The organism is Alkalihalobacillus sp. FSL W8-0930, from assembly GCA_037965595.1.
Classification (GTDB): Bacteria; Bacillota; Bacilli; order Bacillales; family Bacillaceae_D; genus Alkalicoccobacillus.
Window position 1 is genome coordinate 3,630,685 of the sequence record CP150183.1, and the last position, 57,671, is coordinate 3,688,355.

Annotated in this window: 49 protein-coding genes and 1 pseudogene (2 of these 50 only partly in view); 18 read left to right on the plus strand and 32 right to left on the minus strand. The window is 41.2% G+C overall.

Going from position 1 to position 57,671, the window contains the following annotated elements; genetic code table 11:
* Positions 1–476: the 5' end (the start) of an NAD-dependent dihydropyrimidine dehydrogenase subunit PreA gene (gene preA, locus NSQ54_18800; protein ID WYP26351.1), read on the minus strand. The gene continues 811 nt to the left of window position 1, outside the view; 476 of the gene's 1,287 nt are visible here — the first part of the coding sequence; it begins with the start codon at positions 474–476; the stop codon falls past the left edge of the window.
* Entirely contained in the window at positions 469–1,845 is a 1,377-nt protein-coding gene (locus tag NSQ54_18805; protein WYP26352.1) for an NAD(P)-dependent oxidoreductase, read from the minus strand. Before NSQ54_18805 ends, preA begins: the two co-directional genes overlap by 8 nt.
* A gap of 293 nt (positions 1,846–2,138) precedes the next feature.
* Between NSQ54_18805 and htpX the strand changes: the two genes are divergently transcribed.
* Positions 2,139–3,056 (plus strand): protease HtpX, encoded by a 918-nt coding sequence (gene htpX, locus NSQ54_18810; GenBank protein WYP26353.1) that lies wholly within the window; start codon positions 2,139–2,141, stop codon positions 3,054–3,056.
* 154 nt (positions 3,057–3,210) lie between these two features.
* The gene (locus NSQ54_18815; GenBank protein ID WYP26354.1) at positions 3,211–4,050 is read left to right on the plus strand and encodes a manganese catalase family protein; all 840 of its coding nucleotides are present in this window, start codon (positions 3,211–3,213) and stop codon (positions 4,048–4,050) included.
* A 43-nt stretch (positions 4,051–4,093) separates the two neighbouring features.
* Here NSQ54_18815 and NSQ54_18820 read toward each other — a convergent pair.
* The 8 genes and pseudogenes from NSQ54_18820 to eutH form a co-directional block, all read right to left on the minus strand.
* Positions 4,094–4,748 (minus strand): annotated as a pseudogene (locus NSQ54_18820) (LysE family transporter).
* 43 nt (positions 4,749–4,791) lie between these two features.
* A complete protein-coding gene (locus NSQ54_18825) occupies positions 4,792–6,141 on the minus strand; it encodes an amino acid permease (protein ID WYP26355.1) in 1,350 nt (449 codons plus the stop codon).
* Positions 6,142–6,210: 69 nt separating this feature from the next.
* Positions 6,211–6,720 (minus strand): DUF3231 family protein, encoded by a 510-nt coding sequence (locus NSQ54_18830; GenBank protein WYP26356.1) that lies wholly within the window; start codon positions 6,718–6,720, stop codon positions 6,211–6,213.
* Positions 6,721–6,862: 142 nt separating this feature from the next.
* Positions 6,863–7,021: a hypothetical protein gene (locus tag NSQ54_18835; GenBank protein ID WYP26357.1), complete on the minus strand. Its 159-nt coding sequence runs from the start codon at positions 7,019–7,021 to the stop codon at positions 6,863–6,865.
* A 132-nt stretch (positions 7,022–7,153) separates the two neighbouring features.
* Positions 7,154–8,977, minus strand: coding sequence for a UbiD family decarboxylase (locus tag NSQ54_18840; protein ID WYP26358.1), 1,824 nt, complete (start codon positions 8,975–8,977; stop codon positions 7,154–7,156).
* 170 nt (positions 8,978–9,147) lie between these two features.
* On the minus strand, positions 9,148–11,265 hold the full coding sequence (locus tag NSQ54_18845; protein ID WYP26359.1) for an RNA degradosome polyphosphate kinase: 2,118 nt from the start codon (positions 11,263–11,265) through the stop codon (positions 9,148–9,150).
* 200 nt (positions 11,266–11,465) lie between these two features.
* Positions 11,466–12,998 carry an exopolyphosphatase gene (ppx, locus tag NSQ54_18850; protein ID WYP26360.1) on the minus strand — a complete coding sequence of 511 codons (1,533 nt, stop codon included), beginning with the start codon at positions 12,996–12,998 and terminating at the stop codon, positions 11,466–11,468.
* A 58-nt stretch (positions 12,999–13,056) separates the two neighbouring features.
* Positions 13,057–14,145 (minus strand): ethanolamine utilization protein EutH, encoded by a 1,089-nt coding sequence (gene eutH, locus NSQ54_18855; GenBank protein WYP28594.1) that lies wholly within the window; start codon positions 14,143–14,145, stop codon positions 13,057–13,059.
* Between the two features lie 216 nt (positions 14,146–14,361).
* Between eutH and NSQ54_18860 the strand changes: the two genes are divergently transcribed.
* Together NSQ54_18860 and NSQ54_18865 are read left to right on the plus strand one after the other, a co-directional pair.
* Positions 14,362–15,111: a zinc ribbon domain-containing protein gene (locus NSQ54_18860; GenBank protein ID WYP26361.1), complete on the plus strand. Its 750-nt coding sequence runs from the start codon at positions 14,362–14,364 to the stop codon at positions 15,109–15,111.
* Positions 15,112–15,177: 66 nt separating this feature from the next.
* The gene (locus NSQ54_18865; protein ID WYP26362.1) at positions 15,178–15,684 is read left to right on the plus strand and encodes a hypothetical protein; all 507 of its coding nucleotides are present in this window, start codon (positions 15,178–15,180) and stop codon (positions 15,682–15,684) included.
* A gap of 55 nt (positions 15,685–15,739) precedes the next feature.
* Here the strand turns inward: NSQ54_18865 and abc-f are convergent, their stop codons facing one another.
* The 5 genes from abc-f to NSQ54_18890 form a co-directional block, all read right to left on the minus strand.
* Entirely contained in the window at positions 15,740–17,359 is a 1,620-nt protein-coding gene (abc-f, locus tag NSQ54_18870; GenBank protein ID WYP26363.1) for an ABC-F type ribosomal protection protein, read from the minus strand.
* A 309-nt stretch (positions 17,360–17,668) separates the two neighbouring features.
* Positions 17,669–18,829: an MFS transporter gene (locus NSQ54_18875; protein ID WYP26364.1), complete on the minus strand. Its 1,161-nt coding sequence runs from the start codon at positions 18,827–18,829 to the stop codon at positions 17,669–17,671.
* Between the two features lie 138 nt (positions 18,830–18,967).
* Complete coding sequence (locus NSQ54_18880) at positions 18,968–20,296, minus strand: Na+/H+ antiporter family protein (protein WYP26365.1); 1,329 nt, start codon at positions 20,294–20,296, stop codon at positions 18,968–18,970.
* 108 nt (positions 20,297–20,404) lie between these two features.
* A complete protein-coding gene (locus tag NSQ54_18885; GenBank protein ID WYP26366.1) occupies positions 20,405–20,950 on the minus strand; it encodes an HAD family hydrolase in 546 nt (181 codons plus the stop codon).
* Between the two features lie 3 nt (positions 20,951–20,953).
* Positions 20,954–21,802: an MBL fold metallo-hydrolase gene (locus tag NSQ54_18890; GenBank protein WYP26367.1), complete on the minus strand. Its 849-nt coding sequence runs from the start codon at positions 21,800–21,802 to the stop codon at positions 20,954–20,956.
* 157 nt (positions 21,803–21,959) lie between these two features.
* On the opposite strand from NSQ54_18890, the gene NSQ54_18895 reads away from it, so the two are divergent.
* Complete coding sequence (locus NSQ54_18895; protein ID WYP26368.1) at positions 21,960–22,208, plus strand: GlsB/YeaQ/YmgE family stress response membrane protein; 249 nt, start codon at positions 21,960–21,962, stop codon at positions 22,206–22,208.
* Positions 22,209–22,344: 136 nt separating this feature from the next.
* Positions 22,345–23,889 (plus strand): BCCT family transporter, encoded by a 1,545-nt coding sequence (locus NSQ54_18900; GenBank protein WYP26369.1) that lies wholly within the window; start codon positions 22,345–22,347, stop codon positions 23,887–23,889.
* A gap of 38 nt (positions 23,890–23,927) precedes the next feature.
* Here the strand turns inward: NSQ54_18900 and NSQ54_18905 are convergent, their stop codons facing one another.
* The gene (locus NSQ54_18905) at positions 23,928–24,242 is read right to left on the minus strand and encodes a winged helix-turn-helix transcriptional regulator (GenBank protein WYP26370.1); all 315 of its coding nucleotides are present in this window, start codon (positions 24,240–24,242) and stop codon (positions 23,928–23,930) included.
* Positions 24,243–24,433: 191 nt separating this feature from the next.
* Between NSQ54_18905 and NSQ54_18910 the strand changes: the two genes are divergently transcribed.
* Positions 24,434–25,036, plus strand: a complete 603-nt coding sequence (locus tag NSQ54_18910; protein WYP26371.1) for an NADPH-dependent FMN reductase — start codon at positions 24,434–24,436, stop codon at positions 25,034–25,036.
* A gap of 48 nt (positions 25,037–25,084) precedes the next feature.
* Here NSQ54_18910 and NSQ54_18915 read toward each other — a convergent pair whose 3' ends face one another.
* The 6 genes from NSQ54_18915 to NSQ54_18940 all read right to left on the minus strand — a co-directional run bounded on the left by NSQ54_18915 (position 25,085) and on the right by NSQ54_18940 (position 32,655).
* Complete coding sequence (locus NSQ54_18915; protein ID WYP26372.1) at positions 25,085–25,552, minus strand: hypothetical protein; 468 nt, start codon at positions 25,550–25,552, stop codon at positions 25,085–25,087.
* Between the two features lie 412 nt (positions 25,553–25,964).
* Positions 25,965–27,431 (minus strand): 6-phospho-beta-glucosidase, encoded by a 1,467-nt coding sequence (ascB, locus tag NSQ54_18920; protein WYP28595.1) that lies wholly within the window; start codon positions 27,429–27,431, stop codon positions 25,965–25,967.
* Positions 27,432–27,496: 65 nt separating this feature from the next.
* Positions 27,497–29,410: a beta-glucoside-specific PTS transporter subunit IIABC gene (locus NSQ54_18925; protein ID WYP26373.1), complete on the minus strand. Its 1,914-nt coding sequence runs from the start codon at positions 29,408–29,410 to the stop codon at positions 27,497–27,499.
* Between the two features lie 103 nt (positions 29,411–29,513).
* On the minus strand, positions 29,514–30,368 hold the full coding sequence (locus tag NSQ54_18930) for a PRD domain-containing protein (GenBank protein WYP26374.1): 855 nt from the start codon (positions 30,366–30,368) through the stop codon (positions 29,514–29,516).
* A gap of 273 nt (positions 30,369–30,641) precedes the next feature.
* Positions 30,642–31,352: a GntR family transcriptional regulator gene (locus NSQ54_18935; GenBank protein ID WYP26375.1), complete on the minus strand. Its 711-nt coding sequence runs from the start codon at positions 31,350–31,352 to the stop codon at positions 30,642–30,644.
* Positions 31,353–31,455: 103 nt separating this feature from the next.
* The gene (locus tag NSQ54_18940; protein WYP26376.1) at positions 31,456–32,655 is read right to left on the minus strand and encodes an enolase C-terminal domain-like protein; all 1,200 of its coding nucleotides are present in this window, start codon (positions 32,653–32,655) and stop codon (positions 31,456–31,458) included.
* A gap of 300 nt (positions 32,656–32,955) precedes the next feature.
* Between NSQ54_18940 and NSQ54_18945 the strand changes: the two genes are divergently transcribed.
* Entirely contained in the window at positions 32,956–34,311 is a 1,356-nt protein-coding gene (locus NSQ54_18945) for a PTS transporter subunit EIIC (GenBank protein ID WYP26377.1), read from the plus strand.
* A 41-nt stretch (positions 34,312–34,352) separates the two neighbouring features.
* On the opposite strand, the gene NSQ54_18950 is transcribed toward NSQ54_18945, so the two are convergent.
* Together NSQ54_18950 and NSQ54_18955 are read right to left on the minus strand one after the other, a co-directional pair.
* Positions 34,353–34,508: a hypothetical protein gene (locus NSQ54_18950; GenBank protein WYP26378.1), complete on the minus strand. Its 156-nt coding sequence runs from the start codon at positions 34,506–34,508 to the stop codon at positions 34,353–34,355.
* A gap of 20 nt (positions 34,509–34,528) precedes the next feature.
* Positions 34,529–35,692 (minus strand): multidrug effflux MFS transporter, encoded by a 1,164-nt coding sequence (locus NSQ54_18955; GenBank protein ID WYP28596.1) that lies wholly within the window; start codon positions 35,690–35,692, stop codon positions 34,529–34,531.
* Positions 35,693–35,909: 217 nt separating this feature from the next.
* On the opposite strand from NSQ54_18955, the gene NSQ54_18960 reads away from it, so the two are divergent.
* Positions 35,910–36,464: a sugar O-acetyltransferase gene (locus tag NSQ54_18960; protein ID WYP26379.1), complete on the plus strand. Its 555-nt coding sequence runs from the start codon at positions 35,910–35,912 to the stop codon at positions 36,462–36,464.
* A gap of 324 nt (positions 36,465–36,788) precedes the next feature.
* Here the strand turns inward: NSQ54_18960 and NSQ54_18965 are convergent, their stop codons facing one another.
* The gene (locus tag NSQ54_18965) at positions 36,789–39,077 is read right to left on the minus strand and encodes a glycoside hydrolase N-terminal domain-containing protein (protein WYP26380.1); all 2,289 of its coding nucleotides are present in this window, start codon (positions 39,075–39,077) and stop codon (positions 36,789–36,791) included.
* 157 nt (positions 39,078–39,234) lie between these two features.
* Here NSQ54_18965 and NSQ54_18970 point away from each other — a divergent pair, with 157 nt between their 5' ends.
* From NSQ54_18970 to NSQ54_18990, 5 genes are all read left to right on the plus strand, one after another.
* Complete coding sequence (locus NSQ54_18970; GenBank protein ID WYP26381.1) at positions 39,235–40,116, plus strand: fumarylacetoacetate hydrolase family protein; 882 nt, start codon at positions 39,235–39,237, stop codon at positions 40,114–40,116.
* A 155-nt stretch (positions 40,117–40,271) separates the two neighbouring features.
* Complete coding sequence (locus tag NSQ54_18975; GenBank protein WYP26382.1) at positions 40,272–41,180, plus strand: acetamidase/formamidase family protein; 909 nt, start codon at positions 40,272–40,274, stop codon at positions 41,178–41,180.
* Between the two features lie 2 nt (positions 41,181–41,182).
* The gene (locus NSQ54_18980; GenBank protein ID WYP26383.1) at positions 41,183–41,626 is read left to right on the plus strand and encodes a hypothetical protein; all 444 of its coding nucleotides are present in this window, start codon (positions 41,183–41,185) and stop codon (positions 41,624–41,626) included.
* A gap of 754 nt (positions 41,627–42,380) precedes the next feature.
* Positions 42,381–43,715 (plus strand): hemolysin family protein, encoded by a 1,335-nt coding sequence (locus tag NSQ54_18985; protein ID WYP26384.1) that lies wholly within the window; start codon positions 42,381–42,383, stop codon positions 43,713–43,715.
* Between the two features lie 50 nt (positions 43,716–43,765).
* The gene (locus NSQ54_18990; GenBank protein ID WYP26385.1) at positions 43,766–44,818 is read left to right on the plus strand and encodes a hemolysin family protein; all 1,053 of its coding nucleotides are present in this window, start codon (positions 43,766–43,768) and stop codon (positions 44,816–44,818) included.
* Between the two features lie 58 nt (positions 44,819–44,876).
* On the opposite strand, the gene hmpA is transcribed toward NSQ54_18990, so the two are convergent.
* Positions 44,877–46,046 (minus strand): NO-inducible flavohemoprotein, encoded by a 1,170-nt coding sequence (hmpA, locus tag NSQ54_18995; protein WYP26386.1) that lies wholly within the window; start codon positions 46,044–46,046, stop codon positions 44,877–44,879.
* Between the two features lie 164 nt (positions 46,047–46,210).
* On the opposite strand from hmpA, the gene NSQ54_19000 reads away from it, so the two are divergent.
* Positions 46,211–46,651 (plus strand): Rrf2 family transcriptional regulator, encoded by a 441-nt coding sequence (locus NSQ54_19000; protein ID WYP28597.1) that lies wholly within the window; start codon positions 46,211–46,213, stop codon positions 46,649–46,651.
* Positions 46,652–46,720: 69 nt separating this feature from the next.
* On the opposite strand, the gene NSQ54_19005 is transcribed toward NSQ54_19000, so the two are convergent.
* Positions 46,721–47,200 (minus strand): Lrp/AsnC family transcriptional regulator, encoded by a 480-nt coding sequence (locus tag NSQ54_19005; GenBank protein ID WYP26387.1) that lies wholly within the window; start codon positions 47,198–47,200, stop codon positions 46,721–46,723.
* Positions 47,201–47,221: 21 nt separating this feature from the next.
* Entirely contained in the window at positions 47,222–48,175 is a 954-nt protein-coding gene (locus NSQ54_19010; protein WYP26388.1) for an LCP family protein, read from the minus strand.
* Between the two features lie 321 nt (positions 48,176–48,496).
* Here NSQ54_19010 and NSQ54_19015 point away from each other — a divergent pair, with 321 nt between their 5' ends.
* Positions 48,497–49,843, plus strand: coding sequence for an IS4 family transposase (locus tag NSQ54_19015; protein WYP26389.1), 1,347 nt, complete (start codon positions 48,497–48,499; stop codon positions 49,841–49,843).
* A 333-nt stretch (positions 49,844–50,176) separates the two neighbouring features.
* On the opposite strand, the gene NSQ54_19020 is transcribed toward NSQ54_19015, so the two are convergent.
* The 4 genes from NSQ54_19020 to NSQ54_19035 form a co-directional block, all read right to left on the minus strand.
* Entirely contained in the window at positions 50,177–51,007 is an 831-nt protein-coding gene (locus NSQ54_19020; protein WYP26390.1) for a carbohydrate ABC transporter permease, read from the minus strand.
* Entirely contained in the window at positions 51,004–51,993 is a 990-nt protein-coding gene (locus tag NSQ54_19025) for a sugar ABC transporter permease (GenBank protein WYP26391.1), read from the minus strand. Before NSQ54_19025 ends, NSQ54_19020 begins: the two co-directional genes overlap by 4 nt.
* Before the next feature lie 65 nt (positions 51,994–52,058).
* On the minus strand, positions 52,059–53,489 hold the full coding sequence (locus NSQ54_19030) for an extracellular solute-binding protein (protein WYP26392.1): 1,431 nt from the start codon (positions 53,487–53,489) through the stop codon (positions 52,059–52,061).
* Positions 53,486–55,837 (minus strand): beta-galactosidase, encoded by a 2,352-nt coding sequence (locus NSQ54_19035; protein WYP26393.1) that lies wholly within the window; start codon positions 55,835–55,837, stop codon positions 53,486–53,488. Before NSQ54_19035 ends, NSQ54_19030 begins: the two co-directional genes overlap by 4 nt.
* Positions 55,838–56,007: 170 nt before the next feature.
* Here NSQ54_19035 and NSQ54_19040 point away from each other — a divergent pair, with 170 nt between their 5' ends.
* Together NSQ54_19040 and NSQ54_19045 are read left to right on the plus strand one after the other, a co-directional pair.
* A complete protein-coding gene (locus tag NSQ54_19040; GenBank protein WYP26394.1) occupies positions 56,008–57,255 on the plus strand; it encodes an ROK family transcriptional regulator in 1,248 nt (415 codons plus the stop codon).
* A gap of 135 nt (positions 57,256–57,390) precedes the next feature.
* Positions 57,391–57,671, plus strand: partial view of a GNAT family N-acetyltransferase gene (locus NSQ54_19045; protein ID WYP26395.1) — the 5' portion only. It continues 163 nt past the right edge of the window; 281 of the gene's 444 nt are visible here — the first part of the coding sequence; the start codon lies at positions 57,391–57,393; the stop codon falls past the right edge of the window.

Here is a 57,671-nt window from a genome sequence, read left to right on the forward strand (position 1 = left end):
GTTTGACTTTCAACAAGAGCTGGTACTTGCCCAGAAGCTGCACCCATCCCTCTTTCTGCCATACCATGTGGACAACCAAAGTTCAGCTCCAGTCCATCCACACCTACTGCTTCAACCTTTTTAACAATTTCGTGCCACTTTTCTTGCTTTGGCTCAACCATTAAAGACGCAATGATGGCATGATCCGGGAACCGCTTTTTTGTTTCTTCGATTTCTCGTAAGTTGACATCTAGAGGACGATCACTGATCAACTCGATATTGTTAAAGCCTGCTACTCTTTGGCCATTAAATGACACAGCAGCAAATCTTGACGTTGAATTGATAATGGGTTCGCCTAGCGTTTTCCATACAGCTCCACCCCAACCAGCCTCAAACGCACGCTGCACCTGATAACCCGAGTTGGTCGGAGGGGCACTTGCCAGCCAAAACGGGTTAGGCGATACAATGCCTGCAAGGTTACTCGTTAAATCAGCCATACTTTACCTCCTCTGCACGTAACGGCTTCCGCTTGTTTAACAGAAAACGGTGCACACTATATGCCGTTTGTTTTCCTTGTTCAGCAGCCGTGACAACCATCGCCTCCCCTGAACCATTTTTGAAAATGGCATCTCCACATGCGAAAAGTCCTGGAATCGACGTTTCATACTGTTTTTGATTCACTTCAATGACGCCTTGATCGACTGCAATTCCCTCATGTGTAAGCCATTCGGTATATCGCGTTTGACCAATTGCACGAATGACAAAATCAACTGCCATTGTTTGACGTCCACCAGTCGGAATCGTTTTCCGTCTTCCATCGATATCCGGCTCCGTTAATTCCATTTCCATGTATTCAATTGAATGTACTCTTCCATCCGAATCACCGATGATCTTAGCGGGGCTTGTTAACCATCTGAATTCAATTCCATCTTGTTTTGCAAATTCATACTCAAAATCATAGGCTGTCATCTCATGTTCCGTTCTTCTGTATAAAATTTTTACATGACTTGCTCCCAATCTTTTGGCACAGGTAGCACCATCAATGGCTGTATTTCCTGCCCCAATGACTACGACTCGCTTCCCGGCAAAATCTTCTGTGAGCTCTTTGGTTTTGGTTGATTTCACAAAATCAATAGCATCGTAAACGCCTTCTAGCTCCTCTCCGTCAATTTGTAAAAAAGGAACGGATGCCATACCAATCGCTAGAATCACTGCATCATGTTTATTTCTTAGTTCTTTAAGTTCAATATCTCTCCCGACCTTTGTGTTCGTAAGAATCGTTACTCCGACTGACTTCACTTGCTCTACTTCCCAATAAGAAATGCGCTTAGGCAAACGAAACGACACAATGCCATACGTATTCAAACCACCAGCCTCTGCTTCGGCCTCATAGATCGTCACTTCATAACCCATCACAGCTAATTCTCTTGCGGCTGATAGTCCGGCAGGGCCACTTCCTACAACGCCAACTGATTGACCTTTGCTACGACCCGCCTTAAATAATACTTTCTCGTTATGCATCGCCCAATCTGTCGCGTAGCGTTGAAGTTTTCCAATCATAATTGGTTTAGTTGATCCGTGAAGAACACACGCACCCACGCATAGCTCATCTGTTGGACATACTCTCGCGCAGCTTGCACCTACTGGGTTTGCTTCCATAATTGTACGTGCTGAACCAAGTACATTGTCTGTTGTAATCTTTTTAATAAATGTCGGGATATCAATTCCGGTTGGACATGCGGTTATACAGGGGGCATCGTAGCAGTACAAGCATCTGCTTGCTTCCTCAAAGGCTTCCTGCTTTGATAAAGGGGGTTCTACTTCTTCAAAATTGGCGCGCAACATATCGGTAAGGTGTTCATTCATCGAATCCTCCTATCCAGCTGGCAGCTTTTTCAATTAGATTTATAGTACTACCATAAAAGTTGAATATTCAGTTATCAATGACTTTGTCAGATAATGTGATAGATAAATGCTATTTAGAAATCACTCGCGAAATTGAACGGTAAATCTGACAAACTTCTTGTGTTTTGCGAATACCCTATGGAAGATCGCATTTCCTTCACTAAAAATGGTTCACAAAATCATGACATCTAATTTGAATGTAAGGGAGTCAGACGTGGTATGATGAAGTATACAACAATTTCGGGGGTGTCAATTTGGGCAAGCGTTTACTACTATTTTTGTTAACCAATATTTTGGTTATGACCACCGTTGTGATTGTTTGGGGACTGATTGTAACGTTCACAGGCATTGGCGGCAATGGTTTCCGTACCGACAGCGGATTAGGAATTGATTTTGCAGGCCTAATGGTCTTCAGTTTACTAATTGGTTTTGCTGGATCATTCATCTCACTTGCCATGTCTCGTTGGGTTGCTAAGATGATGATGAAAGTAAAAGTACTAAATCCTGATGAAGCACTATCTCATGAGGAACGTGCGATTGTTGAAAAAGTACATCGCCTATCCCGTGCAGCGGGACTTATGCATATGCCTGAGGTTGGGATCTACCAATCACCAGAGGTTAATGCCTTTGCAACTGGTCCTTCTAAGAAGCGTTCGCTTGTAGCTGTTTCATCCGGACTTCTGCAATCCATGGATGATGACGCAGTTGAAGGTGTTATTGCTCACGAGGTAGCTCACGTCGCAAACGGCGACATGGTCACAATGACTCTTCTACAAGGGATTGTGAATACATTTGTTGTGTTCTTATCTCGTGTAATTGCAATGATCGTTTCTCGTTATGTACGACCTGAACTTCAATTTGTGGTTCAATTTGCAACGATTATTATTCTTCAGATTTTGTTCTCGATCCTAGGAAGTATGGTCGTAAGTGCCTACTCTCGTCACCGTGAATTCCATGCTGACCGCGGAGGAGCAGATCTTGCCGGGAATGATAAAATGATTCATGCGCTTCGCTCTCTTCAGCGCCACGTTGATCGCGCAGTCGTGAAGAATGGTCATACGGATGATTCAGCTGTTCAAACAATGAAGATTAACAACAAGGGTGGCATGTCTAAACTATTCTCCACTCACCCAGATTTAAATGACCGTATCGCTCGCCTAGAGCAGCGTTAACTTAAAAATGCGATCCCTTTTTCTAAGAGGGGTCGCATTTTTTTATGAATACATATCGTTTTAGTTTAATAAGCATTGTAAGGTTGGCATTTGTCTATGGAACTGGCGCACCAAAAGATTCACACTTTCTAGGATCGAAGGAAGGGCGTGTCCTATGTTTTATCATATAAAAGAACTTCAGTATGAAGCTAAGCCTATGAGACCGGATCCTGTTTTTGCTGCCAAACTGCAAGAGGCACTAGGTGGTCAATATGGTGAGATCAGTGTCATGATGCAGTATTTGTTTCAAGGCTTTAATTGTCGTGCTGATGCCAAGTACAGAGATCTGCTCTTTGATATTGGCACAGAAGAAATTGGTCATGTTGAAATGTTTGCAACGATGATTGCCCGTTTGCTTGATAACGCACCATTTGAAGTTCAGCAAAATGCGTATGATATGGATCCAGCTCTTGCAGCCATACTCGGCGGAACCAATCCACAGCATGCGATTGTAGCAGGTCTTGGTGCGATGGCAGCTGATAGCGAAGGCTATCCCTGGAATGCTAAATACATTATTTCAAGTGGTAACTTATTAGCTGATTTTCGTGCGAACCTAAATGCGGAATCACAGGGACGTTTGCAGGTTACAAGATTATATAATATGACAGATGATCCCGGTGTTCGAGACATGCTCTCTTTTTTAATTGCACGTGACACCTACCATCAGAATCAATGGTATGCTGCAGTTAAAGAGCTCGAAGAACGTGAAGGAGATATTGTTGTTCCAACAACCTTCCCGCGTTCACTTGAAAAAGAGGAAGTCGCCTATACACTGTTTAATTTCTCTGAAGGGGAAGAAAGCAAAACCGGTCGCTGGGCATCGGGCCCAAGCTTTGATGGAAGAGGCGAGTACACGTACTCACCTACCCCTTATGCATGGGGAGAAGCCCCTGTCTTAATGCCTGCCCCACCAGAATATTTTAATACACCTCTTGGGGAAATGCCTCAAATGTAGGAGGCATGGGAGCTTCTAATTTAGAGGCTCCTTTTGCATTTGATTAGTTTATCAGAAGCGTACTCACTCCCATGTAGCCAAAATAAACGCCAAATCCAATTAAGCAAATTCCGGAAAGGATAGAGACTCTGCTGATAGCTTTCTGATTAACAAACCTACGAGCCGTACTAGATAAAACAGCCACTGCAATATCCCAAGCCGCAATCCCAACAAAAATAGCTGCACTATAGAGCCAGATTTGATTGATCTCATAAAGTGTGACTGTTTTTGCAAGTACTGAACCATAAATACCAAGCCAAAAAAGAATGGTTAATGGATTAGTAACGGAAATCAGAAAGCCTGACCAGAATGATTGTGCTAGACTTTCGTTTATGATTGAATTTCTAGTGCCACTTGCTTCATTTGCGCCTGTTTTAAACGATTCAACTCCAGTATAAGTTAAAACAAACGCGCCAAATAACCACAAGAAAACTTTCACACCCTCAATTTCAAGAAAGTGCGATACTCCTAAAAAGACAATAAGCATGTACAACAGATCGGCAATCATAGCTCCAATTCCTACAAACCATGAATGCAAAAACCCTCCTCGTAATCCTTTCTCTATCTGTGCCGCATTCACAGGTCCGATTGGCGCCGCTAATGAAATGCCAAGCATGATATAACTCAATATAATCATTGGCTCTCCCCTTCTCACTCATTCCATAAAGCCTATTCATGAGAGGGAGGTTGTACCACTTCTTTTTACTGAGCTTGGCTTTCTTTTTTCTTTCGTTCAAAAATAAAAGCGGCGATTGTAATGGCAACTACAAAGAATAGACTTAGGTAAAATCCGGGACGTCCTGTGTCCTCAAGTAATATGCCTGCGATTGCGAAAAGCATCAATAGGATGCCAATGACATTCAATATATTCCATCCGATGTGTTGTTTAATAACTTTCATGTTAGAAAGCAAGATACACATCCAATTAAATAAAATTAAAATTCCAGCAGCGGTTGTAATGTATTCAAATAGCTTACCAGGTAAAACAAGCGCAGCCACCACAGCTAAAATCAATCCAACAACAGCTAGACCAAGTGATGCAATAGGCAAATCATGAAATTTTATCTTTTTTTCAAACAGCTTAGGCGCGTGCTTTTTCTTAGCCATACTGACGAGTAACGTACTTACTCCAAAGAGAGAAGCAGTCATTGCAGAGAATCCAGCAACGATGATAGCTGCATTAAATACATGCGGGAAAAATGGTAAATCGTAGCTTGTTAATGCCGTAACAAACGGACTTTCTTTGTCTGTAAAATTCGATAAAGCGGTCATACTGACAGCAAGTCCCAAAGAAACCATATATAATATGGCGACTACAGCAAGTAATACCGTTCCCGCTTTTGGCGCATCTTCTTTCGATTTTAATTGCATAGCCATTAATCCGATCACTTCAATTCCTCCAAATGCATAAAACGCGTAGATAAGGGAACCCCAAAAACCCTTTAAACCATGCGGAAAGAGGGAATCATAAGACACATCTAAAGTAGGTCCTGCTGCGTTTCCGTTTATCACATGAAATACAGCCAGACATCCAAGCACAATGAATAGAATAATCGCAGCTGTTTTTATCACTGAAAGCACATTCTCTACAGAGTCAAACCCTTTTGTTCCAAGAATCACGACACCAATGGATAGAATTGAATATCCTGCCGCGAACAGCCATAGTGGTGTATCCTCAAACCAAAACTGAGACAAAATGGATAAAGCTGTTAATTGACTGCCTATGATCAGAATGTTAGACATCCAATAATTCCAGCCTGCACCAAAGCCGAGCTTAGGACCGAACGCTACTTCGGCATAATAGCAAAAAGAGCCTTCTTGAGGATCATCCGATGTCAGCTTTGCTAGTGCCAAAAAGACAATATACGTACCAATGGCCGCTAGTAAAAAAGCCAACACAATCGATGGACCTGTCATCGTAATCCCAATACTTGATCCTAGGAAATACCCCGTACCAATGGTACATCCAATTCCAAGCAGGGAGAGCTGCCACCAGGCGAGTCCTTTTTTTGTTCCTTGTTGTTTTTTCTTCTTTCGTTTTTTCTTTGTCATGATGTAAAGAACTCCTCAGGCGACTTGTTTTAATAAAAAGAAGCCCTCTTGATCAAGGGCCCTTCTGTCTTAATCTTCTTTTGAGCTATGGTGCAATGGTGGTGGAATAATCCATCCCTTTTCTTTTGATAGCTTCAGGAACTTAGCTCCTAATGCTGCTTTACTTGTATGGAATTGCCCAAACATCATGGCAATATCTTCTCTAATGGACTGTCCCATAATGGAACTTGCCGCCACTAGTCCTGCAGCAAGCTTTTCAGAGGCTGACATAGCTATGTCTGGATCCATGAAGCGCGCACCAACAGGAATATCATTAAGCTCTACTTTTGGAGGAATTGGCGCAGACGGCGCAACCGCTACTCCATTCTCCCTCAATAATTTTGACACTTGTTCTGATTCAGACTGACCTAATTCAATCGCTTCGTTTAAAAGCTTCTTTAAGTCGCTGTCTCCTGCATGATTTAGTAATACCTGCGCTTCAGCAACGGCTTTATTACTCATCAATACAAAATTCCAAGTACTAAATACTTCACCATAGTGCATCGGTTCGTCTTGTGGATTGCCACTTAAGATTCCCATTAGTACCCCCTAGATGTGTGTTTGTCTTACTATTTAAGAGTTCCACAAAGCACTTGAATTATACAGCCGCAATTCATTGAACTCATGCAAAAAAGCCTTAAGCTTATGCTAAGGCGACCTCACAATTCATTTTGTAGATCTTTTACTTTAAATCTGTTTCATTCAGTACCGTCTCTATATGGGTAATCTCATCCTCAATCATTGAAGAGATGTGCTCTTCGTCTTCCGATACCTTTTCCCTAAGCTCCTTTAGAAAGTCTAACTCCTTTTGAAATAGCTCTCTCTCCGTCTGATCAATCATAGTGATCCTCCTTATACGCAATATGGTACCAGTATGATACGCAGATAGCCTTGACCATGTTAAAACCAGTATGGTCAAATCAGACAGTTTTATCCCTCAAAAAAAGCCGCAGCTCGAGGCCACGACTTTCCCTTATCCTTTAAACGTTCCATCTTCATGAAAGAAGCGATTAATATTCTTTTCAACTTCATCATTCTCAATAAGTGGCGGAGCATGGTGTGGTTTGATTCGCGCATCAATAATCACTGCATCAGCCCCCCAATGCTTATGAATCGTCTGTGCGTTAATGCCATACATGTCATGAGATGGATTACTACGTGTAAAGGTCACCCATAGAAAATTATTCTTTGTTTTGCTGACAAACGCACTATCATCAACAAGGATCAGTAATGGACATGAATGAAACGTTCCTGCTTCTGCTAGCTCCTGTGTAAGCTTTTCCAATTCGAATGCCGTTTGTTCATAGCTTTCAAACGGCTTACATTCAAACGTGACTACACCGTCTGTGACAAGATCCGCCTTGCTGATAGCTGGATGAGCTAATAGTTCAGGAGGGACTTCCTTACATAACGTACGCTTTTTATCGCCATACGCTGCAAAAACAACCTTGCTTCCGCTATTTAATCCTGTCCCACTATAGTCTAATGTATCAATTGTTGTATTTGTGTAGAAATGAACATCACGCTTAAAATCCATCCGTTCAATCACATATCGTATAAATGCAAGCTCATCATGAGTGGTAATAGGCTCGTCCTCTTCTGCAGTGATGAAAAGATACTTTGCCAAGCTTAGCTGACCAAAACCAAGCACACGGTTGGCAATGGTTAGTAACTCCGTTGGCTGCTTTACCTTTTGATACGGTGTATAGCGTTCACTTCCGATTGCAAATAATAATGGGTGAACACCTGCTGCATCAACTGCATGTACTTCTTGTACTCCAGGTAATTCCTGAGTTACGGCTTTTCCCGTTAGCTCATGAATGATCGCTCCAAAGCTTGTATCTTCTTGAGGCGGACGTCCAACAACGGTAAACGGCCAAATGGCATTTGGTTTAGCATAGACCTTGTGGACCTTTAATACAGGAAATTCGTGTACCAGGCTATAATAGCCTAAATGATCACCAAATGGGCCTTCTGGCTTTGTCTCATCCGGGTAAATCTCACCTGTGATCACAAAATCAGCATCATGGCTGACGCAGTAGCCATCCTCATAGCTATAACGGAATCGCTTACCAGCTAAAAGACCTGCAAACAACGTCTCACTTAACCCTTCAGGTAGTGGCATCACAGCTGATAACGTATGTGAGGGTGGTCCACCAACAAAGATGCTGACCTTCAAAGGCTCCCCTTTTTTTGCTGCCTCCGTCTGGTGCACACCAATTCCTCGTTGGATTTGATAATGCAGACCAATCTCTTTATCTTTTTCGTATTCATTCCCATCGAGCTGTACTCTGTACATCCCAATATTGGCACTTTTTATGCCAGGATTTGATGGGTCTTCACTATATACCTGTGGCAAGGTAATAAAGGCGCCCCCATCCATTGGCCACGAATGGATCGGTGGCAGATCAGTTATGGAGATTTCTTCGAACCCCGCTCCGGCTAAGCTTGATTTCTTTTGCGGTAATGCTTTTAATGCTGCAAACCCCTTACTCGCATTCTTGATAGGGTGCTTGGCTGCTTTCATTGGATCGTCGCGGAGTTCTACAAGCTCCTTAATGTCATCCCAATTCTTGCGGAACATGAATTTACTGCGTTCAATTGTTCCAAATAGATTGGAGACAGCGCGGTACTTAGAGCCTTTTACATTTTCAAATAAAATGGCCGGACCGCCTTGTTCATACACACGACGTTGAATGGAAGCCATTTCTAAGTAGGGGTCGACCTCTTCTTTTATTCGAATCAGATGTCCATGTTTTTCTAAATCTATAATCGTCTCTTCTAGGTTTTGATACATAAGGTAATATGGGGAACTATCTGTTTAAATAGCCCCTTCCTTTCTGCCACTTGTCGTAGCTTTTATACGTACCTATATCATATCATTAGTGCTTGGATCGCTTCCAACGATTACACCGCTCGACACAAAAACGAGCATTCTATTTCACTAGAATACTCGCCCGTCTCCCACTATTCTTCATCTTCCTTTACTCGGTACGCTTGGCTAAATAATGAGCTCTGGCTATCAATAACTGGTTCCTCTTTACGCCGTTTCACATAGTGATAGGTTCCGTCTGCATCTTGAATTCTCGCCTTCATATTGTCTGAGAGAATGGTCGTAAGAATTCCCATAATTCGTTGCTTAATCGCTGGCTCGTATACAGGAAACATGATTTCAACACGCTTTTCCATATTTCGAGTCATCATATCTGCTGATGAAAGGAAGTGTTTCTTTTCTCCGTTGTGATGGAAATAGAAGATACGCGTATGCTCTAGAAATCTCCCCACAATGCTTCGAACCGTAATGTTTTTACTCACCCCTTCAAGACCTGGACGTAGGCAACAGATACCACGGATGATCAGCTCAATTTTCACACCTGCATTTGATGCTTCATACAGCTTTGTGATGATTGGCTTGTCCGTTAAAGAGTTCATCTTCAAGATAATGTGGCCATTTTTAAACCGTTGATGAAAACTTATTTCTTTATCAATAAGCGAGAGAATATCTTTTCGGATATCAAACGGCGCGACTGACAAATGGTGATAGACTGGTTTTTCAGTATACCCACTCAAATGATTAAAGAAGTTTGTCGCATCCATTCCAAACTTTCTTTTTGATGTAAAGAGACCTAGATCCGTGTATATCTTAGCCGTTTGGTCATTGTAGTTACCGGTTCCAAGATGAACAAGGCGTTCAATTCGATTATTTCGCCTTCTAACTACGAGTGTGATTTTGCTGTGTGTCTTTAAATGGGTCATTCCATAAATAACGTGACAGCCTGCTTTTTCGAGCTCCTTGGTCCAAAGCACATTGTTCTCTTCATCAAAACGCGCCTTCAGCTCAAACAAAACCGTAACCTGCTTACCCTTTTCAGCCGCACGAATCAGCGCATTAATAATTGGTGATTCTCCACTCACTCGATATAGTGTTTGTTTGATCGCCAATACATCAGGGTCCTCAGCCGCTTTCGCAACAAAATCAACAACCGGTTCAAAGGATTCGTATGGATGATGCAGGAGAATATCTCGATCACAAACACTCTCTAAAATGTCCTCATCATGAGAAAGCTCAAGCGTTGGCTGTGGGATTAAAGCTTGATACATTAGATGCTCTCGCTCACCTGAAACCTTTTTGTAAAAGGAAAATAATGAGGTTAAATCGATTAACCCATCAACTTCGTACACATCCTTCTTATGAATTTCTAATTCATCTGTAAGGTAATCAAGGATGGAATAATCAAAACCTTTTTGCTGAATCTCAAGACGGACAGCTGCCCCTCGCTTTCGTTTCTTTAACTCTTTTTCAATCTCTTTTAGTAAATCTCTTGCACCTTCTTCGTGAATCGTTAAATCAGCATTACGTGTAATACGAAATACGGAAGAGGAGACAATATCATAGCCTGTAAATAGTTTGTGTATAAAGAAACGAATCACATCTTCGAGCATGACAAAATGCATACGCTTTGGATGAGCTCCATGAACCCGAATGAAACGGTCTAATACTGAAGGAACTTGTACAAGTGCTGTTTTGTTCTCGCCATTGTCTAATACATGCTTGTCCTTTAACAGAATAACTAGGTTCGAGCTTTTATTTAATAACATTGGAAATGGGCGATACGCATCCACAGCCATCGGAGTCAGAACAGGAAGAATATGCTCCTCAAAGTATTTCTCCAACTGAAGCGCTTGCATACGAGTTAAGCTCTTCATCTCTTGAATATAAATGTCTTCGTCTGCAAGCATTGGTAGGAGCGTATCTTGAAAGACATGATATTGTAATTGAACCATTTGATGTGTTTTTGATGTGATCGCCGTTAATTGTTGTTTCGGGGTCATTCCTGCTTTGTTTTCTGGTTTGTTAAATCCAGCCTTAATTTGATCCTTAATGCCAGCCACACGCACCATAAAGAACTCATCAAGGTTTGAACTGAAGATAGCCAAAAACTTTAACCGTTCAAGAAGGGGATTGTTTTCATCTAATGCCTCTTCTAATACCCTTTCATTAAAAGCAAGCCAGCTTAATTCCCTATTATTATAGTACGTCGGGTCACTAAGCTTTCGACGAATCTCTTCTGTTATCATCAACATACAAGCACCCTTTTTTAGACAAGATTTTAGGAATATTGTATCATCTGAGGGAATTGTTCAATGTAAATGTTTTGTAAAGATTTCATCAGATTGGTTCACTTTTTAAAAAAAGTACCCCTTTAAGATCAGTGAAATATAATAAAAGACTGATGATACGTATCTAAGGATCATCCGTCTTTTATCTTCATGCTGCTTTGTCCTCACTCACTCCAAACAAACTCAACAGATATTGATTTTTTGATTTGTTTCTCTAAATGCTTCTTTTGCTTTTCCACTTGGTATTGCTCTGGTTTCCAGTCTTTATCGCACTTTGCTGTAATTGTTAGACCATCATTTTTGTTTTTAACCTTTAAATCAACGATAATATTTCGTTTAGTTGAATGGAAGCTGTTGGCGAGCGTTAAAATTGCTCCATATTGCTGATATAAACACAATTCATCATTCGTAAACCAGTTTTTGAATGCGCCTGCGTTTTGTTTGAAAAACGACTTGTTTTTAAATGAAGCAAGCAACGACAGTTTAATCCGATCCTTGTGCAATAGTCCATTAATGGTTCGATTGGCAAGCAAATAAAATGTGTGCTGCTTCCCCGAGTCTTCATCAATGTACGCGCCCACATTGTATACAAATGCAGCTTGTTTAAGAAGAGCTAGGTCATCCTTTGTCGCAGTAATTAATCCTTCAGAGCAGAGCTTTTGCGCAAGAAGCAAAACCGTATCCATACGATGCTTGGCATGAGCTGTGTCTATTTCATAATCAAATCCCAATTCATGAAAGCTTTGTTCCACAACAGATGGGTAAAGGACGTCTTCTCCCTTATTTTTTCTTTCCTCAAACAATACTCCGTCTCTTAATCCATTCCGACTCAAGACAAACGATTCAGAATGTACGATGTCTGCTAACGCTTGGAAGACTTCCAGAGCAGGGCAGATAATATCGGCACGGTCTTTGGACAAACCGTCCACCTTTTGAAGCTCCTGTAATGTAAGAGGTGCCAGGATGGCTTGAACATCCTCTACATCTTTTCGATTCATCTTATATTGGTGTAGTCCTGATAATGGATAATCAATAGATTCCTGATGGATCCTGACCACATTCCTGGCGCTTCCTCCAATACCTATAATCGGTAGGCTGGCACCCTTTAACCAGGAGAGCGTTTCAAACTGTTCAACAACAAAAGCTCGAATAGCCTGTAACTCTTTTTTTGTTGCTGCATCGCCTGCTACAAATTGTTTCTTTAAGGTTAAGGCACCAAAAGGAAAGCTATGATAGTGAATAAGCTCTCTCTTCTTAAACATGGTAACCTCCGTACTTCCTCCACCAATATCAATGGTAATGGCATCCGTGAACGGCATTGACTGGACAACCGCAATGTATCCGAAATAGGCCTCTTCATAATCGGATAACACTCTCATCGTGAAATCCGTTTCCTTTTTCACACGTTCTAATATCTCATCTTGATTTTTAGCATGACGAATAGCCGCTGTCGCAACGCATCGGACATTCTTTAGCTGATGAAACCGGGTGACCTCTTGAAAACTATGTAGATATGAAATTAATCGCTTAATACCTGACTCTTGCAACATTAAATCATCAGATAAATCATTGCGTAATCTCGCTACAAGCTTAATATTCTCTACTTCTTTTAATCTTCCACTTTTATCCTCTGAATAAATAACAAGACGCATAGAATTCGAGCCAACATCAATAATGGCATATTTGTTTGGTTTCAACTCTTCCCACATCCTAACGACATTCATATTGTTCTAATACTATATCGGTTCAACGTTGCTATCCATTATAAACGCTTTTCTTTCGTTCAAACCATAAAGCAAGAGCGATTGCAGTAAATCCCCCAACTAATTTTCCGATTATCATGTATGGAACCATATCTTGATTTATGCCTGCTACAAAACCAAGATGTCCGCCAATGACAAATGCCCCGCTGACTGAGAATGCGACAACAACCACTTTTCCTTTTGTTTGCATGTTCGTCAATAACGTAAAGGCAGGAATGACATGTGCGAGTGATGCAACGAGTCCTGCCACCGCAAAACGATCGAGTCCAATGAAGCGTCCTAAATGTTCGAGTGGTTTACGGAAGACCTTAGATATACATTCCACAAGCGGAAAGGCTCCTGCTAAAACAAGAGCGATCGTCCCAACAATTTGTAAGCCTTCCGAATAAGGTGCCATCTCCTGAAATACACGAAACCCAGTAAGAACCTCCACACCAGCAATGACTAACCCAATCACACCCGCCACTTGAACGCATTTCCCAAACGTAACAAACCGCTTAATCCACCACTCCGGCTTCTTCCACAAGCCAATCATTACGAGTAGTGAAAAAAGCGTGGGAATCAGTAAATTAAGGAGCATCATTTGAAATTCAAACCCAGCAAGGGCTCCCCCTACAAAACACCCTAAAGGAATGGTACTAAGTCCAATCAAAATTCCTTTTGAAAAAGATGAATAATCTTCTTTTTTTATGATTGAAAGGGCGACAGGGAGGGTAAAGACAATGGTAGGTCCTAACATCGTACCAAGAAATACCCATGAAAAGATTCCTGCGTCCGTATCATGCGCCATGGCCTCAGCTAATGCATAGCCTCCCATATCGAGAGCAAGTATCGTATTGGCAAAGGAAGCAGGATCTGCTCCAATTAGTAGATAAAGTGGCGATACAATAGGAATTAAAAGATTTGCAGCGATTGGTGCAAGAGTAATCACTCCAATCATTGCTAATGCAACTGATCCCATCGTCATAAGCCCTCTATGAAACGATTCACCAAGCCCAAAACGATTTCCAAGGCAATAGTCAAGAGCCCCCGCACCAAGAAAGAAAGCTAATATAATCATCATGCCATCATTTATCCAAATCATTTCGAACAGTCCTTCTCATCCATTTATATTTGCTAAGTATACTTCTTAAGGACTGAACTATAAAGAAAAGCTAGTACCTTTCTCCTTTTAATCTGAATTTATTCTAAGACTTAAGTAGGGAATATCACCCTTCTTATACATATCACTTCCAAACTATTCTAAAATACGATATGTTCATTTTATTTAAAGAAGCCGATCAGGAGGAATTTAATCATGACATGTGCAAAATGCGGAGCAGCTCTACCACCAGAAAGTAAATTCTGTGAGCAATGCGGGGAACCAGTTGCGCCATCAACACAACAAACAGAGGAAGCAAGCACAATTGAAACAGCACCAAAGGCACCAAATGAAACCGTAGAAAAAGTAACGGCGCTAAGCAAGAATTATTGGACCTATTTTCTTTCAAATATGAAGGCGCCAACACAGAAAGGCTTTGTAGAAAACCAAGGCAATGTGATCTTTGCCACGATTAACGTCGCTCTTATTGCATTCTTTTTTGCCTTTACGTTATTTGCTCAACTCGGTTTCCGTGCAAGTAGCTACATCAGCCTAAGCTTTAGTGATAGCTTTATTCCAGGTTTCTTCTTTATGATGATCTTTCTAGCAGTTACAATTGGAGGTCTTTTTGTTACATTAAAAGTTGTCATTAATTCTCCAATTAACTTGCAAGCCTTCTATAGTCGTTTTGGGGAGTCTCTTGCAGTACCCGTGGCTTTGTCTGCACTTGCTTTTATTAGTGGATTAATTGGGGTAGGTATTCTCACATCATTATTCCTTGGACTATTGTTCATCACGATTTTCGCCATTATGATCATGATTTATCAGTCAGAGGTAACACAAGCAAATATGACTAAATTAGATCCATTGTATGGGTTGGTTGCTTTATTTGCTGTCATCCTCATCCTATTAAATTATGTTTCAAGTTATATGTTAGCTGGCATGTTGATGTCATTGTTCGTATAATGAGTGTAAGGCTTCACATCATGTGAAGTCTTCTTTTTATATGAACCTATTACATTGGAGGCACATATGGCAACTGAATCTAGCAAAAGTATAAATACAGGTCATTTAAATGAGACACCTACTAATGAGCAGGAAGCGCTACAATTATATGTTGGCCCGAAATACGAGAACTATAAAAAGAAATGGGCGATTGGACGAACCGGAAAACCAGCTTTAATCAGCCTAAATCTAGCAGGCTTGTTTGGTACCTTCTGCTGGTCAGCTGGTCGTGCGATGTATGTATACGCATCATTCTTTTTCTTATTTATTTTGTTTACAGATCTTCTCTTCTTAACGACAGGATACCCGCTTTGGGAAGACACAGCCTATGCGGTCGTTCCATTAGTCATCTACGGGGTATTTGGTAATTACAACTATCATCACTTTGCCACACAAAAAGTAAAGAAGATGATGGCGAACCAATGCACGAGAGAGGAGTTTATGAAAGCAGGAGGATTTAAGTGGAGACGTTTTTTTGCATTCGCCGCCCTTCTTGTTGCCTATCTTGGTATTAGTACCATTTTATTTTATTAATCACTATCCTCATTGAAGACGAGCCCTCCGAATGGAGAGCGCTCGTCTTCTTCATTTATTCAGCTTTCCTGACTAGTTGTTTCTTTTTCTCAATGAGTTCTTTAAATTGTTTATCTAGCTGATCTTTTTCTTCCTCGTTTGTGGTATATGATAACCGACTTAGTAATTCTGTAAGCTGCATCTCAATTGTGAGAAGGTCAGGTTCCTCGATCTGTGTAATGCCTGCTTCCCCAACCGTTGCTTCAATCACTTTTACCTTAGGATCTTCCTCTTCTAACGACAAATGATGCGTAGCCAAAGCGGAAACAAATGAACGATCATGACTCACAAACAGAATCGTTCCAGGATAAGCGAGAAGGATCTCTCTCAACGACTCCTTTGTATCCAGATCTAAATAATTTGTGGGTTCATCTAGAATGAGAAGATTTACGTCACTTAAAAAGACCTTTGCCAAGGAAACCCTTATTCTTTCACCACCACTTAGTACAGAAACGTTCTTAAACACGTCATCTCGTTTAAACGCCAGCCTAGCAAGAACGTTACGCACGAAGGTCTCCTTATAGGGACTATCCTCCATTACATTAACTAGAATGGTTTTTTGATTATCCAGATTTTCTTGATGTTGTGAGAAAAAACCGATCTTTGCAGGTTGAGCAACTCGGAGACGTTCACTCCGATCGACAATCATCTTGAGCAGTGTCGTCTTACCCGTTCCATTCCCTCCTGTTATCGCTAACCTGCTCCCTCGTTCAACTTCACCTGTGACTTTATCTATAAGCGTTCGTTCTCCTACATTTACCGTGCATTCTAGAAACTGAACTACTCTCTTACTATGCATATCAGGAAAATCAGCAAGATTAAACACAACTGGATCCGTCTCTTTCGGCTTCTCTTTCTTCTCTAGCTGCTGAGCCCTTGTCTCCATTGCTTCAGCCGAGCGATTTAATTTTGCTTTTTGCACTCCGGAGCTTCGTTTGTGTAATCTTGCTTCAGAGTTACCCATGCGACTTGGTGCCTTTTTAATCCCATCAGACTTCTCTTTGAGCTTTTTCGCTGCTTCTAGTAAACGATTTTGTTCGGTCACATACTCTTTATATTCCTTAAGTCCTTTATCCTTCTCCAATTGTTTTTGCGAAAGGTATGCGTCGTAATTTCCTTCATAAACGGTGACCTTTCCTTCATCAATTTCCCATATGGTTGTGCAAAGTTTATTTAAGAAATCTTTATCATGTGAAGTTAGTAGGATGGCTCCTTTAAAGGCATGCAGTTCTGCTTCTAGCTGACTGATCCCATTCAGGTCTAAGTGACTGGTTGGTTCATCTGCAATGAGAATATGAGCATCTGACGTTAATGCCTGTGCAATTTTTCGCCGCGTTTTTTCTCCTCCACTGGCCTCTGTTTGCTTTGCGAGTCTCCACTTGCCGTGTAAATCTGGACGAATGTCCTGATCTAATCCGCCAAGCTGCGGAACATATGCAATGGTCCCGAACCTTTCCACATCTCCTGAGTCTTGCTTGGCTGTCCCTGCTAATATAGATAGCAATGTAGACTTCCCTTGTCCGTTACGCCCTACAACTCCAATTCGCTCATGATTGTAAAGAGACAATGATTCAACCCGGAAGATCGTTCGTCCTCCATAACTTTTTTCAAGGTGATTTATTTTCATATATAACATAAAAAAACTCCCTCCAGATGCTAGAGAGAGTTCGTACGATGCGCACACCTATATTCAAATTAGCCAGACTGCTCCTGCAAACGGCAGACTTTGGCTGAATATAGTTGGCTGTACCTGTACAAACATCGCCCGAATCTCATCTCTAAACATACTCGTTAATTTTCTTTAAATGAACACAGACTGGTTGCGTCTTCCATTCATTCAAATTCATTAAGATGTACTGTTTATTAGATAAGATTCTACTTCATTGTACGAGGTACCATCCTTTCAATTCATTGTTTTTATCTAAACATAATGGATAAGCAGATGTCAAGATTCCGTTTTCATTTCAATCGCTGGTTGCATAAATGAAAATAGTGCAAAACCAATGGAAATTAACACTAACACACTACCAGCAATGGGGGCCGCTTCAATCGAAAAACCGTTAACAACTAAACCTCCAACACCAGAGCCTATTGCGATTCCAAATTGTAAAGCAGATGTATTGATACTCTGCTGGATATCTGACGTGCTAGGAGCGGTTTTAATTAAGTATCCTTGTTGTGCCGGAGCAATGGACCAGCTCAGCATCCCCCAAACAACAAGAGATACCGCAAATAATATGACAGAGTGACTCGTGAGTGGCATCGTTACTAACACAATAAAGAAAAGGATCGTAAAGAAAATGACTGTTTTTTCAGGTCCCAACCGATCCGTCAGCCAGCCACCAATTCCACCGCCACTTACAGCAGACAAACCAAAAACAAAGAAAGCCACGCTGATCCAATAAGCTTCAGCATTTAGCGTCACATGTAGATACTCAGCAAAATAAGCGTACATTGTATAGTGTCCTGCTAACACTAATAGAGTAACCAGGTGAGCAGTAGATAGCTTCAGATGTTTTAATGATCTTATCTGCTCACGTACAGAGCTGACCTGCTCAGGTGCAATGGGGTCAAGGAATTTCATAATAACCACACCAGCAACAAGAGAAAGAAGTGCAATAATTAAGAAAAGAACCCTCCAGCCATAGGCTTCTCCAATGAGCACTCCTACCGGTACACCAAGTACGAGAGCTGAGCTTACACCCATAGTAATTGTACCAATCGCTCGGGAGCGGTAGTTTGGCTTCACAATTTTCGGAGCAATGGTTAGTGAAAGAACAATAATTAAAGCTGCACTCATGGAGGTTAGTACACGGAAGACTAAGAGCGTGCCATACCCTGGGCTAAGAAACGAGCCAATATTAGCTACGAAAAAGACACCAAGTGCGAGTAAATATAGTCGTTTACGCTCATATTTACTTGTTAAAGACATCAAAACAGGACCCGATACGGCAAAGACAAGCGCAAAGATAGTAATCAATTGGCCGGCTACACCAACTGAAACGCCTAAATCATCAGATATAACTGGAAGAATGCCTCCTATAATTAACTCAACCATCCCAACTACAAACGCTGAAATTGCCAGAACATATACTTTAAAGTTCATGTTAGAATCCACCCTTAAAAGACATTAAACACGAATGTTAGTTTACCTCACACGCCACCAGACAACAAGGAAAGCTTCTTGATTATCTTTTCCTATTCCTCATAGAAAAAAGCTCCCCTAAGGGAGCTTTTTTTAACTCTATAAAATGATGGCTGCAATCCATCCAAAAATAATGAGCGGGATATTAAAATGAAGAAAGGTTGGAACACAGGTATCCCAAATATGATTATGCTGACCGTCAGCATTTAACCCGGCAGTTGGTCCGAGTGTACTGTCCGATGCAGGAGCCCCTGCATCCCCAATTGCTCCTGCTGTACCGATTAAAGAGAGTGTAGCAAGTGGACTGAAGCCCATCGCCGCACACATTGGCACAAAAAGTGCTGCAATAATCGGGACAGTCGCAAAGGACGAGCCAATCCCCATTGTTATTAATAATCCTATTAAGATCATAAGAATTGCAGCTAAGCTTTTGCTATCACCCATCCATGATGCAGATGTTTCAACAAGCTGCTCGACGTCACCAGTCGCCCGCATGACTTCTGCAAATCCAGAAGCTGCAATCATGACGAATCCGATGAAAGCCATCATCTTCATTCCTTCTGTTAAAAGGGCATCAGACTCTTTAAAACGAACGGATCCACTAAACACAAGAACAACTAGACCCGCTACCCCAGCGATTACCATTGAATCTGAGGTTACTTGAACGATGACCGTGGCAAGAATCGCAGCAAATGCACTAAGTAATGAGTGCGTTGAATACGAAATCGTCTCTTGTTCAGGTTGACTTGATGCCTCGAGTGATTGATTCTCGTACTGTCGCGGCTTCCGGTACGTAATAAAGACTGCTACGAGAAGACCTAAAACCATTCCAAGTGTTGGGAGAAGCATCGCATACGGCATGTCACTTAGAGATGCAGACATCCCGTTTGCTTCCATATTATCAACAACAATGCCGTGGAAGATGGCTCCGAACCCAAAAGGTAATAACATATAAGGCGCCTGCAGCCCAAATGTCATAATGCTTGCAACGGCCCGACGATCCACTGCCATTTCATTTAACACCTGCAAGATAGGTGGAATTAAAATAGGAATAAATGCAATATGAATGGGAATGAGGTTTTGAGACATACAGGAAATCAAAAAGATCATGAAGAAGATCAGAACCTTGGGTAAGGTTTTTGAACGGGCTTCTTCTTTCTTTCCAACAATTTTAATAGATGTATCAACAAGCAATTGAGGCAAGCCTGTTTTGGAAAGTGCAACAGCAAATGCACCAAGAACGGCATAGCTGAGCGCGATATTGGCACTGTTCCCTAAGCCTTCTGTAAAGACATCGATGGTTCCATTAAAACCTAATCCACCGAATAGACCTCCAGCAAGAGCCCCTAAAATTAATGCAATGACTACGTGTACACGCAGCAAGCTAAGTATAATCATTAATAGTACAGCTATCACAACAGCATTCATGTAAAACACCCTACCTACACTTTAGTTCGATAAATCACTAAATCGAACTTTATCACCTTGGTTCCTACCCTGTCAACTATATAATGAAAAGAGTAGGAGGAAAATCCCCTACCCTTCCTCGATCGTTCGTTTGTGTATCATCCAAGGAGTTGCCTGCTCCAAATCAGAAAATACCGCATCAGCACCGTAGCTTGTATCCTCACGTGCATTTACAAGTACCGTCTGACAACCTGCCTTTTTACCTGCCAAAATGTCCGGCTCCCGGTCACCAACCATGATACTTATACCAAGATTAACCTGATGTTTTTTGGCAAGCTCTTCAAGCATATATGCTTTTGGTTTTCGGCAAGGACAATCAGCATGTGGTTTATGAGAGCAATAGGAAATGTCATGTATAACGGCACCATACTCAGCTAATTGATCTACCATCGTTTGGTGAATTGTCTTCAGCCTTTCTTCAGTCATATAGCCAAGACCAATTCCACCTTGATTCGTCACTACAAACACAAGAAAACCCGCTTCGTTTAGTTGCTTGATTGCTTGTCCAACACCATTTAAAAGGTGAAAGTCACTTGGTTTGTTCACAAACTTTACTCGATGGCTTAAGACTTCATTTATCACTCCATCACGGTCTAAAAAAACAGCCTGATTCACCTTTTATTCCTTGATATACTTTCCAAAGTCAGGGACTGCTACACGATCGAATTCCAACACAAGCTGATCCAAGTGACGTTTAAACTCTTCTCCAAACATTGGTAACCCATGCCCCGGTCCAATGAATGACGGCTGCAAGTTTCTTAGTCGCTCAACAGAAAGCTTTGCTTGCTTCCAGTCGGTTGTCAGATATCGTGGTGGTCCTTGAAGATCCTCCGTTTGCGTCATCACATCGTATAGTGAATCCTGCTTCACAGTGATGATGGCATCTGCAGACAGCAGCGCTCCATCCTTCTCACGGAACAAAGCGATTTGTCCAGGAGAATGTCCAGGGGTATGAATCCACTTCCACTCCGGAAAACCATCAAGTGTTTCAATTGAATGAAGGGCTTTAACAAATGGTTTAAGATCGATTGCTTTATGAGGAAAAGCACCAGATAGCTTAGCAACCATTCCACCTTCTACTGTTGGATCCGGTTTAGGATAGTCTTGTCCTCCCGTGACAAAAGGAAGCTCAAGCTCATGACAATACAAGGTCACGTCCCAGTGCTTAGCTAAATCATACGCTGCACCTACATGATCAAAATGACCATGAGTTAAGACAATCATCTTTGGAGGATGAGCCTCTCCAAATTCTGATTTAAGTGCAGTTAGGATCACATCAGGTGTTCTGCTAATCCCACAGTCCACTAAAAACCATTCATGTGGCTTCCTTGGGTTTCCTACAAAATAAACGTTCACTATTTTATCTGTGTAACAAAAAATATCTTCCGTCAAACGCTGGACCAACCCATCGTGTGCCGAGGTCATAGGGATGGTTGGAACTGGTTCTGTGCTTGTTTGATTATTCATGAGTAACTCCTTTTTACATGTGATTAACTGTGCCTTCATAGCTTGGCTAAGATCCTTTTTTCTATCCCATAAATACTTTTCTAAATTTTAAAATATGTTTGCATGCTACGGCAAAGGGAATAGGAGTATTGTACTTATACAGAAGGAGAGATTTTATATGGGTTTTATTTGGAGTCTTATTATCGGTGGATTAATTGGATGGGCAGCTGGAGCCATCACAGGTAAGGGTGTTCCATTCGGAATTATTGGGAACATTATCGCAGGTTTCGTTGGAGCAAGTCTTGGAACAGCGATCCTAGGTGACATTGGACCTTCACTCGGTGGGTTCGCTATATTCCCAGCACTTGTGGGTGCGATTATTTTGATTTTAATCGTATCGTTTGTATTACGTTTGTTAAAAAAATAATTAGCGCAGAAACCTCGGATCATTCCGGGGTTTTTTATTTTGCTTACATACTAAGTGCGTTTAAAGATTCGGGCACCAGGGTACATTTCTAGCATTTGGTATTTTCCAAACACAATCTATAGTGGTGGTGAAGAATATGAACAGAAAAGGTAAGAAAAGCATGGATTTATCGATTACTTTACCTGCCATTATCCTTGTAGGAGCTTTTAGTCTACTATTCACACTGTTTACAGATGAATCTACAGAAAAACTTCAATCGGTCTTTGACTTTATTGTAGATCAATTTAGGTGGGGTTATATATGGTACGGAGCACTTATTACCATTGCAGCAATCTATTTTTCATTTTCTAGATACGGACAGGTTGTTTTAGGCGATCCTACGGATAAGCCGAGATTTACCTTATTTGAATATTCATCCATCCTAGTTGCCATGGGGTTAGGGGCGACCATTATGAGAACAGGAATGGTGCAATGGGCTGAAGTAGCAAATGACCCACCCTTTGGATTGGAGCCAGGTTCAACAGACGCTATTCTTGCTGGAAATTCATACAGTATGTTTTTATGGAGCTTTCAGACCTTTGCCATTTTTGTCATGGTTGCTCCCGCTATGGGGTACATACTTCATGTACGAAAAAAGCCAAAGCTCCGCATTTCTGAGGCGTGTCGTTGTCTCTTTGGAGATCGATTTACAAATGGCCTAGGAGGAAAGGCATTAGATGTCCTTTTCTTAGTTAGCATTCTTTCTGGTGCAGCCGTAACTTTAGGATTAGGAACCCCTATTGTCACACATAACATAGCTCAGTTGTTTCAGATCGACATCACTTTACCTTTAACGATTATCGTTACGCTCATTTGGGTAACTGTTTTTACGATAAGTGCCTATGTAGGGATTGATAAAGGCATTAAGCGGTTAAGTACGATGAATATGTACCTTGCAGGCGCGTTCGCCATATTTATATTAGTGATTGGCCCAGGAATGTTCATTTTGAACTACTTTACTGACTCTGTGAGATACTTGCTCTCCAACTATCTAAATTTCTCCTTTTACACAAACTCATTACATAACGGAGAGTCCACGCATGTAGAGAGCCATACCGTATTCTGGTTCGCTTACAATGCAACGTGGGCGATGCTACACGGGGTATTTGCAGCTGTTGTCTCAAAAGGAAGAACAATTAAAGAAATGATTCTCACTTATCTGCTTGCTCCAACTATTTTGTCATGGATTGCGACTGGAATATTAGGTGGCCTAGGAGTAGATCGTTTGTTAAATGGAAATGTAGCTGTTTTAGATCTCATAAAGGATCAAGAGCCGGTTGCTGCCGTCCCAGCTATATTGGAATCGCTGCCCTTCTCCTGGTTAACGATGATTGTCTTTGTTATTATCGCCGCTATATTTATGGTAACTACACTCGATTCAACAACATATACAATCTCTGCATATATGTCGAAGCACGACATGAGCAATCAAACACCCTCCAAAAACTTGCGTGTTGTCGTTTCTATTATCATCACAGTTCTTGCTTTAACATTGATGAGCATAGGAGGCCTAGCCCCTCTTGAAGTTCTATCAGGCTTAATGGGTATTCCTATTATCGTTATTCAAATATTGACCGTACTAGCCGCCAAAAAAATGATAGACCAAGATCAGGCTTGGCTCACAAACGTCCGGAAGAACTAAAACAAAAAGCTGCTCATCCATACGGGTGAGCAGCTTTATTATGATTCTGTTTCCATCCACGATTCAGCGAATTTCTCCATCTCTTTCATAATTGGTTGAAGAGCCAATCCTTTATCAGTTAAGGAATATTCAATCCTCACTGGGGTTTCCGGAATTACGTCCCGTTTCACAATCCCCTCAGATTCTAAATCTTTCAGTCGTTCAGAAAGAACTCTACCGCTGACAGCCATGGAGGATTCAATATGACAGAAACGCTTAGGCCCTGGCAACAGTTGATAGATAATTAACCCTGTCCACCTTTGACTAAGGATGCCCATTGCTTTTTCAAATCTAGGACAAATTGACGTATCCATTTCAATCACTCCTCCCCTCTATTATATACCCATTTGAGAAAAAATAAATTACTTTTTATAAAAAACTTACTTGACATAACTTATTTATGAATGTATATTTACTTACATAAAGTAAGTTACTTACAAGATTTTTTGTAAGCAGGTATATGCAAGTCATCTTCAGAATATATATTGCAGGCGGTGTATCACACATGAGTTTTATAAAAAAAATATTTGGAAAAGAATCTAAGGAGGAAACACAAATGGCACAGGAAGCACTAAAAATTGGAATTATCTTAGGAAGCACGAGACAAGGACGCGTAAGCCCACAGGTTGGAGAATGGGTGAAAAAGTTAGCGGATGAACGTGGAGATGCTGAATATGAAATCGTAGATATCGCAGAGTTTGAGCTTCCGTTTTTAGGAACTACAGATGGCACAGAACCAGGCATCGGTGCATGGAACCAAAAGCTTGCTAGCCTCGATGGATTTGTCTTCATCGTTCAAGAATATAACCACAGCATTTCAGGTTCACTGAAAAACGCTTTAGACTTTGCACGTGATGCATGGCATAACAAAGCAGCTGGAATTGTAAGCTATGGTTCAACAGGTGGCGCACGTGCAGCAGAACATCTTCGTGGCATCATGGGAGAGCTTAAAATAGCGGATGTTCGTACACATCCAACCCTTTCACTATTCTTAGACTTTGAGAACGGCCAAGACTTTAAACCACAAGAACTCCACCAAACAAACATCACTGCAATGCTTGATGAAGTAAACGAGTGGAGCACTGCATTAAAAACGATTCGTAAATAGTACGTTAAAACCTGCCTCTGATTGTTAGGGCAGGTTTTTTGATGACTACTATAGATGAAGTCCCATTTGTTCAAACTCTTTTTTAGCAAGGTCATAGTCTTTCTTTCGTTCGAGGTCCGTTTTGGGGTACCCAATGAAGTAGGTAAGAATCGAGTCTAATCGCTGATGAGGTCTACTTCCCCCTATAAAATATGAGGTGATGTTCTTAAAATCATCTGTTTCCGTAACAATTGATAGTCCGATGGTTAAAATCGTGTCCACATCAAGTGGAGTGTACGTCCGTTTCCTTGCTAACAGCTCATATTCCATATCTAAAACGCTCCCTGCACGTCCAGACAGTAATGCAAGAGTTGCTTCATCACTGAGGCCATAGATGGAGGCTGTTTTTTCCCGTGGGGGCATGCACACGTCCAGAAATAACTGAAACTCCGGGTCTTGCCGATCAATTTTTCTCGCATGTAATTGTTCTTGAAAAAATTGATCTATGCGATAAATGGGTACCGCATGCACGTTCATAGGAAATCACCTCGTTTCTTTTTATTATATCGGATGTGCGGGGTGAAGGTCTTGATTAAAGAAGGTTGCGTTAGGTAGTTAATGCAGCGGGGTTCTTGACCTCTTGGTAAAACGCTGAGGGAACTTAATATTAGGGCGGTTTTCCTTACCAAGTCTCCCGTTGGTCTTGATATCAGACTCTACCTCTTGGTAAATCACTGTGCGGGCTTGATATCGGCCCCTACTTCTTGATGGACCCCCTCTTTTTTCCTGCTAGATGAGCGATTCTTCTTGGTAACGGGGTGCCGCGCTTGGTTAATTCAGCGGTCTTCTTGATAAAGGGTGCATTCCCCTTGATAACGAGCTTCTTCTTGCGCACTCTCCACACACAAAAAAGCCCGCCGACTCATGGTCGCGCGAGCTTTCCTTTGTATTATAGTTCTTCTCCATTTGTTGCAATCACATTTTTGTACCAGTCGAAGGAATCTTTCTTAGAACGCTTAAGTGTTCCGTTTCCTTCGTCGTCCTGATCTACATAAATGAATCCGTAGCGCTTGGACATTTCTGATGTAGAGAAGCTGACAAGGTCAATTGGACCCCATGCTGTGTAACCCATTAGGTCCACACCGTCTTTAACGGCTTCTTTCATCTGCTCGATGTGCTGACGTAGATAGTCAATACGATATGGATCGTGAACAGATCCATCTTCTTCTACCTTATCGTATGCACCAAGACCGTTTTCTACAACGAAAAGTGGCTTGTTGTAACGGTTATGGAAATCGCGTAGTGTCACGCGTAATCCTTTAGGATCAATCTGCCAGCCCCAGTCTGAAGATTCAAGGTATTGGTTTTTAACTGCTCCTTCTACAAGATTTCCAGCAGTCTCTTCATGGTTCCCATGTGCAGAAACAGAGATGGACATGTAGTAGCTAAAGGAAATAAAGTCTACTGGATGATTCTTTAAGATCTCGTCATCTCCGTCTTCTTTGTTAACAACGATGTCGTTCTCAGCAAAGAAACGGTTCATGTATGCCGGGTACTCACCTTTTGCATGAACATCTGTGAAGAACAGGTTCATATCATTGTGTTCCTGTGCTTTTAAGATATCATCTGGGTGGTTTGTCACAGGGTATGTTTGCATACGAGCTAGCATACAACCAACTTGAGCACCTGGAATGATTTCATGTGCCAATTTTGTTGCAAGAGCACTTGCTACAAATTGGTGGTGCGCTGCTTGATAGGCAATTTGATCACTTGTTTTTTCAGGGAGCTTGTCAATTAGGATTCCACCACCTGTGTAAGGGCTGTGCGTGATGATATTGATTTCGTTAAATGTCAGCCAATACTTCACGTAGTCCTTATAACGCTTGAACACTGTTTCTGCATAGTTTGTGTAGAAATTAACGACTTCACGGCTATACCAACCATTGTACTTACGTGTTAAAGCAAGCGGCGTCTCATAGTGAGAAAGCGTAACAAGTGGCTCAATGTTGTATTTTTTTAGTTCTTTAAATACGTTCTCGTAGAACTGTAATCCTGCCTCGTTTGGCTGTGCATCATCACCATTCGGGAAGATACGGGACCAGTTAATCGATAGGCGGAATACTTTAAAGCCTAGCTCAGCAAATAGAGCAATGTCTTCTTTGTATGTGTGATAAAAGTTGATACCAAAACGTTTTGGATAGATATCCTTAATTTCTCCAGATAGCACACCTTCAATATAATCAGATGTTACATCCATCTTCATATTCATGCCGCGCTCTGATTTTGGAACAAATGGGACCATATCAGCAGTTGACAGGCCTTTTCCATCCTCATCAAACGCTCCCTCTACTTGGTTCGCAGCAGTAGCTCCTCCCCATAGGAAATCTGGTTTGAATCCTTCGATTGCTTTTGTCATCTTCTCCACGTCCCTTTCTCTTTCTATTTTGGTTGGGAACTCAAACGCTTGAGTCCCCACCATTGTTATCGTACTAACGTTAGTAGTTGTTCACCTTCAAACACTGGACCAGAATCATTAATGCTTAACACATCTAAATAATCTGGTGTGTTTGTCACGATGATCATTGTAACCGTTTGGATCCCTTTAGCTTTGATGGCTTCGCGATCAAATTCGATTAGCTTTTGCCCTACTTCAATGCGGTCATCTACTTTTACTAATCCTTTAAAGTGCTCACCCTTAAGAGAAACTGTATCAATACCGATGTGAATCAAAATCTCTTCCCCATTGTCCCCTTTAATTCCAATTGCATGCTGGGAATCAGGAAGTACCATAACCGTACCAGATACTGGTGCAACAATGTGATCTTCACCTGGCTCAATGGCCATACCTTTACCCATAATTTCCTGGGCAAATGTTGGATCAGAAACGTCTTTTAGTGGAACAAGTTCTCCTTTTAATGGAGATTGAACAACAGTTTGAGTTTGTGTACCACTAGCTGCTGGTGCTTTTTTCTCTTCTTCTTGTTTCGGTGCTTCTGTCGCTTGACCTTCTTCTTGAATATCTTCAAACCCAAGAATCATTGTTAAGATAAACGGTAGAACAAGTGAAAGAACAAACAAGATCAAGGCTACAACGATTGGTGTTACTGCTCCACTTGGATCAGCGAAGACCGGAATGGCAAAGACCCCTACAAGACCTCCAAGTGCATATGCTTTAAAACCGTACCATCCAGCAAATGCGCCTAGAACCCCACTTGAAATCATCGCATAGATAAATGGTTTTTTCACTTTCATGTTAACCCCATACATTGCGGGCTCTGTGATACCGATTGTTGCTGAGATACCTGAAGATAATGCTAATTGCTTTAATGGTTTGTTTTTTGAACGAACCGCTACTCCAAAAGCAGCACCTGCTTGAGCTAAGTTACTGATAAACATCATTGGCTGTAAGAACGAGTCATTTCCAATTGTGTTGATGTTTTGAATAGCAATCGGTGCAAATGCATAATGCATTCCTGTCATGATAATTAGTGGCATAAATCCACCAAGTAATAGTCCTGCTACCGGACCTGCAACATCAAATAACCAAACAAATACTTGTGATAGACCTGCTCCAATGTTTGTTCCAAGTGGTCCAATAATCCAAAGTGTAATCGGAACAACAATTAGGAATGTAATCATTGGTGAGAACATTAAAGAAATGGCAGATGGCATAAATTTCTTAACAAAGTTATATACGTATTTCAATACAAGTACTGCCAAAATAATTGGGATAACACTTGAAGAATAATTTAAAACTGGAATGGAAATAAAGTTAAGCCCAAAAATCGAATAGCTTGTTGCTTCAGTAATGCCTCTAGCTGCATCGAGAAATGTTGGGTACATCATCGTACCTGCAAGAACTAATGCGAGGTATTCGTTTGTACGTACTTTTCGAGCAGCTGAAACAGCTAAGAAGAACGGTAGGAAGAAGAATACACTATCTCCAATTGCATTCAGAATAGCCCATGTGTCGCCTTCATTATTTAACCAACCGATTGTGACAAATAAGGCAAGGAAACCTTTAAGTAAACCGGCCCCTGCAAGTGCAGGTAAGATCGGTGTAAATACGCCCGAGATAAAGTCCATTGTTGCAGAGACAATTCCTTGTCTTTGACCCTTTTTCTCTCCACCGCCAGAACCACCGGAACCGCCAACCATCGGCTCAAGTTCAGCGTATACATCTGATACTTTGTTTCCAACGATAACTTGGAATTGATCACCTGAGAATTGTGCACCAAGTACACCGTCAAGCTTCTTAATGTCTTCAATCTTCACTTGCTCTTTATCATGTAGGTTAAAGCGAAGACGTGTAATACAGTGCCATGCTTGGTCAACGTTGCCAGACCCGCCTACATTCTCAAGCACTTTTTCAGCTAATTCTTTGTACTTTGCCATGGTAAATCCTCCTTTTTTTCCATAAAAAATACCCAAACAGACGGCCAGTGGCTCGTTCCATTTGGGTAATGCCTGATCAAATCAGTAACAATCCGCCGTGATGCTATTTAGTTATTTGTCGATTCGTCACTCTCCATACATGAAGAGTTAAATAAAGTCGTTCATTTGAAGATAAACTCCATCCATACCGTTTCTCAAGTAGGTTCGAAATTTTTTCAACAGCTTGATACGCCTTCTCATACTTGGTTTTCACAAGCTCCAATAAGGTGATATCCACTTCCTCTTGCTCCGTTTGATCCTGCTTATATTGCCGGATAAAGAAGTACCTGAGGTGAGTGATAAAGCGCGTATAATTAAGTGAGTCTTCATCAAGCTTAAGCTGAAAATGGTATTGAACAATCTCTATGATTCGATTAATGACCTCTGTCATCTTTAGCGTTTCTTCAATCTTTGTTTTCTTGGCTTGTTGCCCATTTACAAAGTGATACGTAATAAATGTCTCTTCACTTAAAGGAAGAAGAACATCTAAACGATCAAACACTTGTCTAATGGCATCCTTCGCCGCTGCATATTCCTTAGGGTATAAGTTTTTAACTTCCCATCGGTTTGTATCTGCATAATCAATTCGCTCATTCGCACGCTTAACAGCGAAATTCAAATGATCCGCAAGGGTAAGATAGATATTATTACTAAATGTAACGCCCAGCTGTGCTTCTGCATTCTTAATGATTTCTACCGAAACATCAAGGACATCTGAATCAATCTCATCCAATACCTGCAGCAACGGTTTGCGAGTCGAAGACTTCTCAGCCACAAATTTCCGGCGTATGTTTTCCTCAGGAATGAGATCTCCCTTATTCTTTTGGTATCCTACGCCTGTGCCCATGACAATCCATTCTACTCCCGATGAATCCTTTACCAAGGCCACGTTATTATTGAATGCTTTTGAGAATTTCATGATATGTCCTCCATATCTCATCACACAACAAAATCCCATCTTAAAAACATCTAAACTTCTAGTATGTTCTTAACATAGGTAATGCCTGATCGAATCAGTAACAATCCTAATATAATGTTGTACCCATACTATACATTTCGATGTAAACGATGTCAATCTCTTTCGACAAATTCCTTGTAGAAAAAGCTGAGAGGATCGGTTTATCCGCTCAGCTATGCTTATCTTCCATTCGTACTTTTCTATTTGTCTCATTTTACTAATTATAAGAACTTACTATTTATTCAATCGTTGCTGATGATGGTCATTATTAAATGGAGTAAAATAGGAAACGGTATAATCAAGGTTTATGAGCTCACTGTATTCAAAAACTCGACCATCATCCAATATCCCCCGATTCATTATTTTCATTGCTGGTATTCCTTTTTTACAGTTTAATAACGCTGCTTCGTCCCTTGTAATAGAGACTGCACTATACGTTGTAATAAAGTGTGAAATAAGAAATCCACATTGTTGAACATAGTGATGAACAGACTTTGCTAATATTTCTTCAGTAAGGTCCGGGAAAAGTTGAAACGGCAATAAAGATGTTTCAATTTGAACTTTTTGGTAATCAACTATACGAACTCGCTTGTACTCCCAAAGTTCCTGTTGTTTAAGATCAAATGTCTTTTCAAGTAGGGGAGTAGCTTGAACTTTTTTTAAATGGACAATCTTTGATTCAATTTCATTAAACTTCTTCTCAGTTAAAGAATTGTAAATCAACGGACTTTTATACTTAGTGTCCGTTACAAAGATACCTGAACCTTGGACTACACGTACACAGCCTATATTGAGAAGCTTTTTAATTGCATGCCGAATGGTATAACGCGAAACCTGATAATGGGTGGCAAGATCCCTTTCAGTTGGAAGTTTTTCACCGGGACTATACTTATTTTGATAGATCTTACTAAGAAGATCATCGGATACAAATTCGGTCTTTGTCATAAAACTCCACCAGCTATCTCATTGATTTGAGTTTAGTTTAGCAAATAAGAGCTGCTCCTTAAAGTAAACCATCACCTGGTTACTTTAGAACAAGCTCTTACACTTAAGGTGTGTGGATGGATCCGTTAGGGAGTCTCGACTGAGTCCATTCATGCTTTCTATATTTAACTGGATGCGCCTTAGCTAGTGCTTCGTCAAACTCAACACCAATCCCAGGCCGATTTATAGGATAAATATACCCCTTTTCTACTTCAACCGAATGCTTGAACATTTCTTTAATGGTTTCACCAGGTTCTTGAACCTCTTGAATGGCGGCATTATGAAGGTGAATATTTAGATGTGTGTTAACAGCCACTCCAATTGGCGTCATATCAGAAGGGCCATGCCAAGCAATTTGTACGCCAAAAGCATCACATAACGCAGCTAGTTTTAATGCCGGAGTAATCCCCCCAATTTGAGAAACATGGCAGCGAATGTAATCAATTCTTCTATTAATAATAAGATCTTTCCATTCCATAGGATTATTAAACAACTCACCTGTGGCAATTGGAGTAGTAGACTGACTTCTTAACTGAGCTAACCACTCATTTTGGTTTGGTGGAAGAATATCTTCTAAGAAAAAGAGCTTATACGGCTCCAAATCTTTAGCAAGCTGCAAGGCTTGATTCGGAGAGAGGCGTTCATGAACATCATGTAAGAAATGAATACCATAGCCGTATTTCTCGCGAAGAGCCTTAAACATCTGAACAACATCTTGGATATAGATATCTGGATCATAATATTCTCCATCCATCTTCGTAGTAGGCATATGCATATCATGATTTTTTCCACCGTATAACCCCAATTGACAGCGAATATGCTTGAACCCTCGTTGAATCAGATTGTCCACATTCGTAAAGAGCTCCTCTATTGTTAATCCATCCGCGTGAGCATAAGCGGCGATTGCACTCTTTGATTTGCCTCCAAATAATTGATAAAGGGGCATGTTTGCTAGCTTGGCTTTAATATCCCAAAGAGCCATGTCTACACCAGAAATTGCATTATTAAGTATCGGTCCATTTCTCCAATATGAATTGACCATCATCATTTGCCAAAGATCCTCAATATCATGAGCATCCCGATTCATTAGAATTGGTTTAAGGTACTCCTCAACCACCATCTGTACAGGAAGTGGCCTTTGTTGGAAGGTAGCACAGCCATACCCTGTCACACCTTCGCTTGTTTCTACTTTTACAACAACCAGATTATGACGCTGTGGATTGGTAACAAATGCTTCTACATTTGTTATGAGATTAGGCTTCATCGTCGTTACTCCTTTTTCCTTCTAGTACATAGCATTTAACATTATTAAAATATAATGATTTGTTTTATCCAATATGTTGATTAAAGCATACCAATTTTTACGGGTCAATTTGGTCAGAAAATACGTACTAATCTTCATTATTTACCGTACCAATTCACTAGAATAAATTAAATAACCCTTTAACAACAAGGGTTCATAAGAAAATTGGTGTTTTGTGAACCGTTTTCAATAAATGATTGGTATGCTACGATAAACGTGTAAAGATGATCATCTTAATCGAATAGAAGGAAGGCTGGCACTATGAGTGATACAAAAAACGTCAAACATATTATTGAATATGTAGGCGGAGAACATAATATTAAGAAAGTATGGCACTGCATGACAAGACTTCGCTTTGACTTGCATGATTTTTCAAAAATAAAACGAGAAGACATTAAAGATCTTGATGGTGTAATGGGTGATCAACTAACAAATGATCAATATCAAATCGTTATAGGTACACATGTTCAAAAAGTTCATGAAGCCTTAATAAACGAACTTAACATAGAAGAAAAAGTTGAGAGCCAACCATCTTCTAAGAAAAAAGGATTTTTCGGTGCTCTTCTTGATGTAGTATCAGGCGTTTTTGGACCAATTGTTCCAGCGATTGCCGGAGCTGGTATGATTAAAGGAATTTTAGCTGGACTCATTGCTCTTGAGGTATTAAATGCAGAGAGTGATGCGGTCATTATTCTTGATTTAGTAGCAAGCGCGGTCTTTTACTTTTTACCATTTTTCCTAGCGGCTTCTGCTGCAAACATTTTTAAAACCAATCAATATCTTGCTTTAGCTGTAGCCGGTGGATTTATGTATCCTTCTTTGCTGGATGCTGCAAAATTAGGAGAAATCAGCCAGTTTACCTTTATCGGACTTCCTGTACCGGTTATTAATTACAGTGCAACCGTTATACCGATTATCCTTTCTGTTTGGGCATTAAGCTATATTCAAAAATATGTCGACAAGTTTATGCCGAGTGTATTAAGAACCGTATTTACACCGACATTGACCTTATTTATTGCTATTCCATTTGCTTTAATTGCCACGGGACCACTAGGAGCCTATGTGGGAAGCTTACTTGCTTCATTCATTGAGATGCTGTTTAACCTTTCACCCATTCTTGCAGGAAGTGTAGTAGGGGGAATTCGCCCTATTGCTATCGTGTTTGGTATGCACCACGCAATGACACCGATTGCATTACAAAACTTTGCCGATAATGGATTTGATATGCTCATGCCTATGTTCTTTATGACTAACATGGCTATAGCAGGAGCAACCTTTGCTGTTTTCTTTAAAGCGAAAGGAAAAAAAGAAAAGTCGGTCATTTTATCAGCCGGTATCTCAGCATTACTTGGAATCACGGAACCTGCCCTGTTTGGAGTCCTAATTAAATATCGTAAAGCGTTTATTGCTTGTACGGTGGCAAGTATTATTGGGGCAACTTTCTTTGCCATACTCGGTGTTCGTATTTATGGATACATCTTATCCAGTATAGTAAGTCTGGTTGCTTATGTAGGCCCTTACTTCTGGTATGCGATTATAGGCGTTTTACTCACGTTAACGATCGGATTTGTCATTACGTTCTTCACATTGAAAAGCAGAGAAGTAAATAGTAAATAAATCAAAGAAGCTGAGCGAATCAATCATTCGCTCAGCTTTGTTTATCTTTTCTCTTTCTTATCCGTGTGATCTAATTCCTTTTGAATAGCCCGACCTACGCTTGATGAATCAATGCCTCTTTGCACTGCTTTCTCTATTACAATAAAAAGCAGGACCAAGAAAATAATAATTGAAAGTATGAAGATTAGGGTGTTCATCTAACCAGTCACCTCCTATATCAAGCTTGCTCTTCCTTCACACGACCGCCCTTCGCTAAGAACGTAAACGACAGGAAGGCACCTGCGCTCATAATGAAGATGATAAAGCCCATAGGAACGGCTGTTTCTTCGCCCGCAATTCCGACAAGCGGGGCTGTTGTTGCACCAATAGCGAATGGTAGTAAACCAAGTAAAGCTGAGGCACTACCTGCTTGTTCCCCCTTTGTTTCCATCGCAAGTGAAAAGGAAGTGGTTCCGACCATACCGATCATTGATACGAAGAAGAAGATTGGAATGACAATGGAAAGCAGTGGGCCTTCAAGTAAAGTCATCACAAATAAAAATGCTCCTGCCACAACCGCAATAATTAACCCTACTTTTAAGAACACTCTCTCTGGTACAATACCCGCATAGCGTCCAACTAAATGTGTACCTAATATAATGCCAAGGCCATTTATCCCAAATAGCACACTAAACATCTGTGGACTAACATCATAGATGGACTGATAGACAAAGGGTGTCCCTGAGACATAGGCAAAGATTCCACCTGTCATTAACCCTTGAGTGAGGGCAAGCCCCATGAACAGACGATCCTTTATTAAATAGGAGAACGTTCTCAAGGTTGCACCGATTGAGCTTGGCACACGTTTTTCGGCCGGTAGTGTTTCTTTTAACTTCAAAGAAACGGCTGTAACAATAATTAATCCAAGGATACCTAATACAATAAAGACCCAATTCCAAGTTGCACCAGGTACAAGTAATACACCGGCTCCGAATACAGGCGCCATAATTGGAAACAATCCATTAATCAACATAAGAAGCGAGAAGAATTTCGTTAATTCCCTCCCACTAAACAAGTCACGGACAACCGCACGTGAGATGACAATTCCCGCAGCTGCTGTGAACCCTTGAAGAAAACGTCCAATAATTAAAAAGTAGATATTGGGTGCGAATGCACATGCGAAAGATGCGAGCACATATAAAAAGATAAATACAATGAGCGGTTTCTTTCTCCCTTTTGCGTCACTTAAAGGCCCAACCACTAACTGACCAACAGCTAGCCCTAACAAACACGCGGTTAAGCTTAATTGAACAAGCGATGCTGTTGTATCTAATCCCACTGTAATATCTGGAAAACTCGGCAAATACATATCAATGGTAAGTGGTCCAAATGCCGCTAACATTCCTAGAAGAAACGCAAGACCAAGACGCTTCTTCCCTGCAATTTGTTGTTCCAAGGTTACCCCTTCTCTCTTCTACTCTTTAACCCATATATAATCCTATTCATAATCTCTCGAACAAGGATAGCACATAATCTTAGTTTATTCGCAAACTTACTAGCTTATGTTCGCGTGTAATGCTAGTGTAGCGTATAGAAGAACATATGATAAGGAGTTCAACATGAAATCTCAAAAAGAAAAAATGCTTGCTGGAGAAATGTATGACCCCTCTGATGCAGAGCTACAACAAGAACACCAACAAGCGCGTGAGCTAACTCATCAATTTAACGCAGAAACCAATCAAACGGTGCGGACGACTCTTTTAAAAAGACTGTTTGGAAGCACTGGTGAAAGCATCCATGTAGAAGGGAATTTCCAATGTGATTATGGATCTAACATATATGTAGGAGATCATTTCTTTGCGAACTTTGACTGCGTATTCTTAGACGTCTGCCCCATTACAATTGGAGATCACTGTATGCTTGCACCAGGAGTTCATATCTATACAGCGACTCACCCTCTTGATCCTATCGAGAGAGCAAGTGGATTAGAATACGGGAAGCCTGTGACCATTGGCCATAACGTGTGGATTGGTGGAAGGGCCATCATTAATCCAGGTGTCCACATTGGCGACAATGCGGTCATTGCCTCAGGAGCTGTTGTGACAAAGGATGTACCAGAGCGTGCCGTTGTTGGTGGAAATCCCGCGCGTATTCTTAAAATGATTGAAGAGTAAAGGTCAGATGATGATAAGAAAGATCTCCCTCACTTGAGAAAAGAGGAGATCTTTTTTCATGCCGATCTGAACTTCTCCAAGAAAAACTCCGCATCAAGCAAGCAGTTTGTTCGTTGTACCAAGCTGAGCGGAGCGTTACCAAGAGGATTGTAGATTCTATTAAGCTCAGAGAAACTTTTAATAAGAAGTAAGCCTCGATAGCAAGATGATCGCACACGTTACCAAGCTCACCCATCCGGTACCAAGATCGACTGCCACTACACAAAGAACATCCTTCAATTTATCAAGCTCCTTGCGCTACTTACCAAGATGTAACAACAGTCTCTAAGCCTTACTCAATTGGTAGGTCTCACCTTTCACCGATTTAAACTGGTACACATTTTCTCCCGCTTCGGTCGTTTCAACTTTTTCGCCACCCAATGTAACGACTAGAGGTGAGGCGCTTCTTATCACACACTGACCACCCAGAAGACTTTGAATGTCCCCTTGAATAAACTGACCATGCTCCCACTGTAAGCTGAGTTCAAATCCTCCTCTTGCTTTTATTCCTCTGACGGATCCCTTAGACCATTCAGAAGGTAGTGCTGGAAATAAGTGAATGGTTTCGTTATGGCTTTGGAGGAGCATCTCTGCTATTGCCGCTGTGCCTCCAAAGTTCCCATCTATCTGAAATGGAGGGTGGTTATCAAATAAGTTTGGCAACGTAGACTGTGTTAACAAAGCGAGAAAATGTTCATACGCACGCTCTGATTGTCCGAGACGAGCCCACATATTAATAATCCACGCTCTGCTCCAACCTGTATGTCCTCCTCCGTGCTTCAACCTGCCTTCAAGTGTCTTAATGGCTGCGTCTGCCAGCTCTGGTGTTTGCTGTGGAGTGATTTGACTCCCAGGATGCAAGGCAAACAAGTGAGAGATGTGTCTGTGTCCTGGTTCTGCCTCAGCGTAATCCTCTAGCCATTCTTGAACCTGGCCATTCCCTCCAATCGTTGTTTCAGGTAAACGACTTTGTAGGCTACGTAGTTCCTCAGCAAATACTTGATCCATTTCAAGAATTTCTGTTGCACGAATACAATGAGAGAAAAGCGCATGTACGATTTGATTGTCCATGGCAGGACCAACACAAAGAGTGCCAGACTCACCATTTGGAAGGAGATAACGATTTTCCGGTGATACTGAAGGAGCCGTAACAAGCCTTCCTTGCTCGTCTTCAACTAGAAAGTCAACAAAAAACAACGCAGATTCCTTCATGGTTTCATATGCTTTCTTGAGAAACGTCACATCACCTGTAAACGAATAATGCTCCCACAGATGTAAACAAAGCCAGGCTGCTCCGAGCGTCCAGTTTGTTGCTGGCATATACAAGTCCTGAGGTGCTGTATCTGCCCATATATCTGTATTATGGTGAGCAACAAAGCCTCTGCATCCATACATGGATTGAGCCGTCTCCCTGCCTGTCTCTCTCATTCGTTCAATTAAATCAAATAGCGGAAGATGGCAGTCTGAGAGATTACATGTTTCTGCAGGCCAATAATTCATTTGGGTATTAATATTGATCGTGAATTTACTATCCCATGGCGGCAGCATCTCTGCATTCCAGATTCCTTGAAGGTTGGCTGGTAAGGAACCAGGGCGACTCGAAGACATGAGCAAGTACCTGCCATAATGAAAATAAAGATTCATTAACCCGAGATCCTGCCCTCCCTCTTGTACACGTTGAAGCCTTTGATCTGTCGGTAGATTTGTCAGGCTCGGGTCATCCTCTAGTTCAAGCTCCATTTTTTCATACAGCGTTTGATAGTCTTTCAGGTGGTCATCTAGCAGCTGCTCGTAAGTCTTTTGAGACAATTGGTTTAGCAGGTTTTCACACCATTGCTCGGGTTGCGGGTGCCTAAAGGTTGTAGCTGCCACCAGAATGAGCGTAAGTGAATCGACGTTCTCAACAATTAACCGATTCCCAATCGTTTGCACATGGCCCCCTTCTGGGATAGCCTTCACCTTCGTATAAAAAGAAATCCCGTCTTTCCCGCCAGTCACACCTGACATACTAATTGAATCGTCCTTTTTGGCCCTTGATTCGTCTACGCTTGTTGCGTCCATGCGATCCAGCATCGCTTTTAATGATATGGCGTTCGGCTTAGATGCTGTTAACCTCATAACCAGAGACTGGTCAGGGTAACTGGCTATCAGTTCTCTTTTATAGGTTATTTCATTGCAAGTATACGTTGTAATAACCGCTCCTCTTTTTAAATCAAGCTCTCGTTTATAATGATTAAAATCGGATCCTTCATGCGAAAATTGTAGGAGTAAATCACCCAAAGGTTCGTAATGCCGTTGCCTAAATGGAACACCGGTTAACGCTACGTCTGCAAGCTCCTCGGCTTCCTTTAATCTTCCACTAAATAAAAGTTCTCGCACCTTAGGTAAGTTCTCTAGGGCGTCAGGATTGTTACGGTTTCGTTTTCCACCGTACCAGACAGAATCTTCATTTAAATAGATTTTTTCCTTTGTGATCTCTCCGAGGACCATACCACCTAATACTCCATTACCTACAGGCAGTGCTTCATTCCAATTCTTTGCGGGCTGTTCGTACCATAATGTATGCCTATTCATATAAGACGTCTCCTCCTGATCTTCACCTGAGTGTCTAACCGAGCCTCAACAACCAATCATATTAAAACGCTTTCATATAGATGAATCTTTATGCTACCATGAAGAGAATCATAATAGAAGGTTGATCGGCATTAAGAATGAAAGAGGAGTGATTTTTTTGATCGTTAGTACCATTGTTAAACATAATGAGCAAAGACTAGCTGTCTCTTATAAAGGAATGCAAATAGATCTCATTAGCGTATTACATGAGTACCCGAAAGAGGGAGTCCCCCGTTCCATTGATGAGATGATACATGGATACGCTGAATCAACTTCAACTATTTATGCATACCTCGAGTCAATCAATGACGTCACACCTTTTCACGTGAATGAAGAGGAGACTTCATTTGCCCCAGTGGTAACGACTCCTGAAAAGATCATTTGTGTTGGCTTGAACTATCGTAAGCATGCAGATGAAACAGGTTCGCCGTACCCTGAAGTCCCGATTCTTTTCAATAAGTTTAACAATACACTCGCTGGTCACCATCAAACCATTACTATTCCAGAGGTAACGCAGGAAGTGGATTATGAAGTTGAGCTTGCCATTGTTATTGGGAAAACGGCCAAAAATGTGAAAGAGGAAGACGCCCTCAATTATGTATTTGGCTATACAGTTGCAAATGACCTCTCTGCTCGAGATCTTCAAATGAAAACACCTCAATGGCTATTAGGCAAAACCTGTGATGGATTTAATCCTATTGGTCCGTTTCTTGTAACAGCTGATGAAATTGAGGATCCTCAGAATCTTACGCTTGAAACAAAGGTAAATGGCGAACGCAGGCAGCATTCCAATACATCAGATATGATTTTTTCCTGCAAGGAAATCATTAGTTATATCTCTCGCCATTTCACATTAAAGCCTGGAGATCTTATCTTAACCGGTACTCCTGAGGGGGTTGTTCTAGGCCTTCCAAAAGAAGAACGCGTGTATCTTAAGTCTGGAGACACGGTTTCTGTCAGTATTGAAAAGATCGGAACGCTTACGAATACATTCATATAAGATGAATTTTCGCCAGGTGCATCCTGGCTTTTTTTGTTTCATGACTATGAAATTCGTAAATATGGCATAAAAGCTTGTCAGATAATCTCTGTTTCCCAACACTCATTTCATCTAAAGATGCTATCGTGTAACGATCAACGATAGGAGTGATCAGCATGTATAAAAAGACATTAACATTTTTAGGCGCATTATCCATTATTCTTTCTTATCCAGTGAACGCACAAGCCGAATCCATCCCTTTTCCGCTTAATAAAGACAATCCGTACAAAATAGATGGTGATCACTTTTTGTCATCATCCCTAGATACCATTACGTGGGGACACTTGCCAAATAAGCAATCTAGTCCGGTAATGGAGATTGAATCTGGAGAAACCGTCACAATCGATACAGTCTCACACGAAGGATTACTTGAAGATCAAGGAAGAGATCCGCTTCAATACTTTGGCGAAAATGGTGTCAACGAGGACCATGTACTGGATGAAGCCGTTGAAATTGCCGAATCAGATATTGACCACGATTTTGACGACCACGGACCACATATTGTTACTGGACCCATTGCAGTAAAAGGTGCCGAGCCTGGAGACGTCTTAAAAGTGGACATCCTATCATTAACTCCACGTGTCCCATACGGCGTGATTTCAAATCGTCACTACAAAGGGGCACTTCCAGATGAATTTCCTGAGAATGATGGACCCCAAGAAGGAGCCAGCGCAGAAAACCCAGAACTTTATAACAATGTTTCGTTATTTACACCAATTGAATACATAGATGATCAGTGGTTCGGTCAGATTTTGGGAGAAGATGTACAGTTCCCAATTGATCCTTTTATGGGGTTGATGGGCGTTGCGACTGATACCGACGAATTAGTGCATTCGGTTCCACCCACTCACACAGGCGGTAATATCGATATTAATGATTTAACGCAAGGATCTACACTCTATCTTCCAGTTGAGGTGGCTGGTGCCCTCTTCTACACAGGTGATCCTCATTTCGCTCAAGGGGACGGCGAAGTAGCTTTAACAGCACTTGAAGCCTCCCTTCGCACAACATTTCGTTTCGTTTAACGGTGTTAAAAAATGGGGATGAAGCCATTCCTGGAAACGGTACAGCCTTTACTCACCCATTCGGTGAAACCGATGAATTTTGGATTCCGATTGGTCTGGACCCTGACTTAAATGAAGCAATGAAGGATGCGACAAGACGTTCAATTGACTTTTTAGAGACCGAACTTGGAATGGATCGTGCCAAGGCTTACGCCTATTTAAGTGCAGCCACCGATTATGAAGTTTCTCAAGTGGTCGACAAGACAAAAGGAATTCACGGGATGATTCGAAAATCAGATTTCAAAAACAAGATAACATCTCCTGAGGCACAAGCCACAGAGGGAGGAATCCTTCCAGAAACAGCAACCAATACAGGTAGCTGGACAATACTTGGGGCTTCAACGCTTGCCGTGAGTCTCTTACTTTACATCGTAACTTCCATAAAAAGAAAAAGGTTTGGGACATAACTTAAAATGAACTAGAAAATAGCGATTGATTCAACATGCGAATCAGTCGCTATTCGTGTTTTTGCAAAACAAGCGGAGGGAGAACCCGAGACTCCTACGGAACAGAACGTGGTGAAGACACTGTAGCGGCGCTTTCCCCGCGAAAGAGGCTGAAGCCGTTCCCGGCGGGTGCGAGGGATTCTCCTGTAGCGGATTTGTTGCTATGTTCGTGTTTTTGCGAGTAATTTACTGTTATATTTAACCATTTATTACCTCGTTTAGGTGTATCCACACTCCATTCATGACAAATTGAATAATCTTATATTACGAGTTTGTAAATTTTTTGTGTAAAAGTGATGTACCTACTTTTTTTATATCGGAAAAATCCGTATACTCTTCTCAACACTATTATGGCAGGAATGAAAACCGTTTCATTCATTCTTAATTCTGCATAGTGTGAACAATCTATTTCAATGAAAGAATGGAGGAACGTACATTGGGAAGGCGATATTGCATACTCGTTACTTGGAAGAAGTAAGCTGCGCATTTGTTGTTCATATGAGAACATACAATAGCAGTCTTTCTGTTCATCCCTTCTTCTAATCTATAGGTAACAAACTAATAAGTAAGAGGATGGCTTTGGAACAGAATCCTGCTGTTGTAACTAAACTTATCTCCCTGACAAAAAGATAGACTCATATGAACATGTATGAATCATTGGTCGGTAAGAGTTTTTAATTCTGTTGGAGGTGAATCCCTCATCTGAGGGAAATAATTGGATTTAATTACAATAGTTAATCTTGTTCTGCTTGTCATTTTACTAGCACTAACCGCTTTCTTTGTTGCATCTGAATTTGCCGTTGTTAAGATTCGTGGTTCACGAATTGAACAGTTAATTGCAGAAGGGAACAAAAAAGCAGTTATAGCCAAAAAAGTAACTGAAAATCTAGACTATTACTTATCAGCTTGTCAGTTAGGTATAACAGTAACGGCTTTAGGGCTTGGTGCCCTTGGAAAGCCAGCAGTAAGCAGTCTCATGTATCCCGTGTTTAATTTCTTAAACGTTCCAGATTCTTTGACATCAGTCATCTCTTATGCGATCGCCTTTCTCCTCGTTACTTATCTTCACGTGGTTGTTGGAGAAATGGCACCAAAGACATTGGCGATTCAGTTTTCTGAGAAGATGACATTACTTCTTGCCGCGCCTCTATATTGGTTCGGAAAGATCATGTTTCCATTTATCTTAACGTTGAACGGAGCTTCACGTGTCTTGTTAAGAGTATTTGGTGTAAAGCCAGCAGGTCATGAACAGACCTATACAGAGGAAGAACTTAAGATTATTATGACTCAAAGCTATCAAGGCGGAGAGATCGATAAGGAAGAGCTCCAATACATGGAGAACGTCTTTTCATTTGATGAGCGCGTGGCAAAAGATATCATGGTGCCACGAACCGAGTTTGTAGCCATTCATCAGGATATGACAAAGGAAGAACTAGTTGCCGTACTCGATGAGTACAACTTTACTAGATACCCTGTCATTGAAGGCGGCGACAAAGATAAAATCATCGGGGTCGTAAACGCGAAGAAAATGCTACAAGCCATTGTCGCTGGTCAAGAGCTTGATATCAAGGCCTATATGCGTGACCTTCCATTTATTTTAGAAGCAACAAGCATTCAAGATGTGATGCTGAAGATGCAGCAAGAGAAAGTTCATATGGCTGTCATCATGGATGAATATGGCGGAACATCAGGAATTGTCACAATGGAAGAGGTCATTGAAGAATTAGTCGGTGAGATTCGTGATGAGTTTGATGAGTATGAAGAAGCAGATATTGAAAAAGTTAGTTCCGACGAATATGTGATTAATGGTCGTGTGTTACTTGATGATTTAGAAGAACAGTTCGGCTTACAGTTCGACGAACGCGACAATATCGACACAATCGGTGGGTGGATTCTTTATAAAACTCAAGCTGTTGTAGATTCTCATCAACAAACACAAGTTAAGCTTCAAGAGCATCTTTGGTCCATCTTCGAAGTGGATAACCATCAAATTAAAAAAGTTAAATTTAAGCAACAACGTATGGACAACACTCAATTAGAACAAGTCTAAAAGCATACAACAACCATGGAGGTGAATCCCTCTTTCATTAGAGGGAATAATTGGACTCACTCATTTACGTTAACTTATTTCTTGTAGCTGTATTCATATTTTTGACGGCCGTCTTTGTAGGTGGAGAATTTGCTATCCTTAAAGTACGTATGTCTCGAATTGATCAGCTCATTTCTGAAGGTAACAAGAAGGCTGTTTTAGCGAAAAAAGTTGCACACGAGCTTGATTACTATTTATCAGCTTGTCAGTTAGGGATTACGATTACAGCGTTAATTCTTGGTGCTTTAGGTGAACCGACTGTACAACGAATCCTTCAACCGCTTTTTGAAGCGTACAGTGTTCCTGCTGCTCTCGCAACAGCACTATCTTACGCGATCGCCCTAGCCATTGTAACCTTTCTACATGTTGTTATTGGTGAACTCGCTCCAAAAACGTTAGCTATTCAATTTCCTGAGAAAATGACGTTGCTTTTGGCTCCTCCACTTTATTGGTTTGGTGTCATTATGGGACCATTTATCCGAATCTTAAACGGTTCAGCTCAAAAGATACTTGGATGGTTTGGGGTTAAACCAGCTGGTCATGAGACGGTGTACTCAGAGGAAGAACTAAAGCTCATCGTATCAGAAAGCTATAAGGGTGGAGAAATCAATCAAACAGAGCTTGCCTATCTTGAGAATTTCTTTTCATTTGATGGACGAACATTAAGTGAAATCATGGTTCCAAAAGAAAAGGTCATCATGCTTCAAGCTGAAATGAACCTTGATGAGATCCTGGAGGTTCTTAACCAGTATGAGTACACTCGGTACCCTGTTATAAAAAATCAAAAACTGATTGGGTTCTTGAACACAAAGGAAATGCTAACAAGTATCGCCGCAGGACGAAACGGCGGGATTGAGCAATTTCTACATCATATTCCACAGGTGCGAGAATCAATGTTCATTCAAGACGTATTCTTAAAAATGAAGCAAACACGGACTCACATGGCAGCAGTCAAAGATAAACACGGTTCTATCATTGGACTGGTTACCATGGAGGATATCCTAACTGAAATTGTTGGGGAAATGCGTGATGAGTACGGCGGAAGCGAGAGCTTTGCGACGTAAGAAATGTAGGAACTAAAAAGAAGCAAGCATTTCTCACTGAGAGATGCTTGCTTCTTTGTTATACCGGAATCCGTGGTGTAAACACTTCAATATGAACTCGATTTGAAGCAACCCCTGCCTCATTCAAAAATCCTGAGATGTCTTGAACAAACGACTCTGGTCCACAAATATAGAAATCCTGATTTTGATTATGCTTAACCGCTTGATTGATTTCCTTCGCCGTTACTCTTCCACCCATTTCTTCTGAGTAAAAGATGTCCCTTTTAAAAGATGGATAGGCTCGATCTAATTGATCTATTTCATCTAAAAAGACGTGCGCCTGAGTATGTGTAGTGGCGTGTAGAAAGTGTACAGAACGAGTAGGCTTCACCTCAAGTGCTCCCTTTGCCATACTCATGAGTGGTGTGATGCCAATGCCAGCACTAATGAGAACAAGCTCACCTTCCCCTTCTGGATCAATGAAAAACTCTCCAGCAGGTGCTGTTAATTCTACGGACATTCCTTCCTCTACGTGTTGATGCAAATAAGTAGAAACCGTTCCTTCGCGTTTGATTGACAGACGGAAATAACCTTGGTTCGGTGCATCAGATAAGCTGTATTGGCGTAGATGGGTATACTCATCATTCTCACTATATCCCTTAATCGTAATATACTGACCGGGTTCATACGAAGGGATGGCTTGCCCATCCTCTGGAACAAGGTAAAAGGATGTCACATGACTCGTTTCAGATTTTTTCTTCTTAACAATAAATCGCCGATATCCACTCCATCCTCCAGCCTTCTCTTGAGCTTCTTCATACATCTCCTTTTCTACTGAAATGAAGATCTCCGCGATGATACCATAAGCAACCTCCCATGCTTCTAATAGCTCATCCGATGCCGCTTCCCCAAGAACTTCTTTTATTGCTTCAAGCAAATGGTGCCCGACAATTGGATAATGCTCTGGCTTCACTTGAAGACTCCGATGCTTTTGGGCAATCTGACGGACCACAGGTAGAAGTGATTCAAGCTGTTCAATATTTGCCGCAGCTGCGTACAACGTGTTAGCCAATGCTTGCTGTTGTTTTGTTTGCTTTTGATTCGTATGGTTGAATATGTTGATTAGTTCTGGGTGCGCGTTAAACAGGTTCGAGTAGAAACACTTTGTAATCGTCGTCCCGTGCTCTGCCAGTACAGGGACACTTGATTTAATATAATCCATTTGCTCTTTCGTTAACGCCTTTGCCATTCCCTACACCTCGTTTTAAAGTTATATTTTAAATACAACTTCAGTATACTCGGAAACGTTTTCCATTCAAGGGTGTACGAAAATTCTTCACAAAATCGAGATAACTTTTAGAAAAAAAATCAAAATGATATACTATGAGCAACTAAAAAAGGGGTGTGATTTCGATTCAATTAACTAATTACACCGATTATGCATTACGAACGCTTCTTTACCTCGGCAGTTTATCGGATGATGAACGTGCGCAGGTAAAAGAGATTGCGAATGCATATCAAATCTCCATTCATCATCTTCAAAAGATTGTTTATGATTTGGGTAAAAAAGGACTGTTACATACAACGCGTGGCAAAAACGGAGGCGTTACGTTAGCAGTATCACCTAAGACTGTTAACCTAGGCAAACTTGTTCGGGAGCTTGAAGTGTTTGATCTTGTGGAATGCTTTCATGCTGACGGGCAATGCTTGATCAGATGTTCATGCAAACTAAAATCAGTCCTGTACCAAGCGAAAGCAGCTTTTCTCGACGTATTAGACCAATATACGTTAGATGATCTGCTTGAAAATAAGCAAGAGTTATACAGCCTATTCATGGGCAAACAAATGGATTAAGAAAAGGAGTTGCCCACATGTGGACAACTCCTTTTGTTTCTTTCATTATCATTTATTTATCCACAATGCTTACAGTTTCATTCCCATTCGACTCTTGTACCGCTTTAAGAGCATTTGACAATCTACACTGACAACACCCTTTAATGGGTAGATGGTATGAATCAAGAATTGCTCCATTTCTTGTTGAGTGGAAAAGATCCCATGCATATGCAGCTTACTAGGTCCGGACATCAAGTATAAGCTGGATACAGCATTTTCATTTTCTAGCTTTTGAGCAACCTCATCTAGAAACTGTGGTTCAACCTCCACATTAAAGAATGCTGAAACATGAATCCCCATCTTTGCCGGGTTCACTACAACGGTGAACTGTTCAATGACTTCTTGTTCAACCAGGTTCTGAATGCGCATCTGTACAGCAACTCGCGATAAACCAACTTGTTTGCCAATGTCTGTGTAAGACACTCTGGAATTCTCATGTAGCATTGAGATAATTAACTTATCTATATCATCTAGTGAAGCAGAGCTCGGCATTTGATATAAATCACTCATGACAATCTATCCCCCACATCCTTATTGAAGATCTAAGTGCTCTTTTAACTTCGCTCGGATGGTTTGTAAGGAATCGTCGTTTACTCGTACGTAACTAATTCCGTCGTTTCCGCGGAAAGGCGTACCTTCTAATTGAACAGTTTCCATATCAACTAGCGAGGTTGCATAGCCGTGTAAAGATAGTAGATTCGCAAACGTTAGGTCCGTCCTTAGATTACCACCCAGACTCTCAAATAGTTTATCATAGTTTTGTATACTACTAAGCGATGCTGCTTCATTAATAATCCCCTCAAGCACCTGCTGTTGTCGTTGTCCTCTACCAAAATCTCCGCCTGCCTTCGGATTTTTCCGTTCTCTTGAATAAGCAAGCGCCTCTTCACCAGTAAGATGAGAAGGACCTTCGGTAAAGTGAAGTGTTTTCCCTTTTTCAGTGAAATCGAAGGTAAATGCCACATCGACATCAATGCCACCTAATGCATCAACAATATCTTTTAATCCATCAAATTTTGCGACAGCATAGTGATCAATCGGAATTTGAAGTAATTGCTCTACTGTATCAACAGCCATATCCACTCCACCAAATGCATTGGCATGTGTAATCTTGTCCATTTTTCCTTTACCTACAATGTCTACATAGGAATCTCGAGGAATACTCGTAAGAATAATCGTTTTTTTCTCTTTATTAAATGTAGCTACGAGCATCGCGTCCGATCGCGCATGATCTTCACCTGGTCGTGCATCATCACCCATAAGTAATACAGAAAAGCTATCTTTTCCAATGTCTACAGGTTGAGTACGGAGCTCTGATTTCTCTCCACGTTCTAATTCAAGATAGGATTTTGATGCTACTTGATTGGCTTTCACATATAGATATCCTGCTCCGGAACAAACAAGTAGTACAACTAATGTTGTGAGTAATGCCGTTACTTTTAACCATTTCTTCTTCCTTCTCGTACTTCGCGTCTTTCGTTCCAACCTTAACCCCTTCTCTCTTTATCTAGCCATTTTTAACGTATGATACTTTCTAATAGTAAATGTAATTCTATTATCATAATACAAATGAATAGAAAAAGGAAGATAACATGACAATTGGAAAGAATGTCCTCGCATTGTTTATAGATTAAGAAGGCCGAGACATGGATAGCCAAACACGAACTTAGCACAATAACCGCTGCAGGAGAATCCCTCCCTTTCCGTGGGTACGGCCCATAGCCGTCAAGTTAAGTAAAATCGGTTTAACTATAGACGATTCTTCGTTAGGATGGGGGTTTAACCAGTCCTAGGGAGGGATCGTTTGTGTCTTTAAAAGAGGAGTTCAGTACGTTTGCGAAAACCGTGTTGGACGTTTTATCTGTACCGAACCTTCGCCAATCTGCCCGAGATGTTGGGTTTGTACAGCGTCTAAAGAAATTAAAACCTGAGGATTTCCTAAGTATTTGTTCCTTTCTTCCTCAACCCGTCGGTGCGACAGAGTTAACACAGCTTTGCGGGGCTCTTTCACGTGAATCCAATACCCACCTTTCCAAACAAGCCTTACATCAACGCTTCGATGAAAAAGGAGCGGCTTTTTTGAAGCATGTGTTTTTTCAATTGGCGGCCAAACAAGAGTTGATGGCCATGCCACCTCTTCCTGAGACCCCGTTTTCTCGGATCCGCATCTTAGATGCGACTTCATTTGAACGACCAAAGAAAGATGGTACTTCTTCAGATGGAGCGAAAATTCATTTAGAGTATGAGCTATATGAGGGGAAATTTTTGCATACCTTACTTTCCGGTTCAAGAGAAAGTGACCATCACGCCGCCTATGCATTAGCCGATACGATTCAACCAGGTGATTTGATCATCCGTGATCTCGGCTACTTTTCTGGCGACCATTTGAAACAAATCGATCGTGCAGGCGCTTCTTATATCACGCGGACGCCGGCCAATATGACCTATTGGACTAGAGATGATCAAGGGGAACGAATCCAAATCAAACCAGAAGAAGATGCGAAGCAGCTAGAACCGGGAGCGATCAAAGATTATGGGGTCATCCAATTAGGGGTCAAAGGAAAGAACACCCTTCAAACCCGTGTCATCGTGCAACGATTGACAGAGGATCAACAAAACAAGAGGAAAGCCGGTTTACGAAAAAGAAGACGGAAAGGGGGTCATACCCAATCCGCCGACAAAAAGGATCATACCCAAATCCTTGCCACTAACCTAACACAGGAAGAAATGGATGTGCAAGCATTGTATCCGATGTATTCCTTACGCTGGCAAGTCGAGATTCTTTTCAAAACGTGGAAATCCCTTTTCGCCATTGATCACGTGCGCGCGATGAATCCAGATCGGTTTCTCTGCCACATGTATGGGAAACTTATACACATTCTGCTTTCCTCGATGGTGGCGTTTCAATGCCGGTTCTATCTTCATCAAAAGCACCACCTCGAAGGCAGTGAATACAAGTGTATCCATCATGCCAAAAGGGCTATAGAAGAGTCAAAAGGATACGCTCTCTATCATCGTTCTTCATTAGAAGACGTTCTAGAAAATATCTACGAGAGCATTTACCGACATGGACGAAAAGACCATCGCCACCGCCATCAAAGTCCCTATGACATCTTACAGATCGCCTATGAAACACATGCGCGTGTGGAGTAAAACGGTAGAATCCGGTGCAAAAAAAAATAGAAAAAGAGCCAATCTACCCATACGTACCCTGATGGAAAATACTAGATCCACTACAAGAGAAAGGATGAGCTCTTTCTTTTTCCTTTCTTAACTTGACGGCTATGGGGTACGGCCTCAGCCTCTTCCGCGCGAACCCACCGCTACAGAGTCTTCACCACGTACTTATCCACAGGAGTGTCGGGTTCTCCTTCCGCTCGTTTTACTAGAAAGTACGGAAAACACGAATGGCGAATGATTCGATCGTAGAATCACTCGCCATTTACTCATTACTTTTTAGTTTTGTCTCGGTCTCTTTGTAATGACCTATGACTTAACCGCTCCTGCGACACCTTCTATAAAGAAACGTTGCATCAGTAGGAACATGACCATGACCGGCACTAATGAGATTGTGGCAGCTGCTGTCATTCCTACGTAATCTGACGTATACGTACCTACGAAGTTTTCCATCCCTACAGCTAAGGTCCGTAGTTCGGGTCGATTTGCTGTGAAGATAAGTGGAATAAGGAATGAGCTCCATGTCCAGATAAATTGCATGATCCCCGCGGTTGCCACAATCGGTGCACTTAAAGGCAACATGATCTGGGTGAAAGTCCGCAAGAACCCTGCTCCATCAATCTCGGCAGCTTCCTCAAGCTCTTTAGGAATTTTAGCAAAGAAGGAAGCAAAGAGAAGTATGAACAAGACATGTGCCCCGGAAGACTCTGCTACAATCACACCTAGTAATGAATCTGAAAGACCTAACGTACTGACAATCTTAAAAAGCGGAATAATCGTGTAGCCCTTCGGAATGAACATAATGGCTACTACGATGATGATGATCGCTTTTCGTCCAGGAAACTGAATTCGACCAAGCACATATCCTGTGAGTGCGCTTAACACGAGTACGATAAATACGGTGGCTATTGTAAATATAACCGTATTCACAAAATAACTTGAGAAGTTGGCACTCGTCCAAGCACGAACATAGTTGTCCCATTGAAAGACTTCAGGAATTGGGTTCGGTCCTCCTGTTAGAAATTCAGTATTCGTTTTAAACGAAGATAGAATCATCCAAATGAATGGATAAATCCATATAAAGCCGAAGACTAGGAGACATGTGTGAATGATTATTCGAGCCGATTTACTTCGTATCATTTTCCAATCCTCGCTTTCTTACGGTTTAAACGAAACTGTCTAATTTCTTTAGAGAACGCACCTATGCTAAACAAAATACTAATGAAAAATGTAAATAACCCTAGCAAAACCCCGGCAGCAGACGCGTATCCCATCCTTGTTTGTCCACCAGAGAACTCTGAGGAGAACGCATAATTATAAATAAACAAATCAAGCGTTTCCGTCTGATAGTAAGGCCCTCCATTCGTCAACGTCTTAACTAAATCAAACGCATTAATTCCCCCAACGATGGATAGAAGAAGAATAACAGATAAGATAGGCTTAAGGAGTGGAAGCGTAATGTGGAACAAGGTTTTCCAGAATCCCGCACCATCCAATTGAGCTGATTCATACAAATCATTCGGAATGGATTGTAAGCCCGCTAACCAGTAAACCATGTTGATTCCAAGCCCTTTCCAAGAACCAATGACGATCAGTAAGATCATCGCCAGAACTCCATCTGTTAACCAGGAGACAGGCTGACTTAAGATACCAAACGTAGTCATCAAATCATTAAACAAACCATTCAGTCCAAAGATATTATTCATGACAATTCCAATTACGGCTGTTGTCGTAACAACCGGCAGAAAATACACCGTACGATACAGTGTCTTTCCTCTTAACTTCTGATCATTCAAGATTATGGCAAGAATTAAAGCAAATCCTACGCTAATAACGGTTGTACCCGCTACATAATAAATTGAGTTAATGAAAGACTGCCAGAATCGATCAGATGTTAACAGCTGTCTGTAATTATCTAACCCAATGAACCGATTTAAAGGTCCTATTCCTGACCAATCATAAAAGGAATAGACATAACTCATGATGATCGGATAAGCTGATAAACCAAAAAAAACAATAATCTGGGGCATTAGAAAAACGTACGCCCATATTGCTTTTTTTCTATTACGAGGACTTAGTTTTCCTTTAGGTACTGTTTGTTGACTGATCTCTGTCGGAACTTTCATAGCATGAACTCCTTTTTAAAAGATGTACCGCCATAAATGAATTGGCGGCACATCTTGCATTTGGTCTATTCTAATTCCTCATAATCATCCAACGTGTATGGTGTGAAAGGTTCCCAATTTGGAAAGATGAAGTCATCAAGTGATACGTCCGGATGATCTTCGAGTGTCGTTTCAAAGATCTCAACCGCTGTCGCATCCATCTCTTTTAACTGAGCTTCAATATCCGGAATGGCACCGGACAGATATCCTACAACAGGCTCTCCAACACCTGTGAACTCGCGGCGAGAACTAACATCTCTTTGGAATTCAATCGTTTCTAAGTTTCGTTGCTCCGGTTTTGGAATGGTTATTGCAAGCTCCTCCTGCAATTGCTTGATATCCTCGTATTGAGGATACGGTGCTTCCCCTCCTACATCCATCTTTGCAGGGATTGCCGTTCCTGTTTTCACATAAAGCTCTTCATGTAAGTGATCTAGAGAATACTCTAAAAAGGTCTTAGCTTCTTCCCAATTCTCTGTGTTCGCATTTACATGCATTCCATCTACCTGACGTCCTGCTGGATAGTAGTAAGGGTTTCCATCTTTTGTTGGCATAGGAGCGACTCCCCAGTTTTCAAAACCATTCGACTGTACTAGCTGAGTACCCGTCCAGTTCCCACTGATCCAGAAAGCAGATTGACCAGCTATAAAGCTTGCCTCAGCTGCTGCAGTATCAACCTCCATGCTGTTTGGAGTCATCACACCATCATCAAAAAGTGTTTTTAGGTATTCGGCCGTTTCAATTAAACCTGGTGTCGCATAACTCGGCAGGCCAACTTTAAAGTCATGACGCCAAGCCGTATCAGGTGAAATCGCTGTGGCCATTTGATTCATGACCCCTTCATTTGACCATGCCTCATTGTTCCAAGATAAAGCATGAATGGCACCATCTGATTCCTCATAAATGTAGGATCCGATCTCCTGAAACTCTTCCCACGTCTCTGGCACATCTTCTTCAGTCAGACCTAATTGATCAAACACATCCTCGTTGTAATAAAGGATGAATGCACCACTTTGTGGAGAAACAAATGGGAACACATACACATCACCGTCGAGCTCTGTGAAATTCTCACCCCATGTTCCTTCGTAAAACTGCTCTTTCACATCGTCCGTAAATACTTCATTTAACGAATGAACAGCACCAACGTCCACGAGCTCACGTAGATCAGCAGCCGTTGTAAACAAGTCTGGTAACTGATTTTCAGAGAGTGCTGTTTGGAACTGCGCTTCATGACTTCCAAGCGGAAGATCCTGTTTCTCTATTTTGATGCCTGGGTGCTCCTCTTCAAAGTTTGCGATTAATTCATCAAAAGGAACTCGTAACTCAGGGTATCTGTTCCATAAAGTCAGTGTGACTTCACCGTCTTCTGATGTTCCCGCATCTTCTCCACTACAAGCCGTTAACGCAAATAAACCGATTCCAAATAAAGAAAGACCCCATTTAGCTTGCTTCTTCATGAACTAGCACGCCCCTTTTTATCGTTTACTTCAAACTCATAGATTGGTTTTACTTCAACAGAATGAATCGCTGCTATTTCTTTTAATGCGACTTCACTTCTTGCTGCCATCGGTGAATCGCTTTTAACTTCTCGACCTTCTTTAATGGGAGTAATCATGAGATATAGAGAATCGTTCCCTAATTTTTCTAAGAGATGGCTCAAACCAATTTCCCATACATCGCCATTGTGAAAATGATCATGCACGAGCTCATTTGAGATATAGGCATAACCAATATCACCCTCATAGGAAATACGAAGTAGCCATTCTTTTACATGAGCGTAATCCATTTGCGTAAGGCAAAGCTTCATTCTTCTCTCATCCACTTGATCAATGATCGGTTGGTTTTGAACCTTTTCTTTCGTCCATGTATATTCGGTGAGTAACCCCTCTTTTGAATATTCAGTTAAATGATCAGTAAGTTCTGATGTGACCATGCCATCAATAACGGAGATTTTTAGTGTTTCAGAATCTGACTCAAAGCGAATTCGGTCAGCTTCTACTAATACCGTTGCCTCAGTCAACAGTGCATGCTGCGTTCCTTTCCATTCAAAGGACCAAAAATCTAAGCTTTGCTCATCTGTCATTGTGAATAGATCAATACGCATTCCATCATTTGTTTGAATAGAGATTTTACTCAAACTCGCCTCACTCGGGTAAATGATCCAGCTACTATCATCTTCTTGAATGTCTCCCATAGAGCACGTAATATCTGCGATCTGTATCTTATTTAATTGATAACTCGGTTTCATGCCAAAAGGATAAAAGAAAAAGTATTGATGGTGCGTTTCACTCTTTACGTGTTTCTTTAACAATTGAGCTGTAGCATAAAGCAATTCTAGGCCTGACAAATCTTGATTAAACGGTAAGATACAGCTGATATCCTCTTCAAGTGAAAATCCACCTTCATAAGGAATCGAAATCGATTGCTTATCTAACTGTAGCTGAAGCTGAAGATTGTGCTTGGCAGGAGATTGAAGATGATCTTGATAGTTATTCATAAAAATAAACCCTCTGCCTTCATTCACTCGCAGGGCATATCGTAAGCTGTCTACATCATCTGGTCGCATGTGGTCTGTATTTGTAGGTAGGTAGGTGGTTGTTTCACAAAAAAGATCTTCAAAGTCTTTATAGAAATAGTGTTGTCGTTTCAGACGTTTATACGAATCTCTTACTTGACCAAATTCTCCAATTGGCGCCTGATAATCATAAGAGATTTTAGGTGTAGCGTGTTCATTTAAGTATGGGGTGAGCTTGCCTTTCGGATTAGAGCTTCCGTGGAACACATAATACCCGACAAAGTTACACCCGCCGGCCACTTTAATATTCGCCATCGCCTCAACACTTTGGTAAGGGAGCTTGAAACGGTATTTATAAAAAACAGTCATCCCCCCACCCATTTCACAGCAGGCAAATGGAATTTCCTCCGGATTGTATGCTGGATCAAAGTTATAGGTTGGTTGGTTATAGTTGCGATAAATGTATTCAGGAGTGATAGGGTGCTCCGTTACGTTTGGATCGTAGAAAACCCACGGCCAAAATGCATATCCTCCCCAAAGTGGGAGCACTTCAGACGTTGGTGCAACAGCTCCACCCCAGCCTGTTGCTGTATAAAAAGGTGTGACTAATCCCGCATCGTTCGCTATATCTTTTAAGCGAACAATATGTGCTTCTCCGTCCTCTCCACCCGGTACCCATTCATTACTCGTACCAGTTGTTTGTTCCCAAGGTGCACCAGCATGATAGAATTCGTTTTCTAATTGGATACCAATAACTGGGCCATCGTCACGATACATTAGCCCTTTTACTTGATGACCTATCTCACCATATAACCGCTCAACATAATGAAGATAGGTTGGATCATTACTTCTAACTCGGCAAGGCTCCCCGTATAGCCAATCCGGAAACCCACCATTTCTCACTTCTCCATGAGCAAATGGCCCAATTCGTAAAATGCATTGAAGCCCTAACTCCTGACAAAGACTCACAAACAGGTTAAGGTTTTTAGAACCTTCCCAGTCAAACTCTCCTTTTACTTCTTCATGGTGATTCCAAATCACATAGGTTGGAACGATTGTAATTCCACCCATCTTCATCTTAAGGAGTTCGTCCTTCCACTTTGAGCAATCATACCGACTAAAGTGAAATTCGCCGCAGATCCCAAACGTTGGTTTACCATCGATCATCATAAAATGATTTGAAAAATGGAGAAGCTCATTCTTTGAGTTTCTTCCTTGTAGGTTTGTTAAAGCTGGTTTGAATCTATTCTTTTCTGTATTGATTGTGATTGTTTCTATCTTTCTAGTCATCGCCATTTCACCTCCAAGCTTTTGATTCACCTATACTCGGACCACTTGATAACGCTTTCATATTTTTATATTAGTTTAAATAACTTTATTAAGTCAAGCGTATATTTAAGTTATTTTAATAAATGAGGATATGGTATGATACGGTAAAAACTAAGAATACAGGTGAGCTCATGACACAATTCTTCTCAAAGCTGAGCAGAGAACAAATGAAAACCTTTAATCAAAAGGTGATCTTAAAGCTTTTAAAGGAACATGGCGTTCTCTCAAAAGCTCAGCTATCAAAAATAAGTCAACTAACTGTACCAGCTGTCACGGGAATCATTCAAACCTTGATGCAAAGCCAATTAATAGAAGAGATCGGTCCCACCAAAACAAGCAGAGGGAGATTCCCATCGACCTATAAAGTTCGTTCAGATGGTATTCATATACTAGCTTTTACCATAGCCACTACATTTGCTAAAGCAGCCGTCATTAATCTGGAAGGCGAAATCAAAGAAATATGTCAGACCACGTTACCAAAACATGTGACGTCTGAGCAGGCACTTAGTTATGTTGAAAAGCTTGTCCAACAGTGCAAGCCTGATCAGTATCAGATTATTGGAATGGGTGCAGGACTCCACGGCATTGTTGACACCAAAAAGGGAATTCTTGTATTTCCTCCGCAGCTTTCTTGGAGGTCTTTTCCGATACTAGAAGAGCTAGAAAAACGATTTTCTTACCCGGTCTTAATTGATAACGACTGTAATGCGCTTGTACTCGCTGAAAGGTGGTTTGGTCAAGCAAAGGAAGGGGAAACTACTGTTACGTTAAATGTTGATTACGGAATTGGCGCAGGAATCTATATGAATAGAAGCTTGTTTAGAGGTTCGCACAGCGCGGCTGGGCAAATTGGTCATTCGATCATAAATGAAGATGGGCTGGATTGCCCCTGCGGAAACAGAGGATGTTTGGAGATGCATGCAAGTGAGCCATCCATTGTTCGAGAACTAAAGACAAAGATCGATTCTGGTTTAACCTCAATCTCAACAGATTTAGCTGGTGATGTTCTCTCCATTCAAATCCAGCATATTTATGAAGCTGCATTATTAAATGATGAATTAGCTATCTCATTACTATCAAGAGCTGGCGCACTCACAGGTAAAGCAGCGTCAAGCCTGGTCAATATCCTTAATCCTGACAGGATAATTCTATCCGGTGGGATCCTAAAATCAAATCATACTTTTTTTGAACCATTCCAAACAGCCATTCAGGTTGCTTCCATTCAGACCAATTCAGCAAAACTTGAAATCGTAAAATCCAACCTTGGAGATCATGCAGATGTTATAGGAGCTGCTTCTCTGTGGATTGATCAACTCTTTGATAGCTCAGTGCCCTTGGAATCAATCATTAACCATACATCAACCCTTAGTGAGCAGTAACATATCCACATGTGGATATGTTATAAACAATATTTCATTTGATTACATGTTGTGGATAGTGAATGCCTCCTTACTTATTGTTATTTTCTTACTTTTTCTATACACTTAGAAAAACGAGTTTTATAGGGGGAGATTATGGACGTTTATCACGCTACACTCGAAGACCTAAAAGCAGTTTCACACTTATTCAACAACTACCGTGAGTTTTACCAACAGAAAACCGATTTGACCGGAGCTACCTCTTACATACAGGAACGTCTAACAAATCAAGATTCGATTATCATTGTTGCAAAGGATGGTCATGACTATCTCGGATTTGCTCAACTTTATCCGACCTTTTCATCTATTGCTATGCAAAAAGCCTTTATCTTAAATGACCTGTATGTATCCGAGTCGGCACGTAAGCGCGGTGTGGG

Coding starts and splice junctions, on each gene's coding strand:
- NSQ54_18805 (WYP26352.1), bottom strand. CDS start 1,845: ATGAATGAACACCTTACCGATATGTTGCGCGCCAATTTTGAAGAAGTA.
- NSQ54_19005 (WYP26387.1), bottom strand. CDS start 47,200: ATGAGTGATTTATATCAAATGCCGAGCTCTGCTTCACTAGATGATATA.
- NSQ54_18930 (WYP26374.1), bottom strand. CDS start 30,368: ATGAAATTCTCAAAAGCATTCAATAATAACGTGGCCTTGGTAAAGGAT.
- NSQ54_18935 (WYP26375.1), bottom strand. CDS start 31,352: ATGACAAAGACCGAATTTGTATCCGATGATCTTCTTAGTAAGATCTAT.
- NSQ54_18950 (WYP26378.1), bottom strand. CDS start 34,508: ATGAACACCCTAATCTTCATACTTTCAATTATTATTTTCTTGGTCCTG.
- NSQ54_18815 (WYP26354.1), top strand. CDS start 3,211: ATGTTTTATCATATAAAAGAACTTCAGTATGAAGCTAAGCCTATGAGA.
- NSQ54_18925 (WYP26373.1), bottom strand. CDS start 29,410: ATGGCAAAGTACAAAGAATTAGCTGAAAAAGTGCTTGAGAATGTAGGC.
- NSQ54_18865 (WYP26362.1), top strand. CDS start 15,178: ATGGCAACTGAATCTAGCAAAAGTATAAATACAGGTCATTTAAATGAG.
- NSQ54_18895 (WYP26368.1), top strand. CDS start 21,960: ATGGGTTTTATTTGGAGTCTTATTATCGGTGGATTAATTGGATGGGCA.
- NSQ54_18860 (WYP26361.1), top strand. CDS start 14,362: ATGACATGTGCAAAATGCGGAGCAGCTCTACCACCAGAAAGTAAATTC.
- NSQ54_18965 (WYP26380.1), bottom strand. CDS start 39,077: ATGAATAGGCATACATTATGGTACGAACAGCCCGCAAAGAATTGGAAT.
- NSQ54_18900 (WYP26369.1), top strand. CDS start 22,345: ATGAACAGAAAAGGTAAGAAAAGCATGGATTTATCGATTACTTTACCT.
- NSQ54_19030 (WYP26392.1), bottom strand. CDS start 53,489: ATGAAGAAGCAAGCTAAATGGGGTCTTTCTTTATTTGGAATCGGTTTA.
- NSQ54_18905 (WYP26370.1), bottom strand. CDS start 24,242: ATGGATACGTCAATTTGTCCTAGATTTGAAAAAGCAATGGGCATCCTT.
- NSQ54_18880 (WYP26365.1), bottom strand. CDS start 20,296: ATGAATGCTGTTGTGATAGCTGTACTATTAATGATTATACTTAGCTTG.
- NSQ54_18845 (WYP26359.1), bottom strand. CDS start 11,265: ATGTTGATGATAACAGAAGAGATTCGTCGAAAGCTTAGTGACCCGACG.
- NSQ54_18890 (WYP26367.1), bottom strand. CDS start 21,802: ATGAATAATCAAACAAGCACAGAACCAGTTCCAACCATCCCTATGACC.
- NSQ54_18875 (WYP26364.1), bottom strand. CDS start 18,829: ATGAACTTTAAAGTATATGTTCTGGCAATTTCAGCGTTTGTAGTTGGG.
- NSQ54_18840 (WYP26358.1), bottom strand. CDS start 8,977: ATGTATCAAAACCTAGAAGAGACGATTATAGATTTAGAAAAACATGGA.
- NSQ54_18960 (WYP26379.1), top strand. CDS start 35,910: ATGAAATCTCAAAAAGAAAAAATGCTTGCTGGAGAAATGTATGACCCC.
- NSQ54_19040 (WYP26394.1), top strand. CDS start 56,008: ATGACACAATTCTTCTCAAAGCTGAGCAGAGAACAAATGAAAACCTTT.
- NSQ54_18910 (WYP26371.1), top strand. CDS start 24,434: ATGAGTTTTATAAAAAAAATATTTGGAAAAGAATCTAAGGAGGAAACA.
- NSQ54_18830 (WYP26356.1), bottom strand. CDS start 6,720: ATGGGAATCTTAAGTGGCAATCCACAAGACGAACCGATGCACTATGGT.
- NSQ54_18975 (WYP26382.1), top strand. CDS start 40,272: ATGTATAAAAAGACATTAACATTTTTAGGCGCATTATCCATTATTCTT.
- abc-f (WYP26363.1), bottom strand. CDS start 17,359: ATGTTATATATGAAAATAAATCACCTTGAAAAAAGTTATGGAGGACGA.
- NSQ54_19025 (WYP26391.1), bottom strand. CDS start 51,993: ATGAAAGTTCCGACAGAGATCAGTCAACAAACAGTACCTAAAGGAAAA.
- ascB (WYP28595.1), bottom strand. CDS start 27,431: ATGACAAAAGCAATCGAAGGATTCAAACCAGATTTCCTATGGGGAGGA.
- NSQ54_18835 (WYP26357.1), bottom strand. CDS start 7,021: ATGATTGATCAGACGGAGAGAGAGCTATTTCAAAAGGAGTTAGACTTT.
- NSQ54_19020 (WYP26390.1), bottom strand. CDS start 51,007: ATGATACGAAGTAAATCGGCTCGAATAATCATTCACACATGTCTCCTA.
- NSQ54_18915 (WYP26372.1), bottom strand. CDS start 25,552: ATGAACGTGCATGCGGTACCCATTTATCGCATAGATCAATTTTTTCAA.
- NSQ54_18940 (WYP26376.1), bottom strand. CDS start 32,655: ATGAAGCCTAATCTCATAACAAATGTAGAAGCATTTGTTACCAATCCA.
- NSQ54_18825 (WYP26355.1), bottom strand. CDS start 6,141: ATGACAAAGAAAAAACGAAAGAAGAAAAAACAACAAGGAACAAAAAAA.
- NSQ54_19035 (WYP26393.1), bottom strand. CDS start 55,837: ATGACTAGAAAGATAGAAACAATCACAATCAATACAGAAAAGAATAGA.
- NSQ54_18945 (WYP26377.1), top strand. CDS start 32,956: ATGAGTGATACAAAAAACGTCAAACATATTATTGAATATGTAGGCGGA.
- hmpA (WYP26386.1), bottom strand. CDS start 46,046: ATGGCAAAGGCGTTAACGAAAGAGCAAATGGATTATATTAAATCAAGT.
- NSQ54_18955 (WYP28596.1), bottom strand. CDS start 35,692: ATGTTAGCGGCATTTGGACCACTTACCATTGATATGTATTTGCCGAGT.